The sequence below is a fragment of the Arthrobacter sp. 92 genome (assembly GCF_050260325.1).
Lineage (GTDB): Bacteria > Actinomycetota > Actinomycetes > Actinomycetales > Micrococcaceae > Arthrobacter.
In genome coordinates this window covers 2,394,649-2,451,519 of the sequence record NZ_CP189863.1, presented here as the reverse complement: position 1 = coordinate 2,451,519, position 56,871 = coordinate 2,394,649, and the positions used below count along the sequence as shown (strand labels likewise).

The following is a 56,871-nucleotide window of genomic DNA, read 5'->3' as shown; positions in this document are numbered from 1 at the left end:
CCTGGCGCCCGGGGGCCAGGGAACTACTGGACCAGCTCCACGAGGCCGGTATTCGTTGCGCCCTCGTGACCATGTCCGAAGGCCCCCTGGCGCGGGAAATCGCCGGCAGCCTGCCCAGGCCCTACTTCGAATTCCTGGTGACGGGAGATACCGTCACCAACGGCAAGCCGCACCCGGAGGCCTACCTGAAAGCGGTGGAACTGCTCAGGGACTCGGACCCGGCCCTGACCATCCACGAATGCGTGGCACTGGAGGACTCCGTCCCGGGCGTTGCGGCGGCCATGGCCTCAGGAGTTGTGACCGTGGCCATCCCGCACATCACCCCGCTGCCGGAAGATTCGGCCCGCACCACCTGGCACTCCCTGGAAGGACGCACCGTGGCGGACCTGCACCAGCTTGTGGCCACCCGAGGCGGCTTCGTGGCCGGGGTCCCTGACCAGGCGGAGACCGAAACCCGGAGCCTGAGCCTTGACTGAACGTGCAACGCGTGGCCGGGCGCCCCGGAACAGGAACGGCCGCAGCGAGGGCATTCCACTGGGACGGATCGCGGGCATCCGCGTCGTGCTGGCCTACTCATGGTTCGTTATCGCGGCCTTCACCGTGATCGTCTATGGGCCGGTCCTTGAACGCCAGGAGCCCGGCCTGGGCATCGCCGCCTACTACGTCGCGTTCGCCTACGCTTTGCTGCTCCTGATATCCGTACTCGTCCACGAACTGGCGCACGCCCTCACCGCCAAGATCTTCAACTGGCCAACGGAAAAGATCGTGCTGAATCTGTGGGGCGGCCACACGCAGTTCGAAGGCTTCACCGCCACCCCCGGCCGTTCCGTCCTCGTAGCCCTGGCTGGCCCCGCCGCAAACCTGCTCCTGGCCGCCGCGGGCTGGCTGGTGGTTTCGACCGCAGAGCCGACCGGGGTGGCCGGCATCCTGGCCAACATCTTCGTGTGGGCAAACCTGCTGATCGGAATCTTCAATGTCCTGCCGGGGCTGCCGCTCGACGGCGGCCGGCTGGTGGAGTCCGCGGTCTGGAAAGCCACCGGGAGCCAGGAGAAGGGCACCGTGGCCGCGGGCTGGGCCGGGCGGATCATCGTGGTGGCGCTGGCCGCCTGGTTCGTGCTGCTCCCCCTGCTGAGCGGAGAGCGGCCGAACGTCTCACTCATGCTCGTCACCGTACTCGTGGGTGGCTTCCTGTGGATGGGGGCGTCCGCGTCCATCCAGCACGGGCGGCTGCGCAGCAGGCTTCACCTGGTCAACGCCGCAGCGCTGGCCGAACCCGCCATCGGCATTCCCGAATCAGCGTCGGTGGCCGACGCGCTGCGGCTCGCACCCGACGGGTCCCCGGCCCTTGTGGTGTGTGGAGCAGATGGACGGCCGCAGGCGCTCGTGAACCCGGGTGCGGCGGCCGCCGTCCCCGCCGGAGCGGCCGGATCCACCCCCGTAACAGCTGTATCCCACCGGCTCAGCCCGGGCGCCTACGTGCCCGAATGGTCCCAGGGGCAGGAACTAGTCCAGTACCTCTCTCAGCTCGAGGGGCATGAATACGCGGTGGTGGATCAGGACGGACGAGTCACCGGAGTGCTGTACCAGTCGTCCGTGGTGACAGCCATTACAGGAAAGTAAGTCCGCCTGGCAGGCGCACAAAGGTCCACAACCGGTAGAGTTACGTGCCGGCCGTGAAATATCGGCATCCGGACTCATTGGCCGACACCCGGCCGTCATGACGCACGGCCACCCAGCTTTACAGGAGCGAGGAATACTTCATGAGCAGCGAAACTGCCGCCAACAGCACCCCTGCGGGCGCACCGGCTGATACCGCGTGCACCACCGGGGTTCAGCCCGTGGGCGCAGCGCGCCGTCGCGGTCCGTTCCGGGAGGGCGAGCGTGTGCAGCTCACCGATGAGCGCGGCCGCATGAACACCATCACCCTTGAAGCCGGCGGGGCCTTCCACACCCACCGCGGCTTCCTGAACCACGACGAAATTATCGGCAAGGTGGACGGCTCAGTCGTCACCAACAACGTGGGCCAGCAGTACCAGACGCTCCGTCCGTTGCTCTCGGACTTCGTGCTTTCCATGCCGCGCGGCGCGGCTGTGGTCTATCCCAAGGACGCCGGCCAGATTGTGACCATGGCCGACATCTTCCCGGGTGCCCGGGTGGTGGAGGCCGGCGTGGGCTCGGGCGCGCTGTCCATCTCGCTGCTGCGCGCGGTGGGGGACAACGGATACCTTCACTCTTTTGAGCGGCGCGAAGAATTCGCCGACATCGCCCGCGGGAACGTGGAAACAATTTTTGGAGGTCCCCACCCGGCGTGGAAAATCTCGCTCGGTGACTTCCAGGAGGAAGTGGTGCGCAGCGAGGCTCCGGGTTCGGTGGACCGCGTGGTGCTGGACATGCTCGCGCCGTGGGAGTGCCTCGATGCGGTAGCCACGGTCCTGGCCCCCGGCGGCGTTTGGATCAACTACGTGGCCACGGTGACGCAATTGTCCCGGACCGCCGAAGCCATCCGGGCGGACGGGCGCTTTACGGAGCCCGACGCATGGGAGTCAATGGTCCGCGGCTGGCACCTTGAAGGTCTCGCCGTGCGTCCGGACCACCGCATGGTTGCCCACACCGGATTCCTGCTGGTCACCCGGCGGCTGGCCGACGGCGTCACCGGCATCTCAGTCAAGCGTCGTCCATCCAAGACCGACTTCAACGAGGAGGACGTCAACGCCTGGACCCCGGGCGCCGTGGGCGAACGTGCCGTTTCCGACAAGAAACTCCGGCGGGCCGCACGGGATGCGATTGCCGGCACGCATGTGAAGGATGACCCGACGGTCACGAACTAGTCCGTATTTCGGATGTCTTCAGCAGTACCCGGCTTCTTGGGGCTAAGGTCTTAATAGAAGAGCAGGAAGGGGCTGATGCATGATGGACACTCCGAACAATGACTCGGAACGGACACCCGAAGAAGCTGTTGGCTCAGCGGAATCCGAGAACGTCCGCTACGGGAGCAACGACCTCTCGGTTGCCGACCGGCAAGTGAATGTCCTCAGGGATAAGCTACGGCACATAGACCGCCAGTTGGCTGCCGCGACGCAGAACAATTCACGGCTGGTGGGCATGCTGGAAACCGCCAAGGCGGAGATCCTGCGCCTGAAGAACGCCTTGGACCAGGAAGGCCAGCCACCCTACAGCTTTGGCACGATTCTGCAGCTGAACCCCAAGCGGCAACCCTCTGCGGGCAACAGCGGCATGGCCGCCACGGAGGAATCCGTCGATATCTTTAGCGCGGGCCGCAAGATGCGTGTGGGGATCAGCCCGCTGGTGAACATGAACCAGCTGGCGCCAGGACAGGAGGTCCTGCTGAACGAGGCCCTGCTCGTCGTCGCGGGCCTGGGGTACGAGCGCGCGGGGGACCTGGTGACCCTTAAGGAGCTGCTGGGCCCGGACCGGGCCCTCGTGGTGGGCCGCGCGGACGAGGAACGTGTCGTCCGGCTCGCCGGCGCCCTTCTCGCGGAGAAGTTGCGGGTGGGGGACGCCCTCTCCGTGGATTCGCGGACCGGCTACGCTCTGGAGAAGGTGCCCCGCTCCGAAGTGGAGAACCTTGTCCTGGAGGAAGTCCCGGACATCACCTACCACGACATTGGCGGGCTCGGGCCCCAGATCGAACAGATCCGCGATGCCGTGGAGCTGCCGTTCCTGCACCCCGACCTGTATCGCGAACACGGCCTGAAGGCGCCGAAGGGCATCCTCCTCTACGGCCCTCCTGGCTGCGGAAAGACCCTCATCGCCAAGGCCGTGGCCAATTCCCTTGCCGCCCGGGCTGCCGAACGCTCCGGAAACGTGGACCTGAAAAGCTACTTCCTGAACATCAAGGGCCCGGAGCTGCTCGACAAGTACGTGGGCGAGACGGAACGCCACATCCGGCTGATCTTCGCCCGTGCGCGCGAGAAGGCCTCCGACGGCAGTCCCGTGGTGGTGTTCTTCGACGAGATGGACTCCCTGTTCCGCACCCGTGGAACCGGGATCTCCTCCGATGTCGAAACAACCATCGTGCCCCAGCTGCTGAGTGAGATCGACGGCGTGGAGCGGCTCGACAATGTGATCGTCATTGGTGCGTCCAACCGCGAGGACATGATCGACCCCGCCATCCTGCGTCCTGGCCGGCTTGACGTTAAGGTCAAGATCCAGCGGCCGGACGCCGAGGCCGCGGCGGACATCTTCTACAAATACATCACCACCGACCTTCCCTTCCACGAGTCCGATCTCGCGGAGCACAACGGCGACGTCCAGGCGACCGTCGACGCCATGATCCAGCGCACGGTCGAGGCGATGTATTCGACAGAGAAATCCAATGAGTACCTCGAGGTGACCTATGCAAACGGTGACACGGAAATGCTGTACTTCAAGGACTTCAACTCAGGCGCGGTGGTGCAGAACGTGGTTGACCGGGCCAAGAAATATGCCATCAAGGACCTCCTGACCTCCAATCAAAAGGGTTTGCGCATAGACCACCTGCTGCGCGCCGTCGTCGACGAGTTCCGCGAACACGAGGACATGCCCAACACCACGAACCCGGATGACTGGGCCCGGATCTCGGGCAAGAAGGGTGAACGCATCACCTACATCCGCACGATTGTTCAGGGCAAGGCGGGGCAGGAGCCCGGCAAATCCATCGAGACCATGCCCAACACGGGCCAGTACCTCTGATGCCCAGACGCGACATGGTCCCAGGCGGTCCGTTACCGGCAGGCGGCGCCATGCGGGTGATGGGTTCGGAAACGGAATACGGCATCCATGCGCCGTCCGCGCCCGGAGCCAACGCCACCATGATGTCCGCCCGGGTGATCCAGGCGTACGCGCAGGTGACCCGCCAGCGAGCCGCCGGGGGAGCCGAAACCCGCTGGGACTACACAGATGAGGAACCTCTCCACGACGCCCGCGGGTGGACCGTGGACCGCAGTGTGGCCGACCCCAGCCAGCTGACCGACCAGCCGCCGGTGCTGGACGCCGAAGCGGTGGCCCTGGCCTACGGGCGGGAAGAGCTGGAACAGGATGGCGAGGACGAAACCGGCACCCTGCTGATGAACATGGTGCTAGGCAACGGGGCGCGCCTCTACGTGGACCACGCACATCCTGAGTACTCGAGTCCGGAAGTCACCAACCCGCGCGATGCGGTCGCGTGGGACGCGGCCGGCGATCTCGTGGCGCTTGCCGCGGTCCGCCGGCTGGCCGCCGACCCGCAGCTGCCGCCGGTGAACCTTTACAAGAACAACACAGACAACAAATCCGTGTCATACGGCTCCCATGAGAACTATCTGATGCCCAGGGTGGTGCCATTCGGGGACATTGTGCGGGGCCTGACCCCGTTTTTCATCAGCCGCCAGATCATGTGCGGAGCCGGCCGGGTGGGATTGGGGCAGGACAGCTCACGGCCTGGCTTCCAGATCAGCCAGCGTGCTGATTTTTTTGAAGCGGAGGTGGGACTGGAGACCACTATCCGCAGGCCCATCATCAACACCCGCGACGAGCCGCACGCCACGGCGGACAAGTACCGCCGGCTGCACGTGATCATCGGGGACGCCAACCTGAGCCAAACGGCGAACTACCTCAAGTTCGGAACCACCGCAATGGTCCTGAGCCTGATCGAGGCAGGCCTGGCCCCACGGGTGGAGGTCCATGAACCGGTCGCCGCCCTGCAGACTGTCAGCCACGACACTTCGCTGACGGCCACCCTCAGGCTCATGGACGGACGGAGAGTCACCGCCCTGGACCTCCAATGGATCTACCACGAGGCCGCCGCCAAACTCGCCCAGGACACCGGCGTCGGGGATGCCGTGGACGGGGACGGTCACACCCACGCCCTGCTGGAACGCTGGGCCTCTACTTTGACGGAACTCGACAGCGATCGTGACGCGGCGGCGTCGTCCGTTGAATGGCTGGCAAAGCTCTCCCTCCTCGAGGGCTACCGCGAACGGGACGGGCTGGACTGGGGCAACGCCCGGCTGGGCCTTATCGACCTTCAATGGGCCGATATCCGGCCCGAGAAAGGCCTGTACCACCGATTGCTAGCCAGGAACCGGATGAAAAGGATCGTGCACGACGACGACATCAACCGGGCGGTGACCGAACCGCCGCCGGACACCCGCGCCTACTTCCGTGGCCGATGCGTGAGCAACTTCGGCAAGGACGTGGTGGGGGCGAGTTGGGACTCCGTGATTTTTGATCTCCCGGGACGCGGAAGGCTGCAAAGAGTGCCCACCCGCGAGCCGTTGCGTGGGACTGAGGCGCTCACCGGCGGCCTCTTCGCCCGGCATAAGGACGCCGGATCCTTCCTCGCCGAACTACTGGGACAAACTCCCGGCCCGCCACCGGCATAAACCACCCCAACACCGCTCCCATCGTGGCAATATGGGCATACAGGATGTCCCTTACCGGGGACGGATAGAAGGAGATGGAAATGGCAGGCCAGGAGCAACAGCAGCCGCAGTCACGGGAAACCGAGATCGAAGACGAGGTCCCCGCCGCCCCGCCGGCTCCCGCTGACGCGCAGGCATCGGCAGCCACCCAGGGTGTTGACGATCTGCTCGACGAGATCGACGGTGTCCTGGAATCCAACGCCGAGGAATTCGTCCGCGCGTTCGTTCAAAAAGGCGGACAGTAAGCCAACGCCGCCGTTCGCGCGACGCTGGGGACAGGCAGACCGGACGGAGAACAGACGTTGACCACCACGTTGAAGGAGTGCATCAGTGCAGGAGACTACAGCCAACAGGGTAGCTGCCAACGCGACGTCATCATTCACTGAACACCTGCAACGCGACCGGCCCGAGCTCCTTCCCTACAGCCAGCCTCTGCCTTCATCCCTCAACGTGCCGGGTGGTCAGCCGCTGCTGGCACCGCACGCCACCACTATCGTGGCGATGACATACAGCGGCGGAGTGCTGATGGCCGGAGACCGCCGCGCCACCATGGGGAACATCATTGCCAGCAGGCACATCGAGAAGGTCTTTCCCGCAGACCGGTTCTCGGTGCTCGGCATCGCGGGGACCGCCGGGATCGCCATTGACCTCACCCGGCTTTTTCAGGTCGAGCTGGAACACTACGAGAAAATCGAAGGAACACCGCTGAGCCTGGACGGCAAGGCCAACAGGCTCGGCGCGATGATCCGCGGGAACCTTCCCATGGCGTTGCAGGGGCTGGCCGTCGTCCCGCTGTTTGCGGGGTTCGACGTCCCGGCCGGGACGGGTCGGCTGTTCTCTTTCGACGTCACGGGCGGGCGCTACGAGGAGCTCGAGCACCACGCCGTGGGATCCGGGGCCATGTTCGCCCGCGGCGCCCTCAAGAAGCTCTGGAGCCCCCGGATGTCAGAAGAAGAGGCCATTGCGGTGGCAGTCGAGTCGCTCTACGACGCCGCTGACGACGACTCGGCGACCGGGGGTCCTGACCCCGTGCGCCAACTTTGGCCAGTGATTTACACCGTGGACCGCGCGGGCGCCAGGCGGATCCCGGAGGGCGATCTCGCAGCCGCGGCCGGCACGGTCATTGAGGCCCGGACCGCTGCACGACGGGAGGCTTAGGATGACCCAGCAGTTTTACGTTTCCCCAGAACAGCTAATGAAGGACCGTGCGGATTTCGCACGGAAAGGCATCGCCCGCGGACGTTCCGTGGTGGTCATCAGCTGCGAGGACGGGATAGCCCTCGTGGCAGAGAACCCCTCGCCGACGCTGCACAAGATCGGAGAGATCTACGACAAGATCGCGTTCGCAGCGGTGGGAAAATACAACGAGTTTGAGAGTCTCCGGCAGGCCGGCGTCCGCTACGCGGACGTGCGTGGATACTCCTACGACCGGGACGACGTCACTGCCCGGGGGCTGGCAAGCGTCTACGCCCAAAGCCTCGGCGCGGTCTTCACGGCCGAACAGAAGCCGTTCGAAGTGGAACTGGCTGTGGCCGAAGTGGGAGGCAGCCAGGATGACGACCACCTGTACCGGCTGACGTTCGACGGATCCATCGCGGACGAGCACGGTTTCATCGTGATGGGCGGCCAGGCCGACAGGGTGTCGGAAACCGTCCAAGCCGGGTGGCAGCGGGAGCTGAATTTTGCCGGCGCCATCAGGCTCGCCCTGAAGGGGCTGGTCACGGATAAGGAAACCACGGTGCTGCCGGCGTCGGCGGTGGAAGTCGCGCTCCTGGACCGCGATTCCGAGACCACCCGCGGATCACGGCGGGCGTTCCGACGTCTCGGCGATGCCGAGGTAGAAGCCCTGCTGGCGGAGGAGAACTGACATGGATAAGCGCATCTTTGGTATCGAAACCGAATTCGGCATTTCCTATTCGAGCCCGGACTCGCGCCCGTTGGCGCCCGAAGAGGTGGCACGCTATCTTTTCCGGAAAGTGGTCAGCTGGGGAAGGTCCTCCAATGTCTTCCTGACCAACGGTTCGCGTCTCTATCTCGACGTGGGCTCGCACCCCGAATACGCCACCGCCGAGTGTGACGATCTCGCGCAGCTGATCGCGCATGACCGGGCCGGGGAGCTGATACTGGACGACCTGGTCGATGAGGCCCAGGAGCGCCTCGCGGCCGAGGGTTTCAACGGCACGGTCTACCTTTTCAAAAACAACACGGACTCGGCAGGCAATTCCTACGGCAGTCACGAGAACTACCTGATCCCGCGCCGCGGGGAGTTTTCACGGCTGGCCGAAATCCTCATTCCTTTCCTGGTGACGCGGCAACTGATCGCCGGGGCCGGCAAGATCCTCAAGACACCGCACGGGGCCACCTTTGCCTTCTCCCAACGCGCCGACCACATCTGGGAGGGCGTCTCTTCGGCAACCACCAGGTCCCGCCCCATCATCAACACGCGCGACGAGCCACATGCGGACGCGGAGTTCTACCGCCGTCTGCATGTGATCGTGGGCGACTCCAACATGTCCGAGACCACATTGCTCATGAAGGTGGGCACCGTGGACCTGATCCTGCGCATGATCGAGGCCGGCGTCATCATGCGGGACATGCGCATGGAGAACCCCATCCGGAGTATCCGCGAGATCTCGCACGACCTCAGCGGCAGGGCCCTGATCCGGCTCGCCAATGGACGTCAGCTCACGGCCTTGGAAATCCAGCAGGAGTACCTCAACAAGGTCACGGCCTTCGTGGCACAGCACGGAGCACACAACCCGCATGTTCCGCTCATCCTTGATCTGTGGGAGCGGACGCTCCGGGCGATCGAAAGCGGCGATACGCGCAGCATTGACACCGAAATCGACTGGGCCATCAAGAAGAAGCTGATGGACAGCTACCGTGCCCGGCACGGGCTGGGCCTGGACTCGCCGAGGATTGCCCAACTCGACCTGACGTATCACGACATCTCCCGGACGAGGGGCCTTTACTACGTGCTGCAGTCACGGGGGGCAGTCCGCCGGGTGGTGGACGAGACGGCGGTCAAGGATGCCGTCGATGCCCCACCGCAGACCACCCGGGCCAAGCTGCGCGGGGACTTCGTGCGCAGGGCGCAGGAGCTGGGCCGCGACTATACGGTGGATTGGGTGCATTTGAAGCTGAACGACCGGGCCCACCAGACCATCCTCTGCAAGGATCCGTTCCGGAGCGTGGACGAGCGCGTTGATGCTTTGCTCGACTCTATGAGCTGATACCCAGCTTTCCACGTTAGGCTGGATGGGGTCATTTATTTGGCCACCGCCTGCGTTGCCGGCCGTTTCATTGACGGCAACGCATCCATCTTGCCCCGACGAAAGTTCTTACGTGCGCCGACTACTAGCAATTCTCATTCCCGGACTGCTGATGCTGACCGCCTGCGGCGGATCGCCTGCAGCTGCTCCGGAGCCCACCAGCCAGTCCGCTGGAGAGACAGCCAAGCTGGACTCTTTGAAACTGACGGACAATGGAGACAAGAAGGCGCCGGGAGTGGAATTCACCAAGCCCCTCGATGTCAAGGAACCCACGGTCAAAGTGATCACCGAAGGAACCGGGGACCGCGTGAAGGCCAACCAGGTTGCGGACATCTCCATCCTGGCCCTCAGCGGCAAGGACGGCTCCACGTTGGAGGACACCTTCGCCAAGGATCCGGAGCCGCTGGAATTGAACGACGCCCTCAAGACCGGCAACGCTGTCATCTACAACGCCTTTGTGGGCGCCAAGGTGGGTTCGCAGCTGGCTCTCGCGGTGCCCGGCCAGGCCGCCCAGGAAGGGGCGGCTGCCGGTCCCACCCAGTTGCTGGTGGTCAAGGTGATCTCCGCCAAAGACGCGCCGAAGGTCCTCGACAAGCCCGAAGGCGATGCTGTCACCCCGCCTGCAGGCCTGCCCACCGTCAAGGACAACGACAAGGGCATCCCGGAAATTTCGGTTGACGGCGTCAAGGCTCCCACCGCCCTCGTGTCCCAGGACCTGATCAAGGGCAAGGGACCTGAAGTCAAGGCCACGGACACCCTGACCGTCAACTACGTTGGCGTGACCCTCGTCGGGGGCAAGAAGTTCGATTCCAGCTTTGACCGCGGCGAGAAGGCAACCTTCCCCCTGGGCAACGTCATCAAGGGCTGGACACAAGGCCTGACGGGCAAGACCGTCGGTTCACGCGTGCTCCTGGTGATCCCCAAGGATCTTGCCTACGGCGATGCGGGACAGGGGGATGCCAAGGGCGACCTCGTGTTCGTCGTCGACATCCTCGGCGTCAAGTAATCCCCAAACGTCCAACGAGCCATCCAACTCACACAAGAGGAGTAACCATGTCATTTGGTCAGCGCGATTTCGACCGCCAGAAGCCGGAAATTGACTTCCCCGAGGGGGAGGTTCCCACCGAGCTCGTCATCACAGACCTCATCGAGGGCGACGGCGCCGAAGCCAAAGCCGGCGACACCGTCTCCACCCACTACGTGGGCGTCGCCTGGTCCACGGGCGAGGAATTCGACGCCTCCTGGGGCCGCGGAGCGCCGCTGGACTTCCGCGTCGGCGTCGGCCAGGTCATCCAGGGCTGGGACCAGGGCCTCCTGGGCATGAAGGTGGGCGGCCGCCGCCGTCTGGAGATTCCCTCTGAGCTCGCCTACGGCTCCCGCGGAGCCGGCGGAGCCATTGCCCCCAACGAGGCCCTGATCTTCGTTGTGGACCTGGTGGGCGTCCGCTAACAGCGGCCACCTTCACGGCGTCGGACAAGCGTTCGGCGGACCACACGGTGGTGCGGACCGCACACTTGTGCCGCAGCAACCAGGAAGCGCGGTAACAATCGGAAGCACATTTCCGGTTGGTGCCGCGCTTCCGGCGTCTGCACGCGACGTCTTTAGTAACGTAGCCAAGGTGTCCTCCTCACGTACAGAGCGTCTCCTGAACCTGCTGATCGCCCTCCTCAACACCCGTTACGGGCTTCGCCGCGGCGAACTGCGCGAAAAGATCTATCACGATTCTTCGAGCAGCGAGGCGGCTTTCGGCCGCATGTTCGAACGCGACAAGAGCGATCTCCGGCACTTCGGCTTTGAAGTTGAGACCGTCACGGACAACGGCTGGAGCTCGGACGATCCCGCGACCACGCGTTACCGGATCGGCAAGGAATCCAACCGGCTTCCGGATGTCACCCTGACGCCGGCCGAGTGCACCGTACTGATTCTGGCGGCGCAGCTGTGGGAACAGGCAGCCCTCGGTTCCGCCGCGCAGAACGCCATGCGCAAGCTGCAGGCTTCCGGCGGAATGGCGGAGGCGGAGCTGCCCCTGGGCGTGCAGCCCCGCATCAAACCCGCCGGCCAGGCGTTCGAGGACCTGATCTCGGCAATGCACTCGCAGCACGCGGTGAGCTTTCAGTACCTCGCAAGCAGCACGGGGCGGGAAGAAGTACGGGTCGTGGAACCGTGGGGCCTGGGCAGCCGCTTCGGGCAGTGGTACCTGGTGGGCCTGGACCGCGGACGGAACGCCCAGCGCTTCTTCCGGCTCTCCCGCTTCACGTCCGCAGTGACCATCCTGGACAAGGAGACCTACACCCCTCCGACCGCATTCAACGTCCGCACCGAACTGGCCGGCCTCCCGGAGCTGCCAATCAGGACCGCCGTCGTGGACGTCCCGGCGGGCAAGCTCCTGGGCCTGCGCAAGCGCGCGTCCGCCGTGCAGGAAACGGAAGGCGCCGGCACCACGGGAGGGGAGCCGGCCCCGGTCTCCGGAGAGCCCGACGACGGCTGGGAGCGTCTGGCTGTTCCTTTCCGGGACGCCGAGGTGCTGGGTGAGGAACTAGCCTCGTACGGGCCAAATGTGGTGGCCGTGTCTCCGGCCGAGGTGGCATCCGCCGTCCGCCGACGGCTCGTGGCCGCTGCGGAGTTTTCGGCGTTCCCGGCGCCCGTCATTGAGTTCCCGGCGGCTGCTGCCGTCAAACGGACCCGGAAACGGACCTCGGAGGATCAGCTGCAGCGGATGCTCCAGCTGGTCCCGTTCCTGGTCCACAACCAGGGCCTGCACATCAGCGATGTTGCCGCCAGATTTGGCGTCACCCGGAAGGAGCTCGAGGACGACCTGCGCATTTTAATCTGTTCAGGCCTCCCGGAGGGATACCCTGACGACCTCCTGGACATCCAATGGGAGGACGACCACGTATATATCACCCAGGACCTCGACCTGAACCGGCCGGTGCGTTTTACGGTGGATGAAGCCTGCGCCCTTCTCACGGGTCTGGAGACCCTCAACGGACTGCCGGAGCTCGCAGAAGGCAGTGCGCTGGAGTCCGTGACGGTAAAGCTGATGGCGGCAGCGGGGGAGGAGGGTCTCAGGGCCGCATCCGTGGCGGGGCCTGAGGTCAGCCCGGCCAATTCGGGCTACCTGGAAACCATCCGCAATGCCATCCGGGATGGGATGCAGCTGCGGCTGAACTACTTTTCGCCGCAGCGTGATTCCGTCTCCGAGCGGGACGTGGAACCCCTGAGGCTCTACTCGCTGGACAACACCTGGTATTTCGAGGCGTATTGCCACAACGCCCGGGCGCTGAGGAACTTCAGGCTCGACCGCATCGAGCGGCTTCAGCCAAACGGGCTCAGGGCCACGGAGGCGGCGAAGCCCGCCGACGGCTTCCCGGCCAAGCTTTTCACTCCGAACGACGACGATACCCTGGTCACGGTGGAGCTGGCCCCTCAGGGCACCGGCCTCGCCGAGGACTATTACGCCGAGCGCACCGCGCCGCTGCCCGGCGGGGGACTGCTCGCTGAAATCAGGGTTGGCAGCACCGCGTGGCTTCCCACGTTGGTGACGCAACACGGCGGGGAGGTCCGCATTCTCGCACCGGCGGCCGTTGCCACGGCTGCACGGGAGTGGATCCGGCGGGCACTGGCCCACTACGGCGGCTAGACTACTCAGCATGCCTTGGTGGTCATGGATCCTCATTTGGATAGCGCTCGTTGCCCTCGCCCTGCTGTTCTATGTTCTGCTGGGTATCCGGCTGTTCCGGCAGTTCATGGCAGTCACTAAGGATCTGGGCGCCGCCGCGGAGCGTTTTGCGCCCGCAGCGCATCCTTGGGAATCCACTGCGTTGGCCACCCCGGGCCCCGGGACGGCCGCCGGACCTGAAACGAACCACCCGGTTCCGGGTTCAGCCGTTTTTGCCTCTCCTGCCCAGATGAGACATGATTACCTCACGTCCAAGTCCTCCCGCCGGGAAGAGCGCCGTCAACGACGCGTTCAGCGCAAAGCCGTCCGGGGCCAGCCCCAGGCGCTGCGCGACATCGATTTAGGTTAGACGTAGGATGTATTTCAAGGAAAGGACTTCCAGTGGGACGACTCTTTGATGGCCCGTGGCCCATCGTCATTATTATCATCGTGGCTCTGTTGCTTTTTGCTGCCCCCAAGCTTCCTGCCATGGCGCGTGCCCTCGGTCAGTCCATGCGGATCATCAAGTCCGAGGTCAAGGAAATGAAGAACGACGGCAAGCCCGAGGCGCAGGACACCACGGATCCGGTTGAGGGCAAGATCGTCAACCACCCGCAGGCCCGGACGCACAACGGCGAGCCCACAGACGGCCGCGACGTTCCACCGTCGAACCGCGCCTAATTCACGGTGGTAGAGAAGAGGGGCCGCAAATCCAACCCTGAGGGTCGGATGGCCCTGTTGGATCATCTGAAGGAGCTGAGGAACCGGCTCATCAAGTCCGCCATTGGCTTGGTGATAGGCGCTGTCGGCGGCTGGATTCTTTACGACCCGGTGTTGACGGCGTTGCGGGAACCCGTGGACCACATCTCCCAGCAGACCGGCGGAACATCGTCGGTCAACTTTTCCAGCATCGCGTCGCCTTTCGACTTCAAGCTTCAGCTTTCGCTCCTGATCGGCGCCGTGATCTCCAGCCCGGTCTGGATCTACCAGCTGTGGGCGTTCATCACACCAGGCCTGACCCGCAAGGAACGTCGCTACACCCTGGGCTACATGACGGCCGCGGTGCCGCTGTTCCTTGCGGGCATCTGGGTCGGCTGGATGGTGGTCCCCCAGGTGGTGCGCGCCCTGACGCAGTTCACGCCCTCCGGTTTCTCCAACATGATCGATGCCCGGGACTATGTCGACTTTGTAACCCGCATGGTCCTCTTCCTTGGCCTCGCGTTCCTGGTGCCGGTGGTTCTGGTCGGAGTGAACATGGCCGGGCTCATCAGCGGGCACACCATCCTGAAGGCGTGGCGGATCACAGTCTTTCTAGTGTTTGTCCTCGCTGCCGTGGCCGCACCGGGCGCGGACGCTCTATCCATGTTCCTCTTGGCAGGCCCGCTGCTGGTGCTCTTCTTCGCAGCCATCGGGCTCTGCATCGTCAACGACCGCCGGCGCGACAAACGGCTGGCCCGGACCACCGCGGAAACCGAAGCAACCGCCGACAAAGCCACTCCCAGCGCCGAGCTGGAGGATCTCTAGCCCTGGGCGCATTAGGCTGGATGCATGTCCTCAATATCCGGGCCGCAGTCGCCGTCTGAACGCTACCGCGCCAGTGCCGAGCGGGCCGCGGAAGCTAGAACGTATCTCGGCGGCTTTGTCCGTACCCTTGAGTTCGAGCTGGATGATTTCCAGCGCGAAGCCTGCCTGTCGCTCCAGGCCGGCCGCGGTGTGCTGGTGGCAGCCCCCACCGGCGCGGGGAAAACGATTGTGGGCGAATTTGCCATCTATCTGGCGCTCCAGCGCGGCCTGAAGGCGTTCTACACAACGCCCATCAAGGCCCTGAGCAACCAAAAATATTCAGAACTCGCCGAAAAGTACGGCGCCTCCCAGGTCGGGCTTCTGACCGGTGACACCAGCATCAACGGCGACGCGCCCGTTGTGGTCATGACCACTGAAGTGCTGCGAAACATGCTGTACGCCGATTCGGACACGTTGGACGATCTGGGCTTCGTGGTGATGGATGAGGTGCATTACCTGGCTGACCGCTTCCGCGGAGCGGTGTGGGAAGAAGTCATCATCCACCTCCCCAGCGAGGTCCAGGTCGCCTCGTTGAGCGCCACGGTCTCGAATGCTGAGGAGTTTGGCGCCTGGCTTGACACGGTCCGGGGCCATACAGATGTCATCGTGTCCGAGCACCGTCCGGTGCCGTTGTGGCAGCACGTGATGGTGGGCCGGGAAATTGTGGACCTGTTTGCCGGCGAAACCACGTTCGATGAGATCGCGGCGGCGGGTGAATCCGACCCCTCCGCCACTGCCGCCACACCGGCTGCCAGCGGACGCGGCTTCGAAGTCAACCCTGACCTGCTTGCCATGGCCCGCACCGAGAGCCAGATGAATTCGCGTGCCCGGTTTGGCCACGGCGGCCGCAGCCAGCGGCGCCAGCAGAACCAGCGCGGCGGCGACAACCGGGGCGCACAGCAAAGCCCGGTGCGCAAGGCCAGCAGGCCCCAGGTGATCGCGAGCCTGGACCGCCAGGACCTCCTGCCCTCGATTACCTTCATCTTTTCCCGCGCGGGCTGCGACGCGGCGGTGGCACAGTGCGTTTCCGCGGGGCTGTGGCTCACCACGGAGAAGGAACAGCGGATTATTGCCCACATGGTCGATGAGGCATCCCAGGACATCCCGTCGGATGACCTGGACGTGCTGGGATTCTGGACCTGGCGGGACGGTTTGCTCCGTGGACTGGCCGCACACCATGCCGGCATGCTGCCCACCTTCAAGGAAGTGGTGGAGAAGCTCTTCGTAGAGGGCCTGGTCAAGGCCGTTTTTGCCACCGAGACCCTGGCACTCGGTGTCAACATGCCTGCACGCTCAGTGGTGTTGGAGAAGCTGGACAAGTTCAACGGCGAAGCCCACGTGGGCATTACCGCCGGGGAATACACCCAGTTAACCGGGCGCGCGGGCCGTCGGGGAATCGATGTGGAAGGCCACGCTGTGGTGCTGTGGCAGCCGGGCACCGATCCCGCGGCCGTGGCCGGCCTGGCCTCCCGGCGCACCTACCCGCTGAATTCAAGTTTCCGGCCCACGTACAACATGAGCATCAACCTCCTCGCTCAATTTGGCCGCCCACGGGCCAGGGAAATCCTCGAATCCTCGTTTGCGCAGTTCCAGGCAGACCGTTCCGTGGTGGGGCTGGCCAGGCAGGTGCGGAGCAGGGAAGAGTCCCTGGCCGGTTTCAAGGCATCCATGACCTGCCATCTGGGTGATTTCTCGGAGTACGCCAAACTCCGGCGCGAACTTTCGGAAGCGGAGAATGCCGCCTCACGAAGCAGCTCCCGGGCCAGGAAATCGGTGACAGAGGACTCGCTCAGCAGGCTGCTGCCCGGCGACGTCGTGGATGTGCCCACCGGACGGGCCCCCGGCTTCGCCGTTGTCCTCGGCTCGGATCACAGCGCCCAGGAACCGCGCCCCGCCGTGCTGACACTGGATAACCAGCTGCGCCGAATCGGCATCCAGGACCTTGAAGGACCAATTTCGCCCGTCACCCGGATCAGGATTCCCAAATCCTTCAACGCCAAGATCCCCAAGTCCCGCAAGGACCTCGCCGCTTCAGCACGCAATGCCATCCGTGAGAACCGTCCCGTCCTTCCGGGACGGAGCCGCAACGATGACTTTGGCAGGGCCGCATCGCTTCCGGACCAGGAGAAAAGGATCGCGGACCTTCGGCTGGCGCTGCGGTCCCATCCCTGCCACGGGTGCAGCGAACGGGAGGACCACGCCCGCTGGTCCGAGCGGTGGCTGAAACTACGCCGGGAAACCGACGCCCTTGCCCGCGAAATCCAAGGCCGCACCAACACCATCGCCAAGACGTTCGACCGTGTTTGCGGAGTGCTCTCCAGCTATGGATATCTGGAGACCTCGGCGGACGGCGCCGTTACCATCAGCTCCGACGGCCAGCGCCTTCGCCGGATCTATGGGGAAAAGGACCTGCTGATCTCCCAGGCACTGCGTCAGGGCGCGTTCGACGACCTTGACGCCGCCGAGGTGGCCGCCCTGGCCAGCGTGCTGGTCTTCCAGGCGAAACGTGAGGAACGCGGCCTTCGTCCGCGCATGCCAAGTGTGGCCCTTGAGACCGCGGTGGACATCGTGGTCCGTGAATGGTCCGTCCTGGAAGACACCGAGGAGCAGAACCGGCTGCCTTTGACGGGAGAGCCCGACCTCGGCCTGGTGTGGCCGATTTTCAAGTGGGCCAAGGGCCGGCACCTGCAGGAAGTCCTCAGCGGAACGGACCTGGCGGCAGGAGATTTCGTCCGTTGGGCCAAGCAGGTCATTGACTTGCTGGACCAGTTGGCAAAGATCCCCGGCCTCGAACCCCGTCTCTCCCGCCTGTGCTCGGAAGCGATCATCCTGGTGCGGCGCGGCGTCGTGGCCTACTCCACCGTGGTGTAACCGAACCGCCACGGTCCCGCCCATCCCACAGATTCCCGAGTGCTAGGAGCCCTACCCCATGTCTGACCCCCAACCGGCGGCCGCAACCGCGCCGCGCAAGGTGCGGCTATACCGCAATGGTTCCGTCTACACCGCCGCCGACCCCTTCGCAACGGCGATGCTGGTTGACGGGGACACCGTGGCATGGGTCGGTTCCGAACAGGCGGCCACCTCCATCGCCGACGACACCATGGAGATCGTCGACCTGCAGGGCGCTCTTCTCGCACCTGGCTTTGTCGATTCGCACGTGCATCTGACCGAAACCGGGATCGCCCTGGAATCGCTGCAGCTCGGCAGAGTCCGCTCCGCAGCCGGACTGCTGGACGCGTTGGCCGCGTCCGCGGCGCGGTCGGCCCCTAACGCCACTGTTCTGGGGCACGGCTGGGACGAGTCGCAATGGGCCGACCAGACCCTGCCGAGCCGTGCGGAACTGGAGCGTGCGGCCGGCGGACGCCGGGTCTACCTGTCCAGGGTGGATGCCCACTCGGCGCTGGTCTCCTCCGCCTTGGCCGATTCGGCGGCCATCGCGGCCACGGCCGACTTCGGTTCAGGCGCGCAGGTCAAAGGCGAGGCCCACGGCGCGGCGCGCGCCGAGGCGCGCCGGCTTCCCGCGGACGAATTGCGTCGCTTCCAGCGGCGTGCGTTGGACGAGTCCGCAGCCAACGGCTATGTGGCTCTGGCTGAGATGGCGGCGCCCCACATTGGCAGCGTGGAGGATCTTCGCATTGCAGCGGAATGGAACAGCGCAACGCAGCCCGGCCGTGCCGTGCCGGAGATCCTTCCGTACTGGGGCCAGCTGGCCACCTCCGTTGAGGATGCCCGGAGCATTCTGGCCGGGCTGCGGGCTCCGGTTCGTGGCCTTGCGGGGGACCTGAACCTGGACGGCTCCATCGGCTCCCACACGGCTGCCATGAGGGCCGACTACAGCGACGCGCCGGGGGAGCGCGGCACGTTGTACCTGTCCGTCGACGAGGCGGCCGCCCACCTGGCTGCCTGCTCACTGCTCGGCATTCAGGGCGGCTTCCACGTGATCGGAGACGCCGGACTGGACGCCGCGCTGGAGGCCCTGGATCGGGCGGCGGCGGAAGTCGGCGAGCAGCGCGTCCGTGCCGCCGGCCACCGGTTTGAGCACGTGGAGATGGCGAACGCAGACGCCATTGCCCGCTTGGCCAAATACGCGGTCACCGTCAGCGTGCAGCCCGGCTTCGACGCCGCGTGGGGAGGGGAAGGAAACCTGTACCACCGGCGGCTGGGCGACCGGCAGCGGGCCATGAACCCCTTTGCTTCGTTCTACGCGGCCGGCGTCCCCGTTTGCTTCGGCAGCGACAGCCCAGTCACCCCGCTGCACCCCTGGACCAGTGTCCGGGCTTGCCTCGAGCACACGAACCCGAATGAGCAGATCTCCGCCCGTGCCGCCTTCCTTGGCCACACCAGGGCAGGGTGGCGGGCCGCCAGGCACTCCAACCCGATGGCGGGCCAGCTGGTTCCGGGCGCGCCCGCGAGCTTTGCCGTCTGGGAGATCGAAGAACTCATGGTGCAGGTATCGGACGGCCGGGTCCAGTCGTGGAGCACCGATCCCCGCGCGCGCACGCCCCTGCTTCCCGCGCTGGACACCGGAAGCGATCCCGTTTGCCTGCAGACCGTCCGCGACGGCGACGTCCTGTACACCAGCCCGGCCCTCCAGGCCTAAGGTCAAAGACGGCTCGCTGAACGGCGGGTCACGCCTGGACACGCCGGGAAGATCGCCCGCTTGCCGGCCCCTGACCTGCGGCGATGTCTAAAACCGCAGGTCAGGGGCCGGTTGACACACTCCGGCGGTTCCGTAGCATTGAGTCTCACGGACGGGTTCGAACAGCAGCAGGTCCCCGTCTGGCCACGTCACTCTCCGGTGGGATATCCAGGTATCCCGGCTGGTCCGTCATAACCGTGGTTGTCCGAGGGGCAGGTCCACGTCGCGGTAGAAAACAGTTCAGCGGGCGCGCAGCCCGGCCGCCGGAACTGGCCCATCGCACGTGGACCTGCCCGCACCAGGGTGTGCGGCGTCCGGAGCACAGCAAACTCTCTATAATGGGGAGCTGTGCCTGAATGCCAGCGGTTCGCTGCACTTCTTGGCACGTTGACCGCTCCCATCAAGGAAAGGGCCCCGCTGTGCGAGTCCTCACCATCATCCCCACCTACAACGAGCTGGAATCGCTGCCCAAGACGCTAGGGCGTCTGCGGTCAGCCGTGCCCGCCTCCGATGTTCTGGTGGTTGACGACAACAGCCCCGATGGAACGGGACAGCTCGCTGACGGCATCGCGGCGGAGGACAACCAGGTGCACGTGCTCCACCGCAAGGGCAAGGAAGGCCTCGGCGCGGCGTACATTGCCGGCTTCAAGTGGGGCCTGGACGCCGGATATGACGTCCTCGTGGAGATGGATGCCGATGGCTCGCACCAGCCTGAGCAGTTGCAGCAACTCCTCGACGCCGTGGAACAGGGAGCCGATCTCGCGATGGGTTCGCGTTGGGTTCCGGGAGGCAGCGTGGTCAACTGGCCGCTGTACCGGCAGGCAATCTCGCGAATCGGCAGCACGTACGCCCGACTGATGCTGGGAATCAAGATCAAGGACGTTACAGGCGGCTACCGCGCGTTCCGCCGGACCACGCTGGAGAAGCTCAACCTGGACCAGGTGGATTCGGTGGGCTACGGGTTCCAGGTGGATCTGGCGTGGCGCGTATCCAAAATGGGCCTGAAGATTGTGGAGCGCCCCATCACGTTCGTGGAACGCGAACTCGGTGCTTCGAAAATGAGCGGCAACATCGTAGTTGAGGCCATGATCAACGTCACCAAGTGGGGACTGGCTGATCGGTGGAACCGGCTCACCGGCCGCACGGAAACCGCCGCGCGCTCCTAACGGAACGGGGCGGTCAGGGACCCCCTTTGGAGTCAACAGGCGGCCTCGGCGTGTCATTTGGCTTGTCGCCCACCTTTCCACGATGCCCCCGGAGCTCACTGAGCGAGGCGTAACGGCGAATGGTGTCGGCAGGCACACAAAGGGCCGGGCCGCGAATGTGAAATCACATTCGCGGCCCGGCCCTTTGACATGTGTCAGACCCTACGCCGAGCGGCGTTCGCCCCGACGTTCACGCAGAATGGTGAGGCGGTCTTCGAGGATCTGCTCCAATTCGGGAAGCGAACGACGTTCCAGCAGCATGTCCCAGTGGGTACGTACGGCTTTTTCGTTGCTGTTCACGGGGCGTTCGCCATCAACAAGCAAGGCTTCCTTGCCGGTCTTCGAGACCCACACCGGGGGAATTTCCGCTTCGGAGGAGAAAGTTACGAAGACCTGCTCGCCGTCCTCGCACCGGTACTCAACCCGCTGACGCGGAGCCGGCTCCACGCCGGATTCGGTCTCCATGCTCTGTGCGCCAAGACGCATACCCCGGAGGCTGCGGTCGCTCATGATTACTCCCTTTGATCGGTTCGCGGAGCCACGCTCCGCGCTAGCCTGGCGGTTGACACCACCTGGCTACTGTTTTGCACTACGCTCCATCAATAAATGGAACGCTTTGCCACGCGTTATTGTTCCAACTGGTCTGAACCACCCGGACAAATACACTATTATACCGGATCCCGCCTCGGCCGCTAAAACAACGGTGCGGGCGCCCCGCTTCGCCGCTGGCCTTCTATCGCGGCCTGGTGGTTCCGTCCGCCACTACCGCATCCGTGTCGGCGTCGAAGAGCCCCCCGGAACGGGGATCGGGGTTGGTGCCGCCCAACGCGTTGCCGATGCCCTTTAAGGCCTCGCCCACCTCACTGGGGATGATCCACAGTTTGTTGGACGAGCCCTCTGCCAGCTTCGGCAGGGTCTGGAGGTACTGGTAGGCGAGCAGCTTCTGATCGGGGTTGCCTTTGTGGATCGCGTCGAAAACCTTCTGGATGGCCTGGGCCTCGCCGTCGGCACGAAGGATGGCGGCCTGCGCATCACCCTCAGCCTTGAGGATAGAGGCCTGACGTTGGCCTTCGGCGGTGAGGATGGCAGACTGTTTGGTTCCCTCAGCGGTGAGGATCGCGGCCCGGCGGTCGCGCTCGGCCCGCATCTGCTTCTCCATTGAATCCTGGATGGAGTGGGGCGGATCAATGGCCTTTAGTTCCACACGCGAAACGCGGATACCCCAGCGCCCGGTGGCCTCGTCGAGCACACCGCGGAGCTGGCCGTTGATCTGGTCGCGTGAGGTCAGTGCCTCTTCCAGATTCAGTCCGCCCACCACGTTGCGCAGGGTGGTCGTTGTCAGCTGCTCCACCGCCTGGATGTAGTTGGCGATCTCGTAGGTAGCGGCCCGGGGGTCGGTGACCTGAAAATAGACAACGGTATCAATGGACACCACCAGGTTGTCTTCAGTGATGACCGGCTGTGGCGGAAACGAGACAACCTGTTCGCGCAGGTCCAGAAGCGGAAGAAGCCTGTCCACGAACGGGATCAGGATGGTGAGGCCGGGCAGGAGGGTCCGCTGGTACTTACCGAGCCGCTCCACCACACCGGCCCGGGCCTGTGGCACGATCCGGACGGACCGCACTAGAACAATTATTACGAACACCACCAGAACCAGCAGCACGATTGTGACTGCGACTCCTCCTGAGCTATTCATACATCACCTTTCCCCAGTTGCTTCGTTGATGCGATCAAGTAGCGGCCATTTCGCCGCATCTGCCGCGCTCTCGCGCAGCAAAGAATGGCGCCCCCGGTACGGGGACTTATTGGATGGCTGTCGACGACTCGGGGGCCACAACGGCGGTGGCGCCGTCGATCGCCGACACGACCACACGCTGGCCGGCCTCAAGTGCACCATGTTCGGACCGGGCGCTCCAGATATCGCCCCCGATCTTGACGAGTCCGGTGGTCGACGTGACCGTTTCCATAACCAACGCGGACTCGCCAATTAACCGGTCCACATTGCTTCGCTGGTCCGAGGGATTCTTTCGGATGTGCTGCAGGGCGAGCGGCCGGACGAAGGCGATCATCAACAGCGACACCACGCAGAAAACCACGATCTGAAGCCAGAACTCCGCACCGGCAAAGTCTGCTACGAGTCCAGCCAGCGCCCCGGCTCCGAGCATGATGAAAAAGAGATCCAGCGTGAGCATCTCCACCACGGCAAACGCTAGAAAGACCGTGAGCCATAATGCCCACCAGTTGCCGCCGAGCCATTCGAACATTCGTTCCCCCTTGGTCCCAGGGAGCTGCGGGAGCAGGCCCTCAGTAGCTTTCTTTCCATCCTAGCCCGAAGCTGCCGGGCCTAAGAGGGCGCCGTCTGACAGCTGTCCAAAGTGGCCATGTCGTTACACTGCGGGTGCCCTGCGGGGCTCAAAGACGCTGATTCGAAACCGGGCCGACACGTGCGTGGTTGGAGCGAGCCCGGCCAGAACGGACAGTAGTTGGGCAGGGTCAAGATGGTGGCCGGCGGGTCCCATCATGGCAAGGTTTCCCACATCGGTGGCTGTCAGGTCCAGGTCCAGGTCCAGGTCCAGTGTGCTTTTCGCCGTGAATTGGCCGTGCAGCGAACTGGCGAGCCGTTCTTCCTTGTCCGGTTCAATGCCCAGCATCCCGGTCTGTCCCGCTATCGCAGCCAAGTGACCAGGGCGCGGCGTGACCACGGTCAGCAGGCCGCCGGGCCGCAGAACCCTGGCGAACTCCGCCGCATTCCGAGGCGCGAACACCACCGTCACAACGTCCACCGCGGCGTCCGCCACCGGGAGCGGCTGCCAGATGTCACTGACAATATTGACGGCACCCGGGTTCAGGCGGGCCGCCCGGCGCAAGGCAAACTTGGAAATGTCCAAGCCAATGGCCGTTGCGGGAACCGTCGCCAGCAGGGTCCGGAGGTAATGCCCGGTTCCTGTTCCTGCATCCAGGACGGTGGGGCTGGGCCCGGTCAGCGCTGGCGCGGCGAGCTTTGCGACGGCGAGGGCCAAGGGATCGTAGTGCCCCTTGGAAAGGAAATCGAACCGGGCGGCCACCATCTGGGCGGTGTCCGCCTCGAAGACGGTGCCCTTGCCCACGAGGAAGTTGAAATACCCTTGCTTGGCGGCATCGAAACTGTGGCCTTCGGGACAGCTCAGCCGGCCGCCCCCGTTGCCCGCGGCCAGTCCCGCCCGGCACACCGGACAGACCAGGGAACGGACGGCATCGGTAAGCATGCCTTCAATCCTAGGGCCGCCCCACCGAACTTGAGGGCGAGGTGCGCCACGCGGTGGGCGTGAGGTGTTTCACACTACGTGCATCCGCGGTTAGGCTCCGAAGGGTGAAACCAGAACATCTTTCCTTGCTGAACTCCGTGTCGGCCCCGACTGTCCATCCCGATGGCGGGAGGGCGGTGGTATCCGTCATCCGACCCGACTTTGATGCCGACTCCTATGTGGGCCAGTTGTGGGACGTGCCGCTGGATGCGGACAAGGCGCCCCGGCGGCTGACGCGTGGCTTCCGTGACACGGCGCCGTCCTTTTCACCCGATGGCCTGGCCTTGGCGTTCCTCCGCGCGGCGGCGGAGGGGAAGCCGCAGCTGCACGTGGTGGACGCCGGCGGCGGGGAACCGCAGGTATTGACCGAGGCGGCGCTGGGCGTCACCTCCTTTTGCTGGTCTCCCGATTCACGTCACATTCTCTTCAGTGCCAGGACGCCGGAGGAGGGCCGGTACGGAACCGTCGGTGGCGTGCCGGCCGGCGGCGAGGATGCAAGGCTGATCACCGACTACCAGTATCGGATGAATGGCGTCGGCTATACCGCGGACAAACCCCTGCAGCTCTTCGTGGTGGATGTTCCGGACATCGACGACGAGCCCAAGGTTGTGCCCGTGGGCCGAGCACTGAAATCACGGGGCAGCTCAGCCGCCGAGCAGGACGAGGGCGCGACTGCCACGGCCGCTGACGCGTGCAGGGGACTCCTTCCGTCCGCGACTCAGCTGACTTTTGCCGCCACGGACCACACGGGTGAGTCATTCAGCGCCGATGGATCAGCCATCTATTGCGTCGCCGCACTGCACGAAGGCAGCGACCACGACCTCGAAACGCGCATCTACCGCATCCCTGCAGCCGGAGGGGTGCCCGTTCCGGTAACGCCGTCCGGGGCACCACGCCAGGCCGTCCACAACGTCCGGGAGTCCGGGAACGGCCAGTGGCTTTTCTTCCTCGCCCAAGACCTGGGGGAGTCCGGGAAGGACTTTGTGGCCCGGAACACGGCACTCCATGTAATGCCGGCACCCGGAGGCGAGGTGACCCGTCTCAGCGATGCGGAAATCATGGACCTCGGCAGCGGCGAACGCGGCATTGAGCTTCATGGCCCTGATTCCGTTTTGCTCCTCAACAATGCCCGGGGCACCGTGGATCTACTGGAGTTCGGCGCCACCGGCGCATACCGGTCGCTGGTGCACGGAGACCGGGTGGTCACGGGGGCGGCATCGGCCGGCACCTCTATTGTGATCAGCTTTGCCGATTCGGCCACCGCGGGTGACGTCGCCGTGCTGACCGGCGGACAGTGGCGTTCCGTTACGGACTTCTCGTCGAAGTTTCGGGCAGAAGCGGGAGTGCTTGAGCCGCAGGAGCTGACGTTTCAGTCCGCTGACGGCTATCCAGTGCATGGCTGGCTGGTCATGCCTCCCGGTGGCGGCCCGCACCCGGTCCTGCTGAATATCCATGGCGGTCCCTTCGCCCAATACACGGCGGCGCTGTTTGATGAGGCGCAGGTTTACGCGGAGGCCGGATACGCGGTTCTGATGTGCAACCCGCGGGGATCGGCCGGCTACGGCCAAGCCCACGGGCGTTCCATCAAGGAAAAGATGGGAACCGTGGACATGGAGGACGTCCTCGCATTCCTCGAAGGAGCTTTGGCGAAGTACCAGGAGCTCGATGCCGGGGCCCTCGGGATCATGGGTGGCTCCTATGGCGGCTACCTCGCGGCGTGGACCATAGGCCAGGACCACCGTTTCAAGGCGGCCATCGTGGAACGGGGCTTCCTTGATCCCGTCAGCTTTACTGGTTCCTCGGATATCGGGTGGTTCTTCGGTGGTGAATACACGGGACGTTCCGCGGAACAGATGGCGTCCCAAAGCCCCATGGCGGTGATCGGGAACGTCCGGACGCCGTCGCTGATCATCCACAGTGAGGATGATCTCCGCTGCCCTGTGGAACAGGGGCAGCGTTACTTCACGGCGCTGAAGCAGCAGGGAGTCGAGACAGCACTTCTGCTCTTCCCGGGAGAGAATCATGAGCTCTCACGGTCAGGGACGCCGCACCATAGAAGGCAGCGTTTCGAGGAAATCCTGCGGTGGTGGTCCCGCTTCCTTCCGACAGAGGCCAACCCGGCCAGCCCGTCCGGGGAACATTGCACCCGCTAGCGGCACTGGAGCCGGGGCTACGCCGAGGGCGTGTCCGGCAGGAACCCCAGTTCCTGCCCGGCAAGCCGGATATCCGGGTGGCACCAGCGTGCGCCGTATTCCGCGTTGGTGCTTAGTGAACGTAGCTCGGCCTTGTCGATGTAGAGCATCCCGCGAAGATGGTCCGTCTCATGCTGGACGATCCTGGCCTGCCATCCGGAGAATTCCTGCTGACGTGGCATGCCGCCGGGATCCGTAAAATCCAGGTGGACCCGGTCCGGACGGGACACCACGGCCTGGAGGCCCTGAAGCGATAAACAGCCTTCGTAGAACGCCGCGGATCCGTGCCCAACCGCCTGGTAGCTGGGGTTGACTATCGCGAGGAACTCCAGCGGTGCCCGGCCCCGGACCGCGGCCGTCTCGGGATCGACGTCGTACCGGTCTTCGAGGACCGCCAGCTGCAGCGGTATCCCCAGCTGAGGTGCAGCAAGGCCAACCCCGGGGGCGTCGTGCATCACCCGGCGCATCAGCAGGATCAGCTCTTCCAACTCCGAGCTGCGTAGCTGGCCGCTGTATTCAGCCGCCTGCTGCCGGAGCACCGGATGGCCGGCCTGAACGATCGGAGGAAGCACACCGGAAGCCAGGATTTCCTGGACCGTCTCCCGGATCTGGGCTGGGCTGAACGGAGTCGGTTTCGCAAGCTGAAGCATAATAAAAGCCTAATGCGGTAGGCAGGCGGCCGTGACGAAGTCATAGATCCGCCCTCTGAGCACCGGTCCGGCATCGACTTTCAGGACGCCCTGCCGGTTCCCTACGGTGACCTGGAGGGGAAGCAGCGTTCCTACCTTGTCCTCGGCCACGGCATGGGGGTCACAGCGGGCAGGACGGATACGGAGCCGAAGCTCCATGGGTGGGCCGCCACCCGCTACGGCCACGTGGTTCGGCCATGGGTCGTCCACAGACTCGGCGAGAAGGGTCGTTCCCTCAACCCGGTCGATGATGAGCGTGTCCGCCGAGGGCTGGGGAACCACTGTGAGGCGGACGACGGCGGTGCCGCCATCCGGTGAGACGTCCAGATCCGGCTCCAACCGGATGAGCGCCACGGCCGCCGCGTCCTGGGCCAGGCACAGCTCGGCATTGTTCCGCCTGAGGATTCCATATGGATCGGTGACCGGGATTTCCTGCTGACCGCTTCCAGAGCCGGCCGCAACTGAGATCGTGGCCTTCACGGCGTCCGCATCAGCGACCGGGCCGCACCGCGCAGCCGGCAGCGGGGCCGGGAAACTCTTGGTCTGCCCAGGCGGAACGGCGGTGCCGCCAGCGGCGCTTTGCCAGGCCGTCCCTGCCGGGAACAGCGGACTATCGATGCGGGCGGCCAGCACCGTGACCGGCGAGGGGGTGGCGTTGTTGAGCTGAATTTCGATGATTCCCTTGCCGTAGGTGTCACGGAACTGATTCAGTTCCGCCGTGACAGTGGGCATCGCCGTGACGGCAGATGGTGACGGCCGGGCTTCCGGGCCGGACGGAACGGGCGCGGTGCAGGCGTCCACAGCCACGGCGGCAGCCGCAGCGGCGAGGACGACGACGGCGGTGTGGCTCCGCCGTCGTCGGGCCGGCACATCCCAACTCATGTCTGCAGTCTAAGGCGCGCCGCGGCAGGCCGGTCCGCCCCTGGGTTGCCCATGTACGCCGGCGGCTCAGCGCATGGTGAACCGTCGGGCCACGCCGGAGTTGATGGCAGGGATAGCGGCGAGGCGCCCAATCGTGAGGTTCCTAACGGCCAGCGCCGGGGGAGGCAGCGGGCGGCCGAGCGCCATGTTGATTTCCGCCTGCCGCATCGCCCGTGCCGCCGCGCGCCGTCGTGTCCGGTCGTAGCTTCGAACCTCGCGGTCGGTCACTACGCCCGCCAGGAAGGCAGTGATGATGGGGGCAAGAGCCAGAGCATCCATCCAGCCCAGATTCATGCCCTGGCCGCCGATGGGACTGATCTCGTGGGCGGCATCGCCAATAAAGAAGGTCCGGCCCTGGACCATACGGCGTACTCCGCGGGAACGCACGCCGAAGCCGCTCATCATGGAATTGCTGCCGGCATCCACGGTAAGACCAGTCCGCTGCCGAAGCAGAGCCGCCAGCCTTTCCGCCGAAAGCGCCGGTGTTTCGGCACGCGGTGGCCCTGCCGGCAGCCGGGCCACCCAGCGGCGTGTGCCGCCCGGCAGGGGAAATGATTCCACGATGCCTTGGGCGTCCAGGAACAACGCGGCATCCGGGCCGAACGGGGTGTTGTCCGCGAAGTCGCCCATGAGGTAGGCATCCGGATATGTCTTCAGGCGTGTGGGCGTCCCAAGCAACTCGCGGACCGTGGAATGTGCCCCGTCCGCCGCGATCACCAGGGCGGCACGAAAGCTGCCCCGTCCGGAAATCGATTCAGTGTCTGCGATGAGGGTGCCGCCGTCGTCGCGCAGTCCTATCGCCCGCACGCCCGCCCGCACGGCGTCACTGTCCAACTCCCTGACGCGGCGCGCCAGCACGGCCTCCGTGAGCGCCTGCGGAACGGAGAGGATGAAGGGGTAGCGGGCCGGAATGGTGTCGAACCGCATGTGGGCGAATTCTTTTCCGGCCCAAAGGGCAACGCCGCGCCGGATCTGGACACCGTCCGAGGCGAGGGTTCCGGCGACCCCCACCGCGTCCAGGGCCTCCATGGAGGGCGGATGGATGCCGATGGCCCGCGAGTGAGTGTTGGGGGAGACCCGCTGCTCCAAGACACGGACGCCAACCCCTTGCTGCAGCAGGAGGGCCGCCAGGAAGAGCCCCACCGGGCCCCCGCCCACAATCACCACCTCAGTCACGAGGCCCCCGCTTATCGAGGATCAGGAGATTGCGAAAAGGGGAGTGGCGGCGGACCTGCCAGCCCGGGGGAGCGGCCGCGACGAGTTCTTTCGTTGTGTAACTGCGGCGAATCGAGGTCAGGCCGTCCACCCGGATATACGAACCGGGCAGCGGCCAGGAGCCTGCGGCAAAAAGGGCATACGCAAGAGGGCTGCGGCGGATGTCGTTGTGGAGGACCATCCCGTCGCACAGGAGCTCGGAGTCGTTCAGGAAAAGCTGGAATTGGGGTGGTGTCAGGTGATGGAGCACATGGCTGGAGATGACGACGTCGAATGTCCGGCCCTCGTCCACCAGCACCGTTGTGGAGGCCTGTCGGAACACAATACCGTCCCTCCTCCGCCTCGCGGCGGCGAACCGATAAGCGCGCTCATCCGGGTCGATGGCCAGGATCTCCAGCCGCCTGCCGTCATGCGCCGCCCACCGTGCCAGCATGGTGGGCACGTCGCCGCCACCACAGCCGATGTCCAGGACCGTGGTGACCGATGAGGCAGAGAGCATCGGGCGCAGGTAGGTCCGGTAGATGCTGCGCCACCCCGACACGGCCCTGTTGACGAGGGCGAACTGAACGTATGTTCGCTCGAGGCGACGCGGATCGCAATCGGGCCGATCCATCTCTTCCACGGCGTGTTCCGCCCGCCGGCGCAGGAACCCGTTCACCGGACTCATGCCGCAGACGTGACGCGGCGGACGGATCCGGCGAGCCTCACGCACGTGACTCACGCGAGGGACGGCTCCGGCTGGCCGGATGTGGAGCCGCCGGCGTTAGCGCCGGTATTTACGTCCTGCGCCCCCTCCGCCTGCTCAGCAGGATGGGCGGCCCGGGGGGCCGCCGGCAGTTTCGTGAACATTGCTGTCTCCACTGTCAGTCCGGGGCCGAACGCCATGGAACAGATCCGCTCATCCCCGGGCTCCGATGGAAGGTCCAGGATGTGCTTGAGCACAAAGAGCACGGTGGCGCTGCTCATGTTGCCGAAGTTGCGGAGGGTTTCCCGTGCGGGCAACAGTTGCTGATCTGTCAGCTCGAGCCGCGACTGGACTTTGTCCAGGATGCTCCGGCCGCCTGGATGAATCGCCCAGTGCCGGATATCCCGGTAGGGGAGATCCCGCAGGGCCGGCTCGCGCTGCAACAGCGGCTCAAGGGCGCCGATGATGTGGTCGTCAATGATGTGCGGAACATAATTTCCCAGCACCATCTCGAAGCCTTCGTCGCCGATGTTCCAGGCCATTGATTCCTCGCCGACTGGCGTCAGCACGGTCTCAAAGTGGTCCAGTTGCAGCAGGGCCGGCGCGTCCGGATCTTCCCGTGCGGTGACGATCGCGGCAGCTGCGCCGTCGGCGAAGAGTGCGGAGCCCATGATGGTGTCGGGGTCGTTGGAGGTGCGGACATGAAGGGAGCACAGTTCGGCGCAGACCACCAGAACCACGGCATCGGGATCCGCCTCGCAGAACGATTTGGCGGCGCGCAATGCCGGGAACGCGGCATAGCAGCCCATGAAGCCAAGGTGATAGCGCTGCACCGCCGGGTTGAGGCCCAGCGCCCGGACAATCTTGTAATCCGGGCCGGGGTTGAAGAAACCGGTGCAGGAGACCGTGATCAGATGAGTTATGTCAAGTAATGCGGTTCCTGGACTCGAGTCGACAGCCCGGCGGGCGGCCTCGATGAACAGCTTGGTGGCTTCGGTGGCGAAGATGTCGTTCCGGACCTTCGTGCTGGGACTTCTCAGAAGGCCGGTATCGGGGTCGAAAAATTGTGGGTCGTCCGCCCGGCTGTTGGTAGTGAGTTCCTGCACGGCGGTGTACCGGGTATCAATGGCGGCCGAGTCAAAGCAGGTACTGACCAGCCTCGAGCCGAGCCTTGTGAGACCCGGCTGGGCGGCAAAGACATCGCGCGCCTCGGACTGGATAAGCGCTGTGGGCGGAACTGCAGTTTCCAGGGACCTCAGGTAGACCGTCATGGTTCATTCTCAATGAGCCCGCCGGTTAAGACAATGGATAAGACCACGCGGTTGGCGCTGTTCGAGCACCCCTTTCAGGCCTCTGAGGATAACGCCGATAATCTACATTATGTCGTGTTGTATTCTGCGTATCTCCTTTAATGCATCGTTTGGGCGCTCTCCCGCGGAGTTCCGCACCAGGCGTTCGAGGCCCCCTGGTGCCGCAGCGCAACCAAACCCGCACGCGCGCAAGTTCGGGAAGTTCGGGGTCTGCAAAGTCCGGTTCGGCTAGTCCCGCAAAGCATCACCGCCCAAGCCCCGCAGCGTCCTGACGGTCTTCGACTGGACCGCCGGCGTCCTCGAGGATTGGTTTGCCAACGGCCGAGGAACCCTTCACAGCCTCGACCTCTTCCCCAGCGAACGCGGAGGACTGATCGTCGAATCCACCCTCCTGCGGCGGCTCCGCCGGTATCTGAACGAGCTGGAGATGCCTTCGGACGGGCTGGACCTGCATTCCCTGCGGCGCTCCTATGCCACGCACCTGTTGGAGGCCGGATGGGATCCTAGATTCGTGCAACACCAAATGGGCCACGAGTACGCCTCGACCACCGGCATCTACCAATTCGTCAGCGACGACTTCCGCAGCACCACGCTGCGGGCGTCTCTGGACCGCACGATGGACCAGGCACTCGGCAAACAATCCGGAGATCAGCGATGAAGCGCCAGGTCGAATACACGTGGCGGCTCTCCGAGCTGATGGCTACCCGGGCCCTTCACAACACCACGGACCTCATCCCGCTGCTCGCCGAGCGCGGAATCATCCTGTCCCGGCCCCAGGTCTACCGAATCGTCAACCAGAAACCCGAACGGGTCGCCCTGCAGGTCATCGCAGCGATCTGCGACATCTTCTCCTGCGGCCCCGAAGACCTCATCACCGTCACCGCCGCCGACGTCCGCGCACGCAAGACCGGAACCGCCAGCTCCCCCAACGTCGTGGACCTCAACCGCACCGTCCGCCCGCGCCGCGCCCGCATCATCGACGATGACCACTGAACACCCGGAAGGACTCAACCCTCGCAATACCGTCCGCGGCCGCCCCCGCACAACCGGAACTATCCAGTGCGCCCGCTGCGGCCGCAACGCCGGCAAGACAAGGGCGAGCTGGCCGGAAGGCAAGATCTGCGGTCCCTGCTTCACCGTGGCGACCCGCACCCACGGCACCTGCCCCGACTGCGGGCAGCACAGACTGCTCCCCGGCCCACCCGTTCAAGATGGAGGACCACGGTGCGCCCCCTGCGCCGGTATCCTCCACAACTTCCACTGCACCCGCTGCAACCAGGAAGGCGAGTTCTACCGCCGCGGCACCTGCGCCCGCTGCGCACTCAGGGACGACCTCACCACCTTGCTGCTCACTTATCCGGCCGACCCGACAGCCGCAAACCGCCTGATCGATGTCGTCTGCCAGGCCGACCGCCCGGAAAGCATCATCACCTGGAAACGCTCCGCCAAGGTCCAGACGCTCCTGACCTCCATCTCGAGCGGTCAGACTCCCCTGACCCACGAAGGCCTCGACAGTCACCGCGAAACGGCAGGACGGGCAGCCGGCCATCTCCGGGCCCTACTCGTCCATCACGGGCTCCTCCCCCACTAGGACCCCTACCTGAACCGCTTCGAAACCTGGATCGACGACACGCTGCGCCCCCTGCCCGACGAAGTTGCCAAACCCGTCGAGCACTTCGCCAAATGGCACCACCTTCGCCGCATCCGCGCCATGGCAACACCGGACAGAACGGTCCAAGGACCGGTCCACGCAGCCAAACAGGAGCTCACCGAAACCATCAAGTTCCTGGACTGGCTCTGGCAGACCCATCACCGCACCGCCTCCCAGCAGGACGTGTCCACCTGGCTCACGACCGGACCGACCATCAGAAAGGCCATCCGAACTTTCTTCATCTTCGCGAAAAAGACCGGCACGAACATGCGCGTCGAAATCGGCACTACAACGCCCAAGGCCGGCCTGCCATACCGCAGGAACAACTCCCTGCATGGCTAAAGGAACTGCTCACTGGCACCAGCGAATCCCTCCCCTACAGGCTCGCCGGGGCACTGCTCCTCCTCTATGCCCAGCCCTTGGTCCGGGTGGCCGTGCTCCGCGCCGACTCAGTCAACATCAACGACACCACCGGCACGATCACGATCTCCCTTGGCACGCATCCAGTCCCCATCCCACAGCCCTTCGCAGAACTCCTCAGCCAGCACCTCCGGAACCGCCCCAACCTCAGAACAGCAGCAGGCACGGAAAGCCCGTGGCTCTTCCCCTGAACCAGGACAGGCCAGCACCTCCACCCGAACACGATCATGCTCCGGCTCCGTGGCCTCGGAATAGAACTGCTCGGTGCGCGAAACACGGCACTGGACGAGCACCTCTCCGTAACTCCGCCACCCCTGATCGCCGATGCGCTCGGCTACAGCTACCAAGTCGCATTCCTCCACGCCGACGCAGCAGGAGAAGCGTGGGCGCGATATGCGGGTGAGCGCACGTGAATAAGGCGCCATTACGCGTGCTCGTGCGAGACTTCGACCCATGGTGACTGCCGCTTTCTACTTTGCGACCCTTGAGGACCATGCGACGCTGCTCGACTACTTGGGAGAACCGGACAAAGTCACATTGCATCCGTGGCCAGTTGTTCGAAATCCCCTGGATGCCCTCAGCCGAGAGGAAGCCCTCGCCACCCCGCAGGTGTTGGTAGTCAATCGGGATCTCGGCCCGCCGGTGCCGGTCCGCCCGGGTGACGACGCGATGAATCAACCAACGAAAGCCGGAGTCTTCAACAGGCTCAATTGGGACCGGTTACACCCTGCCCACGACGAAGCTCTGGTGGACTCGAATGCCTCCCCGGTGCTTCTGTGGGTCCCCGCCGAAACCGGCAGTGAAGTCATAGGCGTCAGCCAGCTCGGATCGCAGGCCGACGCAATGGCAGCAATATCGGCGGATTATGAACGCTGGGTCAACCGGACGATCGGCTGGATACGCCGAAAGGGGACGAAAGTCTGGGGCCTTGAGCAAGGGACAGTTCGGCCCGATCTCAACATAGAGCTCGGTTTCATCAACAGTGTCTACGCACTTCCTGGAGCTTTTCGAGCACTCGAGCAAGGCGCAGCCGGACGCTAACGAAACGCAGCGACAGCGGCCCCGCCAACCGGGTGGTCACGCAGTCCACAGCCGACGTCCGAGCACCCTGGGCGTAAGCGGAACCTGCCGTCCGATGCTTGACAGTTTGGCGGCCGCCCGGGCCCATACTTCCGGCGGTGTCAGGTATCGTCCAGCCAAATCGGGGATACTTGAATGAGAGGTGCCGGAATGGTGCCGACATTCACGTGCACGTCAACAGGCAACGGTCGGTCTTGCCCCGCTTCAGCTGAAGGGAACCGGCCAGGCGGACGATCCGGAGGTTATGTGTCGCTACTAGTCCATGGAAAGGCCGCGACGGCCGCCCACCAAACTGCCGAGCGTCCAAGGTTGGACGGTCTGGACGTCCTTCGGGGTGCCGCCGTTGGCGCCGTGCTGCTGGGCCATTCCTGGCCCGGGATATTTCAAGGTGCGGGCATTGTCGGGGTCATTGTCTTCTTTGTGCTGAGCGGTTACCTCATCACAGGGGTGCTGGCCCGGGATATCCAGCGGCACCGCAAGGTTCGCTACGGCCGTTTTTACGCGCACCGGGCTTTCCGCCTCCTGCCGGCGCTCATCCTCTTTCTCGGGGTGTATGCCGTTGTTGAACTGGCGGCCGACGTCCTCGGGGACAGGTCCAAGGGTCAAATCGGTTACACCCTCCTCGCCGGTTTCGGCTACCTGAAAGACCTCCCGCTGCCATTCGATGTCAGCCTGGCGATCGGGCCGCTCTGGACGCTTGCGGTGGAAGAACAGTTCTATCTCGTCTGGCCCGCACTGCTGGCGCTCGCGCTGCGGTCCAACCGTCAGGGTCGGCTGATTGGCTGGTCTGCCGCGGTGGTTCTGTCGCTCATGACGGCGAGTGTGCTGGGGATGCTGCTCTTTGCCCCGCAGCTGCATTCACTGGTTTACGCCTTGCCTACGACGTGGGGCCTGGGGCTTATCATCGGTTCGGCGTTGCGCCTCTATAGGGTGCATGTGTTCCGCTGGTTCTCCGGCCGCCGGCTCCGGCTTGGCGCCCTTCTGGGCTCGATCCTTGTCCTGGCGGGGTTGGCCTTTTTCCCTAAGGCCAACGAGTCACCCGCGTTCTTCTTTCTTGGAGGTCCCCTTGCCATGGCAGCCGCGGCCATCCTGGTGGTACTGGCCGCCTCCCATAGTGGCGGCGTGCCGAAGTGGACGCGAGCCTTGCAGGCGCTCGGCACAGTCTCCTATGCCGCGTACCTCTGGAACTACATGGTCATTCTTTGGCTCAATGGCGGCTCGACTGCCGACCTGCCGCCCATGGTGGCTGTATCAGCCATAGTGGCCACGCTGCTCCTGGCGGTCATCAGCTGGTACACGGCCGAACGGCTGGGGCGAATGGCCCGCGCCAGCTTCGACAAGCGCTACCCGGACGCGCCAAGGCCTGTGAGCGACATGGCCGCCAGGGCCTGACGGCCGCGCTGCCCGTGTCCCGTCGGAAAATTCACTGCAATGGAAATACGCTCTGCACATGGACATGCAGGTAGACGTCGTTGTGGTCGGGGCCGGACTGGCCGGTCTGGTCGCTGCTAACGAATTGGTGCGCGCCGGCACGACGGTTGCCGTGGTCGACCAGGAGAATGAAGCCAATTTGGGCGGTCAGGCCTATTGGTCCTTCGGCGGCCTCTTCCTGGTCAATTCACCGGAACAACGCAGGCTAGGGGTCAAAGACTCCTTCGAGCTTGCCTGGCAGGACTGGCAAGGCAGCGCCGGATGGGACCGCTTGGATGGTCCGCGTCCAGAAGACGAATGGGCTGCCAAATGGGGGCGCGCCTATGTTGAATTCGCCGCTGGCGAAAAGCGGTCCTGGCTTCACGAACAAGGCATCAGGCTCACGCCTATGGTCGGATGGGCCGAGCGCGGCGACGGGCGGGCCGGTGGCCATGGAAACTCCGTGCCCCGCTTTCATGTGGCGTGGGGAACCGGAACCGGCGTCGTCAAGCCCTTCGTGGACAAGGCAAAGGCTGCAGCTTCCGAACGGTCCGCCGTCCTCCTCCACCGTCACCGCGTTGATAACCTCGTTTTCGAAAACGGCGCCGTCACCGGAGTCCAAGGGACGCTACTGGCTGATGAAACAGCGGCACGCGGCGCCCCATCAAATAAGACCGTCGTCGGAGAATTTACGCTCCGGGCCCAGGCCACCATCCTGGCCAGCGGCGGAATTGGCGCCAACCACGACGCCATACGACGGAACTGGCCGCCTCGGCTTGGTACTCCCCCGCGTCAGATGATCACCGGCGTTCCGGCCTACGTTGACGGCCGCGTTCTCGAAATCGCCGAAGCCGCAGGGGTTCGGGTGGTCAACAAGGACCGCATGTGGCACTACACCGAAGGCGTCAGGAACTGGAACCCGGTATGGCCGGATCACGGTATCCGCATCCTCCCCGGCCCGTCGCCGCTCTGGTTCGACGCCCTGGGCAGACGGTTACCGGCCCCGGGACTGCCAGGCTACGACACCCTGGGCACCCTGAAAATTCTCAGAACCACGCCCGGCCTCGAACACTATGACCATTCCTGGTTCATCCTTACGCAGAAGATGATCGAAAAGGAATTTGCCCTGTCCGGATCCGAACAGAATCCGGATATCACGAACCGCGACCCCCGGCTGCTATTCCGGACCCGATTCGGAAGGGGCGCCCCAGGGCCCGTCGAAGCTTTCAAGCAGCGTGGTGCGGACTTCGTCGTCGCCGATGGTCTTGCGCAACTGGTGGCGAAAATGAATCATCTGACCGAGGAGCCACTCCTACACTTCGAACACATCGAACAGCAGATCCGGGAACGGGACGCGGAAATCGTCAACAAGTTCAGCAAGGACGCGCAGGTCAATGGGATCCACAACGCCCGCAGGTATCTGGGCGACAAGCTCACCCGGGTGGCTAAACCACACCGCCTGCAGGACCCTTCGGCGGGGCCTCTTATTGGGGTTAAGCTCCACATCCTGACCCGAAAAACCCTCGGCGGGATCCAAACCAATCTTCACGGCCAGGCCATGGACGCGCTCGGCATGCCGATACCCGGGCTCTATGCCGCCGGAGAAGCAGCGGGCTTTGGTGGCGGCGGCGTTCATGGCTACAACGCCCTGGAAGGAACCTTCCTGGGCGGTTGCATCTTCACGGGACGCACCGCAGGGCGATCCGTTGCGCAACGGATCTAAGGGACTCTTGGGGGACGCGCCTAGCCGATGGTTACGGCCTCGTCCAGTGTGTGTGGCTCGAAATGCTCCAGCAGTTCGCGCATCGCGTCGTAGCCCTGGGTGAAGGCCGACGATGCCCGCCAGAGCTCCACTTGCTCGAGTGACTCCCACGGCCCTGTGCTGATGAAGCGGTTGGGCACATCACGATCGTGCATCAGCACCGCTTTAGCCCCGGGGAAATCCTCTTGCGATTTTCTGGCCATGTCCCGCCAGAGCTGGACGAAGTCGTTCTCGCGGCCTGGCTTAACCAGCCAGATTCCAAGCGTGTAGACAGACATAATGACAGGCCTCCTATCAGACACCGGATGGTAAACCCGATTATCTTCCCGGGATGCCCAGCACGGTAGGGCCACACGGCAGGGGCGCCCGCCTCCGACGTCGCCCGGCACACCCGACGTCCCAGCCCAACTAAAGTGGGGGTATGGCTTTCTCCTCACAAACCCCCCGCGTTCCCACGAATTGGTCCATCACAGGGGCTGTCGCCGCCGATGCTGCCCTGATTCTGCTGTTCGCGGGAATCGGCCGGGACGCCCACCAGCGCGGAGAGGTGCTCACCGGAGTTTTCCAGACCGCGTGGCCGTTCCTGGCTGGCGCGGCCGTCTCGTGGCTTCTCCTGCGGGCGTGGCGGGCCCCCTTGCGGGTATGGCCGGCGGGCGTTGGCATCTGGCTTGGCACGGTGGCCGGGGGAATGCTGCTGCGGGCCGCCACGGGGCAAACGGTGGTCCTGCCGTTCATCATCGTGGCCCTGTTGAGCCTGGGGATCTTCCTGGTGGGATACCGGCTGCTGTTTGCCGGCCTGCGCCGGCTCATGGCACGCCGGCGTCACGCCTGAGGCACTGCATGGATGTACTAGGCTGGCGGGACAAATAAAAGTCCCGCCGGGCCACGAACCGCGCAAAAGCTCCGGAAAGGTTCACTGTGATTACCGCATTCGTCCTGATTAAGACCGACGCCTCGCGTATCCCCGAAACGGCGGAGGAAATTTCGGCCATACCGGGCATCAGCGAGGTCTATTCAGTCACCGGAGAATGGGATCTGATTGCCGTGGCCCGGGTGGCCAAGCACGAGGACCTGGCTGACGTCATCGCCGACAAGCTGTCCAAGGTGCCCACGGTGGTTCACACCACCACCCACATCGCTTTCCGCGCGTATTCCCAGCACGACCTGGACGCCGCTTTCGCGCTGGGCATCGAAGAATAGCCTGGCCCTGGCTGAGGTGGACTAGTCCCGGCTCAGTGCGATCCATTTCTCCAGCACAGCGGCAGCAGCGCCCGAATCGACGGACCTGGCCGCGTCCTTGATGGCTGCGGACATTCTTTCGGTCAGGGTGCCTTGAGCATCCAGATCAAAGGCCACCAGGCCGGCCGCTGCATTCAGGAGCGCCGCGTCGCGGGCGGGCCCCGGTTCGCCGGAAAGAACAGAACGTACGACGGCGGCATTCGCCACGGCGTCGCCACCGCGGAGTTCCGCAACCGTCGCCTGACGGATCCCCAGTTCCCGGGGATCGAATATCCCCTCGGTAACCTGGCCATTACGAATCTCCCAGACGTGCGACGGGCCGGTGGTGGTCAGTTCGTCGAGTCCGTCATTTCCCCGAAAGACGAGACCGCGGCTTCCACGTTTGGCAAACACTCCGGCCACCAGGGGCGCCATCTGAGCGTTAGCGACCCCCACGGCGGAGGCTTGCACATGGGCGGGGTTGATCATCGGCCCCAGGAAATTGAAGGCTGTCGGCACGCCAAGTTCCCGGCGGGCCACGGCCGCATGGCGCATTGAGGGGTGGAAGACCTGCGCAAAGCAGAAAGTGATTCCGGCTTCCTCGGCGTTGCGGGCAACCCGGGGTATTGGCAGGTCAAGCCGGACGCCCAACGCCTCGAGGACATCGGCCGAACCCGAACTGGATGAGGCTGCACGGTTCCCGTGCTTCACCACCTTCGCCCCCGCGCCAGCCGCTATGAGCGCCGCCATGGTGGAGATGTTGACGGTGTTCAGCTGGTCACCGCCGGTGCCAACAATGTCCAGCTTCTCACCCGAGATGGCGATCGGGTTGGCGTGGGCAATCATTGCCTCCACCAGGCCGGAGAGTTCGTCCACCGTCTCGCCCTTGGCGCGCAGTGCCACCAGGAAGCCCGCCACCTGAACAGGCGAGGCTTCCCCGGACATAATGGCGTTCATGGCCCATTCCGTGCTGTCCGCGGTTAGGTCCGAACCACTGATCAGGGCGGAGATGAGGCGCGGCCATGTATGGCCTGAGGGCTGAGCGGATGCCGGTGAAGTCACCTTGTGATGCTATCGAGGCGAGTCCCTCCTGACCAATGTGAACGAGTCCGGGAACTTTTCCGCGCGATTTCGCGTCTTTGTAGAAAAAGTCCTCCAAAAAGGCGGTTTGCGTTGGGCAGGAGGAACTTTTACAGACATAATGTCTATGTGACATCTGCGACCCATGCCCCCAGTACCCCGGCGCACCCGACGCTGAACCGCCCGAATATGGTCTCCGTAGGAACCGTTGTTTGGCTGTCCAGTGAGTTGATGTTCTTCGCCGGTCTCTTTGCCATGTACTTCACACTCCGTTCGACTTCCGGACAGATGTGGGCCGAGGAGACAGCCAAGCTCAACTTCCCCTTTGCGCTCGTAAACACGATCGTCCTCGTGACAAGTTCCTTTACTTGCCAGATGGGCGTCTTCGCCGCCGAACGGCTTCAGCCGCGTCGCACCGGCGGGCCCTTCAGTCTCACCCGTTGGGGGATGAATGAATGGTTCGCCCTGACGTTCCTCATGGGTTCCTTCTTCGTGGCCGGTCAGGCGACGGAGTACGCCATGCTGGTGTCCGAGCATGTATCGCTTTCATCGAACGCTTACGGTTCGGCCTTCTATATGACCACCGGCTTCCACGGCCTCCACGTCATCGGCGGACTGATCGCGTTCCTGTTCATCATTGGCCGGTCTTTCGCCGCGAAGAAATTCGGCCATTTCGAAGCAACCTCGGCGATCGTCACCTCGTACTACTGGCACTTCGTCGACGTCGTGTGGATCGGCCTCTTCATGGTCATCTACGTCCTCAGGTAGCCACGACTTGACTCTTTTTCTACAAGAGGCAGAATTTCAGGAAGCGGCTTCAGGAGCCGACGCAGGATCGAAAAAAGGAACCACCACGTGAAGGCACTCTCGCAGAAGCGACGTCACCCACTGGCAGCGATTGCGCTGCTGCTGATGGGCCTCTTGGTCACTGGTGGGCTGTATGCCGTTGCCACCACCGTCAACCAGGCAAAAGCCGACACCACAAGCTTCAGTGCGAATGATGCAGAGGAAGGCGGCAAGCTCTTCGCCGCCAACTGCGCCACCTGCCACGGCATGGGTGCAAGCGGGACCAAGGACGGCCCCTCGCTTGTTGGCGTCGGCGCCGCTGCTGTTGACTTCCAGGTGGGCACCGGACGCATGCCCATGCAGATGAACGGCCCGCAGGCATACAAGAAGCCCGCCCAGTTCAACGACGAGCAGACCAAGCAGCTGGCCGCATACGTGGCATCGCTCGGCCCGGGCCCGTCTATCCCCGAGGCAGGGGTCCTCGACGAGAAGGGTGACGCCGCCAAGGGTGGCGAGCTGTTCCGTACGAACTGTGCCATGTGCCACAACGCGGCCGCCGCAGGTGGCGCACTTACCCGGGGCAAGTTCGCTCCGGCCCTGGCCGACGTTTCGGGTAAGCACATCTATGAAGCAATGGTCACGGGCCCGCAGAACATGCCGGTCTTCAACGACGCGAACATCTCCCCCGAAGGCAAGCGCGATGTCATCACCTTCCTGAAGCAGATTGAAGCCAACGGTTCACCCGGTGGCGCGGACCTCGGTGCCCTCGGCCCCGTATCAGAAGGTCTGTTTGTATGGATCGCCGGCCTGGGCGTTGTGATTGCGTTCACGATCTGGCTGACTTCCCGGTCGTCCTAACGGACGTCTGGCAACTTGTAAGAACTCCTGCTGATACGTCAGCAGTTTGGTATTGAAAACTAACCCGGCGCAGGCCGGGACGAGAGAAGGATGAGGCGAATTATGGGCAACCATAGTGACGGCAGTCCGAACCACTCGGGCACCGTAGCTACGGCTGGTCAGAATGAGGTGGAGAAATTCCAGGATCCTGGAATTCCCCCGCATCGTTTGCGCCTGGCCGACACGGACCCGAAGGCCGCAAAACGTGCAGAACGGCAGGTCGCCATTCTCTTCGGCATCTCCGTCGTTGGCACACTGATCTTCCTGGTGTCGTATTTTGCCATTGATCTTGGAGATGACTCCTCGATCGCCACCATTCGCCTGCAGAATGCCTTGCTCGGCATCGGCACCGCGTTTGCCATGTTGGGTATCGGTACCGGCATCGTTCACTGGGCCAAGGCTCTCATGCCGGATCACGAGGTCTCCGAAGAGCGCCACGCGATCCGTACCGAGGAAGACCGCCTGGCTGCCGTGCGCATTGTGGATGACATTGTGGAGGAGACCGGCATCAAGCGCCGGCCCCTGATCCGCAACACGCTCCTCGGCGCGGTGGCTCTGGCCCCTCTTCCGGCACTGGCCGTATTCGGCGACCTGGGCCCCCGCCCGGACGACAAACTGGCTCACACCATGTGGGCGCCCACTGGCGGAAAGCTGAAGCGGCTCACGCGTGACCCCGATGGCACCCCCATCAAGGCGTCCGACGTGACCATCGGTTCTGCCTTCCACGTGATCCCCGAGGGCCTCAACGAACTGCACGAGGGCAAGCTGAACGAGAAGGCCAAGGCCGTCGTCCTGCTCATGCGTCTGAACCCCGAGTCCCTGAAGCCCTCCAAGGGTCGTGAGGACTGGAGCTACAACGGCATTGTCGCTTACTCCAAGATCTGCACCCACGTTGGTTGCCCTGTTGCGCTTTACGAGCAGCAGACCCACCACCTGCTGTGCCCGTGCCACCAGTCAACCTTCGACCTGACTCAGGAATGCAAGGTTATTTTCGGCCCCGCCAGCCGCCCTCTGCCGCAGCTGCCCATCGCAGTCGACGCCGAAGGGTACCTGGTCGCTACGAGCGACTTCCATGAACCTGTTGGACCTAGCTACTGGGAGCGTGATGAGCATGAGCGCAGCAACAACGCCTAATGCCCCCGTCTTCGTCGCCAAGACCAAGGGCGGCCGCATCACCGACTTCGTTGACGAGCGCGTTGGCGGTTCCGGCATCCTTCGTGAATTCGGCCGGAAGGTCTTCCCTGACCACTGGTCGTTCATGTTCGGTGAGGTGGCGCTGTATTCCTTCGTCATCCTGCTTCTTTCAGGTACGTTCCTGACGTTCTTTTTTGATCCGTCCATGGCGGAAACGCGTTACGCGGGCTCTTACAACCCGCTGAAGAACGTCGAAATGTCCGTGGCTTACAGCTCGTCACTGAACATTTCATTTGATGTCCGCGGCGGCCTCTTTATGCGCCAGGTCCACCACTGGGCCGCGCTGCTTTTCGTGGCATCCGTCGGTGTGCACATGCTCCGGGTGTTCTTCACGGGCGCCTTCCGCAAGCCCCGCGAAATGAACTGGGTGGTGGGCGGTGTCCTGCTCATCCTGTCCATGGCTGCCGGCTTCACCGGCTACTCCCTCCCCGATGACCTGCTCTCCGGCAACGGCCTGCGCATCATCGACGGCGTGATCAAGTCCATCCCGGTGATCGGCACGTACATCTCGTTCTTCCTCTTCGGCGGAGAGTTCCCGGGGACGGCAATCATCAGCCGCCTCTACACGCTGCACATCCTGCTGGTTCCCGCACTGATTCTGCTGATGATCGTGATGCACCTCTTCATGGTCGTCGTGCACAAGCACACGCAGTACCCCGGCCCGGGCCGCAACGACGGAAACGTCGTCGGTTACCCCTTGGGCCCGGTTTACGCGGCAAAGGCCGGCGGGTTCTTCTTCATCGTGTTCGGCGTGATCGCGCTGATGGCGGGTTTCTTCACCATCAACCCGATCTGGAACTACGGTCCGTACGACCCCTCCCCCGTTTCGGCAGGAACACAGCCCGACTGGTATATCGGCTTCGTTGACGGCGCACTGCGCCTGATGCCAGGTGTGGTCAACGACTTCCACTTCGAATACATCATCTTCGGACATGTGCTCACCCTGAACGTTCTTCTCCCTGCCCTTGTTCCGGCGGGCATCATCTTCACGGTTCTCTTCACCTACCCGTGGATCGAACGCTGGATCACCAAGGACAACCGGGAACACCACGTCCTGGACCGTCCCCGCAACGCTCCAACCCGCACCGCGATCGGCATGGCCGGCTTCACGTGGTACTGCGTCATGTGGGCGGCAGCCGGTTCAGACCTCATTGCCACGCACTTCCACGTTGCACTGAATGACGTGACCTACTGGCTGCGCGCACTGTTCTTCATCGGCCCCATCATCGCCTTCACCGTCACGAAGCGTGTTGCCTTGGCCCTGCAGCGCAAGGACCGCGAGATCGCTCTTCACGGCCGCGAAACGGGACGCATCGTCCGGCTGCCGCACGGTGAGTTCATCGAGGTCCACGCTCCGCTGGACGAACACAAGCGCTACAAGCTCGTGGGCTTCGAATCGCCGGTTCCGCTTCCGGCGGTTCCGAACGAGCACGGCGTTGTGACGAGCAAGGAAAAGCGTCGCGCAAAGCTCTCGCAGTGGTTCTTTGAGGACCGGGTGGCGCCCGCCACGCCTGCTGAACTCGAAGCCGCGCACGGCCACCACGGCGCACACGAGGCCATAGAGCCGGCAGAGTCGCAGAAGACCCTCAGCCACTAACGGCTGTACGCCAACAACAACGCAGAAGGCCCGGTCCACTTGGACCGGGCCTTCTGCGTTGGGCCTTGGGCGGTCCCTAAGACCGGTACCCCGACGCGTAGTTTCGCGTGGGCCGGACTCCCGGCCGTTGCAACGGAACCCACAGCTTGTAGCGGTCGGCCCGGTAATACGACACCGAGTAGTCCACCATGGCCCTGGCGACGAAGGCGTGACGCTGGATCTTCAGGAGCGGCGACCCCACCTCGACATTCAGGAGCCGCGCGGTGGACGGTGAGGCCGCCGTGGCCTCGATCATGTCCTCGCCCCACTCCATCACAAGACCGAACCGCTCACTCAGGACGTTGTAGAGGGAGGTTGGCGGCTCACCGTCGAGCAGGCCGGGAACCCGCTGTGCAGGGATGAAGTTCTCATCCACGCTCATAGGCTCGTTGTCCGCCAGCAGCAGCCGCCGGAAGCGCACCACGGGCGTGCCCTCTTCGAGCTGGAGTTCACGGGCGAGAAAAGCGCTGGCACCAATCTGCTCGAAGCTCAGGACCTTTGCGGCGGGGACCATCCCGCGCCGCTGCATCTCCTCGCTGTAAGACGTCAGCTTCACCTGAAGGTCAACCTTGGGTTTACGCACAAACGTCCCTAGTCCCACCACCCTTTCGATGACTTCCTCGCCGACCAGAGCATCGATGGCCTGGCGGACAGTCATCCTGGCCAGGCCGAACCTTTCCGCGAGGTCGCGTTCGGAGGGGAGCGCCGAGCCTGGCGGGCACGCCGCGATAATGTGGCTGCGAAGGATCTCCCTCAACTGAACGTAGATCGGGGTGCCATTTTTCCGGTCGATCTCCCCGGTCATCCTGCTTGCGTCAGAGGCCGACATGGCTGCCCCTCGGGTTGAAAGTCATGGATTAAGCGTAGAGCACCCACGCTGCAGGTCTAGACCACCTCCTCACCATGTGGCTCCCCGCACTCTGCCACGGCTACGCTTGATAAGGAATGAACGCAAGACGGAATGCTCCGTCGGAACAAAGGAGTACCGTTGCCCGTGCGTAAGGCAATTGTTCAATCACCCATCGGTTTGCACGCTCGGCCGGCCGCAGCTTTTGTACGCGCGGTCATGGCGTCGGGGCTGCCCGTAAGGATCCGCAAGGAGGGAATTCCCTCGGTGGACGCACGCTCCCTGCTCGAGGTCATGACCGCTGATTTCGGGCATGGCTGCGAGGTGGAACTCTCCATCCTTCCGGAGGCTCTCCCGGCCGGGTACCGGGCCGCAGACGCGGCTCAGGCCCTCGAGTCCCTGTCCCACTTGCTGGAAGCTGCAACAGCCGCCTGAGCACGGCGGACCGGCCATATAAAGTGCTCGGCGCTCCTGCCTGGAATCCGGCCCTGTCCGCAATCCAATTCATTCTGCAATGAACAAAGGAAGCCCCCACCAGCGGTGGGGGCTTCCTTTGTTGGAGGGACGGTCAGCGACGCACGCTAGTGAGCGTGGTCCCCGCGGCTGTATTCGAAGACCCAGCCCACAAGGGCCACGGCAGCAAGACCAGCGGCGATGAAAACAATCCAGAAACCTACGGCAAGTCCCAGGAAACCCGTAGCGCAGGCCATACCGAGCACCAGCGGCCACCAGCTCCAGGGGCTGAAGTGTCCCTGCTCGCCTGCGCCTTCGTGGATCTCGGCGTCGCTCCGGTCCTCGGGACGCATGCCGACGCGCTTGGCCGTGAATCCGAGGTAAGCGCCGATCATTCCGGCGAGTCCGCCGACCAGCAGAATGCCCAGGGTGCCGACCCATTCATTCCAGTGCGTCAGGAAGCCGTAAACGATCGAAACCGGTACGAAGAAGAAGACTCCGGCTCCAAAAATCCATGATTCGATCTTCACTTGGCGGTGTCCTTCTGATCGGCGTTACCGAGCGCGGCTGCTGGCAGGGACGGTGACTCAGCGGTGTGCACCTGGGCTAGCTCGGGGTGGTGGAGGTCAAGCGCGGGGCGCTCGGAGCGGATACGCGGCAGTGACGTGAAGTTGTGGCGCGGCGGCGGGCAGGAAGTGGCCCACTCGAGCGAGGCGCCGAAGCCCCACGGGTCGTCCACCTCAACCCTTTCGTTGCTGCGCCAGGTGATGTACACGTTCCAGAAGAACGGGATCAGCGAGGCGCCAAGAACGAAGGAGGAGATGGTGGAGAACTGGTTCATCCACGTGAAGTTGTCCTGGGGCATGTAGTCCGCGTAGCGGCGCGGCATACCCTCAACACCGAGCCAGTGCTGGATGAGGAACGTGCCGTGGAAACCCAGGAACAGCAGCCAGAAGTGGATCTTGCCAAGGCGCTCGTTGAGCATCTTGCCCGTCCACTTCGGCCACCAGAAGTAGAAGCCGGCGAACATCGCGAACACCACCGTGCCGAATACCACGTAGTGGAAGTGCGCCACCACGAAGTAGGAGTCGGAGACATGGAAGTCCAGCGGGGGCGAGGCCAGGATGATCCCGGTCAGGCCACCGAAGAGGAACGTGGCCAGGAAGCCGATGCTCCACAGCATGGGGGTCTCAAAGGTGATGGAACCGCGCCACATGGTGCCGATCCAGTTGAAGAATTTCACACCGGTGGGCACGGCGATGAGCATCGTCATGAAGGAGAAGAACGGCAGCAGGACCGAGCCGGTGACGTACATGTGGTGCGCCCACACGGTCACCGACAAGGCGGCAATGGAAATGGTGGCGTAGACCAGGCCCTTGTAGCCGAAGATCGGCTTGCGGCTGAAGACCGGGAAGATCTCGGACACGATGCCGAAGAACGGCAGCGCGATGATGTACACCTCAGGGTGTCCGAAGAACCAGAAGAGGTGCTGCCAGAGGACGGCACCGCCGTTTTCGGGGTCAAAGATGTGGGCACCGAACTTGCGGTCCGCGCCAAGGGCGAACAGCGCCGCGGCCAGCGGCGGGAACGCCATGAGGACCAGGATGGCCGTCACGAGGGTGTTCCAGGTGAAAATCGGCATCCGCCACATGGTCATGCCGGGGGCGCGCATGCAGATGATGGTGGTGATGAAGTTCACGGCGCCGAGGATGGTGCCGAAGCCGGAGAGTGCAAGGCCGAAGACCCACAGGTCTCCACCGATGCCCGGGGTGAACGTGGTGTTCGAGAGCGGCGCGTAGGCGAACCAGCCGAATGACGCGGCGCCTTGGGGGGTGATGAATCCCGAAACGGCAATGGTGGAGCCGAAGAGGAAGAACCAGAAGGCCAGCGCGTTCAGTCGCGGGAACGCGACGTCGGGTGCGCCGATCTGCAGCGGCATGATGACGTTTGCGAAGCCTGCGAACAGCGGCGTTGCGAACATCAGCAGCATCACGGTGCCGTGCATGGTGAAGAGCTGGTTGTACTGCTCTTTGGTCTGGAGGATCTGCATGCCGGGCTCGAAGAGCTCTGCACGGATCAGCAGCGCCATCACGCCGCCGAAGCAGAAGAAGACAAAGGAGGCAATCAGGTACATGTACCCGATGGTCTTGTGGTCGGTTGAAGTGATCCAGTTGACGACGATGCGCCCCTTGGATTTAGGTACTACGGGAGCCTCGAGGACCCCGGCGGATTGAGTGTACGTAGCCACGTCGCTCCCCTTACTTTATTTCGTTCAGGTTCGGGTTGCGGTTGTACTCGTTGCCGAGCAGGCCGGTGTTGCCGTCCTGGCGCAGCTTGTCCATGTGCGCCTGGAACTCCGTTTCGGAGACAACCTTGACGCGGAACAGCATTTCGGAGTGGTATTCGCCGCAGAGTTCGGCACACTTGCCGTCGTAGGTTCCCTCCTTGGTGGGGGTCAACCTGATGTAATTTGTCTTGCCCGGAATCATGTCACGCTTCTGCAGGAAGGCGGGTACCCAGAACGAGTGAATGACGTCGCGGGAATTCAGTTCAAGGTCAACGGACTTGTTGACGGGCAGGTACAGCGTGGGGAGCTTGTCCTTGTCCACGTCCGCGCCGGTGAGGTGCGCCTGGACCCCGGCTTCGTGCACGTCACCGGTGACGACGTCGCCCTTTTTGTAGTTGAAGTCCCATGCCCACTGCTTGCCACGGACATCGACGACGACGTCGGCGGGCTTGGAGCGATCATCGACCGCCTGCTGGTCACGGTCCGTGAAGTAGAAGAACACCAGAACCATAAAGAGCGGAATGGTCAGGTAGAAGACCTCAAGCGGAAGGTTGAAACTGGTCTGGCGGGGGAAGCCAACGGTTCCCTTGCGCCGGCGGTAGGCGACGATGCACCAGACCATCAGGCCCCACGTGATGATGCCAACGACCAGTGCGGCGATCCATGAGTTGACCCAGAGGTCCATGATGCGGTCGGTGTGATTGGTGGTGCCACGCTCGGTGGGCAGCCACCCCTTCTCTACCTCTGGTGAACATCCAGTCAAAGCCAACGCGCCGGCTAGTGCCAAGCCAGTGATCGTAGAGATCTTTTTGCGTCGGCTGCCGGTTCGGTTCTGCGAACTCACAGACGGCCCTTCCTACTTGTTGCTGTCGCCCGGGGACTAGAGCTCCGCGGGCACACGAAAAGTTTTACTACTCGGTGTAGAGCTTACCGCTCCCCCGGGGATTTCGCCCACATGTCGGCACAGTGGGTCGGCACCGGTTTAAACCGGTGCCGACCCCAGACTGCCAAGGGACACGATGGCCAGGTTAGTGGAAGGAGTCACCGCAGGCGCATGAACCGCCGGCATTGGGGTTGTCGATCGTGAAACCCTGCTTGGAGATGGTGTCCTCGAAGTCGATGCTGGCGCCGCTAAGATACGGAACGCTCATCTTGTCCACCACAACTTCGACGCCGTCATAGTCACGAACGGCATCGCCTTCAAGGAGGCGCTCGTCAAAGTAGAGCTGGTAAATGAGGCCAGAGCAGCCGCCAGGCTGGACAGCAACGCGCAGCCGAAGATCCGTGCGGCCCTCCTGCTCCAGCAGGCTACGCACCTTTCCTGCAGCGACGTCAGTCAGCTTGACCTCGTGGCTGGCGACTTCTTCGCTGGGGGTGCTGGTGGTTTCGGTGCTGTTCTCATTGGTTGTAGTGCTCATTGGCCTACCCCTTTTTACGACGGTGGTGGCGGCCACGCTTTCGCGTTGCCAGCCCCTACGGAAACGGTATGGGCTATAGCTACATGCTACGTCGATCCGGCGTGTAGCTCTAACTCCTGACGTAACCGTGGCCGTACCCTGATTGTTCCTTGGGAACGGCCGCGGCTTTATTGCAGGCCCTACTTAAGGCCTTCGGCCACGCCGTGGTTGAGGCGGGCCAGGAGGAGGGCCTCGGCCACAATGGCGTTGCGGAAGTCCCCGAGGTGCAGGGACTCGTTGGCGCTGTGGGCACGGGAGTCCGGATCCTCAACGCCGGTGACGAGGATCTGCACCTCGGGATAGACCTCCGTCAGGTCCGAGATGAACGGGATGGAGCCGCCGATGCCCATTTCCACCGCCGGCACTCCCCATGCCTCGCCCAGTGCCCACATGGCCATGCCCGCCGCCGCTGAGCCGGTGTCCGTCAGGAACGAGTTCCCGCTCTCCCCCGGGGTGAAAACCACCTTGGCACCAAAGGGGGCATTGGCCTCGACATGGGCCTTGACGGCCTCCATGGCTTCAGCGGGAACCTGGCCGGGCGCCAGCCGAAGGCTGAACTTGGCCCTGGCCCTCGGCAGAAGCGTATTTGAAGCGACGTCCACCGCCGGTGCGTCAAAGCCAATGATGGAGAGGGCCGGTTTGGTCCACAGCCGGGAAGCGATACTGCCGGTTCCCGCCAGCCGCACGCCGTCGAGGACTGACGCGTCGGCCCGGTATTCCGCTTCCGTGAGGTCCACGGTGGTTTCGTCCCGGCTGATCAGGCCCTTCACGGCGACGCTGCCGTCGGCGTCGTGCAGGGTGGCGATGAGGCGGGATAGGAGCGTGGGTGCATCCAGCACAGCGCCGCCGAACATTCCCGAGTGGACGGCATGCTCGAGCACCTGGACCTCGATGGTGCCGTCCACCAGGCCGCGCAGGCTGGTGGTCAGGGCCGGAACCCCCACCTTCCAGTTGCTGGAGTCGGCCACCACAATCACATCGGCGCGGAGCAGTTCACGGTGGGTTTCCAGGAACCTGCGGAAGGTCGGCGAACCCGCTTCCTCCTCGCCCTCGAAAAAGAACGTCACTCCGAGTCCGAACTCCTCGTTCAGTGCTTCGGACACGGCAGCGTACGCGGCAAGGTGTGCCATGATGCCGGCTTTGTCGTCGGCGGCGCCGCGTCCATACAGGCGTCCGTCGCGTTCGACGGCGGTGAACGGCTCGGTCTCCCACAACGCCGGGTCCCCCGGCGGCTGCACGTCATGATGGGCGTAAAGGAGGATGGTCGGTTTTCCCTCGGTGGCGGCACGTCGGGCGACAACGGCGGGCCCGCCCGGGGTTCCGTCCTCCTTATCGCAGCGCAGGATGTGCACGTCCTCAATGCCGCTGGCCCGCACCAAGGCGGCCACCGCATCAGCACTGCGGTCCAGCTGGGAGGGGTCGAAGCTCGGCCAGGCAATTCCCGGAATGGCGACGAGATTCTTCAGGTCCCCGATGGTGGCGTCAAAGGACTTGTGGACGGACTGGCGCAGGGCATCGACGTCGATGGTGTCGACGCTGCCGCTGATAGTCTGCGGGGTGCCCGCTGCTGATGAAGTCATGGCCAAAACCCTACCTGTGTGCGCCACCACAGCAAACAGGCCGCACCCGGCGGGCCCGATTCGCGCAACGGCTCCACCGCGCCGTTGTTCAACCGGAGCGGCGGGGGGCCTTCACGTATGACTGAGGGCCGTCCCCTGCAAGGTATTCTGTACTGGTGTTTGGACGTAAAAAGGAAGCGCCGACGGCGCAGGACGTAGTTGACCAGCAGGCAACCGGTGCATCGGCAAGCCATGACCCGGCCCTCGGCAAGGGCGCGCCCACGCCAAAGCGCAAAGTCCAGGAAGCCGCCCGCAAGCGGCCCCTCGTGCCGGAGGACCGCAAGGCCTCAAAAGCGGCCGAGCGCGCGGCCGTCCAGGATCAGCGCCTGAAAATGCGCCAGGCGCTCGACACCGGTGACGAAAGGTTCCTGCCGCTGCGGGACAAGGGCCCGCAAAAGCGCTTTGCCCGCGACTACGTGGACGCGAGGTTCAGCCTCGGCGAATACCTCATGTTCGGGGCGTTGGTCTTTGTGGTCATTTCGCTGCTGGTCCCCTCCACCAGCGAACAGATGATCTATGTCCTTGGCGGGTTCTGGGTGATGTTCCTGGCTGTCTTCGTGGACGTCTTCATCCTTTCGCGCAAGCTCAAGAAGCGCCTTGCGGAGAAGTTCGGCGACGTCGAACGCGGCACCGTCTGGTACGGCTCCATGCGCTCCCTTCAGTTCCGCCGGCTGCGCCTTCCCAAGCCGCTGGTAAAGCGCGGAGACTTCCCCTCCTGAATTTCCCTTCAATACGGTCTCTTCGCTTGAGCAGGCTGTCCATGTAAGAAGCCCCGGCGGTTCACCGCCGGGGCTTCTTCGTTTAAGCCCGCCGGTCCGCTTAGGAACTGTGTGCTTCGGGCAGTTTGCGCCCGGCCCGGTTCCTGGCCAGCTGTCGGTTGATGCGGGCAGCCCAGAATGGCCCTTCGTACAGGAACGCTGTATATCCCTGCACGAGCGTGGCGCCGGCGTCCAGTCGGGCCTGCACATCGAGCGCGGTTTCCACGCCACCGACGGACACGAGGACCAGCTCGCCATGGGTGGCTTCCCGGAGCCGGCGCAGCACGTCAAGGGACCGTTCCTTCAAGGGCGCGCCGGACAAGCCGCCGGCTCCGCAGGCCTCGATCTTCTCCGGAGCCGAGGCCAGGCCGGACCGGTCAATGGTGGTATTGGTGGCGATGATGCCGTCAAGCTTCAGGTCAAGCGCCAGCCGAGCGACGTCGTCGACGTCCTCATCCGTAAGGTCGGGGGCAATCTTGACCAGCAGCGGCACGTGCCTGCCCGCTGCGGTGTCCGCTTCCTCGCCGACTGCCTTGAGCAGCGGCCTGAGGGTTTCAACATTCTGGAGCAGCCGGAGTCCCGGGGTGTTGGGCGAACTGACGTTGACCACCAGATAGTCGGCGGCCGGCGCCAGCAGCCTGGCGCTGATGAGGTAGTCCTCCACAGCACTGTCGAGCTCCACGACTTTGCTCTTGCCGATATTGACGCCAATCACCGGCCGGGTGCCGGGATGCCGCCGTTGGAGGGCGGCCCTGGCGGACTTCAGCCGCGGTGCCACCGCTGCGGCGCCGTCGTTATTGAAGCCCATCCGGTTGATGACGGCCCTGTCTTCGATGAGCCTGAAGAGGCGTGGTTTTTCGTTACCGGGCTGGGCCTGCCCCGTGATGGTGCCCACCTCCACATGTCCGAAGCCCAGTTCGGTCAAGGCCTCGATGCCGTGGCCTTCCTTGTCGAAGCCGGCCGCGAGGCCGAACGGCGACGGGAAGGTCAGGCCGAACGCCGAGGTCTCGAGCGAAGCTGCCGGCGCCGTGAATTTCGCGAGCACCCTGCCCGCACCGCACGTATGGGCCAGTCTGATGGCCTGAAAACCGATCTTATGGGCGCGCTCGGCGTCCATCCAGGAAAAGGCAAACCGAAAGAAGGTGGGATATAGGCGCATGCCACCAGTTTTCCGTCTCCGGCGACGCAGACCAAACCGGCACCGCCGGGGCTTCCCGGTGTGACGCCGGATCGTCTCCTGGCGCCGCCGGCGGATGACCCCTGTGGTCGGTGACAGGGCGGCGCCTCCGGAGCGGCTTCGCGGGCACGCTAGCATATTTCCATGATCAGTGGCGGCGCGGTTCAGCTTCGGGTTGCGGGGCTGCCCGGATGATGTGGCAGACCGACATTCTTGGGGCGGACTTCGAATCCTGCGCCTTCCAGGCCACAGGGGTGGACGGCGCGGAACGAACAGCCACGCTGGTGCGCCACGTGCCCAACGGCGGAGAAGGCGTCACAGCATCGAGGGAGCTGCCGCGCCGGGCAGTTCTGTTTCTGCACGGTTGGAGCGACTACTTCTTTAATGTGGAGCTTGCGCAGTTCTGGACCGGCAAGGGCTTCGAGTTCTTTGCCTTGGATATGCACAACCACGGCCGGAGCCTCCAAGCCCACACCCACGGCGGCTACGTGGCGGATCTGGATGATTACGACGCCGAGATCAGCAGGGCCATCGGCATCATCGAGGCGCTGTGGCCGGATCCGGGGCCCAAGCCCGCCCTGACCCTGATAGGCCATTCCACCGGCGGCCTGATTGCGGCTTTGTGGGTCAGCCGGCACCCGGACGTTGCCTCAAGCCTGGTGCTTAACAGCCCGTGGCTGGAAATGCATGGAAGCTCCCTGGTGAGGCGGGCGGCCCGCACCATGGTGGGACCGCTGGCCCGGTTGCGGCCCGAGACGGTGCTGCGCCTGCCCGAGCGCGGTTTCTACTGGCGCAGCATCAGCAGCGCCGCCGAGGGCGAATGGACCCTGGATGACAATTACCGGCCGCCCCTCGCCTTCCCTGTGCGGGCCGGGTGGCTCAGCGCGGTCCTTGCAGGGCACTCACGCGTGGCGCGCGGGCTGCGGATCGAGATCCCCATACTGGTGCTGCTCTCGGGAGCCAGCGAGAACGGAATGATCTGGACCGAGGCGATGCGCAGTACCGACGTGGTCCTCGACGTCAACATCATCGCCGTCCGTGCCATGGCGCTGGGCCGTTCAGTCACACTGGAACGGATCGACGGGGGTCTCCACGACGTCTTCCTCTCCCCGCCCCGGGTCCGGAACTACGCCTACGACCGCCTGTCGCGCTGGATCCGCGGCTATGTGCTGGAGGAAGGGGCCACCGACTGATCTTGCTGGGGCCGGGCCGCGTCTACGGCCCCGCCGTACCGTCGGTCGCGCCGGGCGTAGACTCCCACGGCGTCCCACAGGGTGCGGCGGTCAACGTCGGGCCACAGGGTGTCCATAAAAACAAACTCCGCGTAGGCGGACTGCCACAGCATGAAGTTGGACAGCCGTTGCTCCCCGGAGCTGCGCAGGAAGAGGTCAACGTCGGGAAGGTCGGGCTCGTCAAGGTACTTCTGGACTGTCCGCTCGGTGATGGCGCCCGGCTTGAGCCGACCGGCCGCCACCTCCTCGGCGATGGCCGCCACGGCGTCGGCGATTTCCGCCCGGCCGCCGTAATTAACACACATGGTCAACGTGCATGTGCTGTTCCCGCGCGTGAAGTCCTCGGCCTCTTCCAGCTCACGGATGACCGAACCCCAGAGCTTGGGCCGCCGGCCGGACCAGCGGATCCGGACGCCCCATTCATCCAGCTGGTTCCGTTGGCGGCGTAGCACGTCCTTGTTAAAACCCATCAGGAAGCGGACTTCCTCCGGCGAACGTCGCCAGTTCTCCGTGGAAAACGCATAGACAGTGATGTACTTGATGCCCATTTCTATGGCGCCGGCAACCACGTCCAGCAACGCCGGTTCGCCGGCCTTGTGGCCTTCGATCCGGGGCAGGCCGCGCTGGTTGGCCCAACGGCCGTTCCCGTCCATCACAATCGCCACGTGCTGCGGGACGAATTCCGAAGGGATGGATGGCGGCACCGCCCCCGAAGGATGCGGGTACGGTGCGATCACCGGGGATGTCCGCTGGCGGACGGGGCTTTTCTTCTTGCCTAAGGCCACGGTCAGGTACGCTCCACATGTTTAAGTGATTTCAAGACACGTTCAAGATGCCATTGCAGATAGCTGGCCACCAAACCGGCCGCCTCCCGGCGGTGCACCGCCAGGGAGGCGTCCGCCGTCGTCCAGTCCCCCGTGAGCAGCGCGCCCAGGAGGAACACCGTTTCCGCGGCGGGGGCAGGCGAGCCCGGAGGCCGGCAGTCCGCGCACACCATTCCGCCCAGCGGAGCGGAAAAGGCGTTGTGGGGTCCTGCGGCGCCGCACCGGGCGCAATTGGTGAAGCTCGGGGCCCACCCGCCGGTGGATAGCGCCCGCAGGAGGTACGAGTCCAGAATGAGTTCCGGGGTGTGGTCGCCACGGCTCAGGGACGCCAGGGCGCCAACGAGGAGGTTATATTGTGCCGTTCCGGACTCACCGTCCACGTCAGTGAGCTTTTCAGCCGTTTCCGTCATGACCGCGGCCACGGTGTAGCGGCCGTAGTCAGCAGCGATGTTTCCGCCATAAGCCCCTTTGGCCACCGCCTGCGTGACGATGTCCAGGGTCCGTCCCGAGATGAGTTGAAGATCCGCAACCATAAATGGTTCCAAACGTGCTCCGAAGCGGCTGCTGGTTCTGCGCACTCCCTTGGCCACCGCACGCACCTGGCCGTGGTGTTTGGTCAGCAGAGTGATGATGCGGTCCGCTTCGCCCAGTTTGTGGGTGCGGAGCACCACTGCGTCATCCCGATACGCGCGGGCAGAAAATGATGGTTGTTGGGCCACAGTTAATATTCGCACTGACTTCCGGTAAGTAGGGCTTTAAGCAGATGCGCCGCCGGTTTCCCGGCGGCGCACCATGAAGCGTCTCAGGCCTGTGCGTCCCTGATGGCGCGGTTCACAGCTGAAATGACAGCCTTCAGGGAGGACATGCTGGTGTTGGAGTCGATCCCGATTCCCCACAGGACCCGTTCCCCCACGGCGCATTCGACGTAGGCGGCTGCCCGGGCGTTTCCACCCTCCGACAGGGCGTGCTCGCTGTAGTCCAGCACGCGGACGTCCACTCCGTCCTGGCCGAGGATGTCCAGCAGTGCGGCGATGGGTCCGTTGCCGGTGCCCGTGCGGCGGACCTGTACACCGTCCACCTTCAACGTGGCGTGCAGGGTCATGGCGCCGTCCTCGTCGGTCTCGGTGCTCACCGTGCCAAGGGAGTAACGGCCCCATTGTCCATCTTCCCTGCCGGAGGGCAGGTACTCGTCCTGGAACAGCTGCCACAACTGCGCACCGCTGACCTCGCCGCCAACGGTGTCCGTGCGCCGCTGGATAACGCCGGAGAATTCAATCTGGGCCCGCCGCGGCAGGTCCAGGCTGTGCTCGTTCTTCAGCAGGTAGGCCACGCCGCCCTTGCCGGACTGGGAGTTAACCCGGATCACTGCCTCGTAGCTGCGGCCCAGGTCCTTTGGATCAACGGGGAGGTACGGGACCTGCCAGGTGACGTCACTGACGTCCTTGCCCGCAGCGGCAGCGTCCCTCTCCAGTGCCTCGAAGCCCTTCTTGATGGCGTCCTGGTGCGAACCCGAGAACGCCGTAAAGACCAGGTCACCGCCATACGGGGACCGTTCTGCCACCGGGAGCTGGTTGCAGTACTCCACCGTGCGACGGACCTCGTCGATGTCCGAGAAATCGATCATGGGGTCGATGCCCTGGACAAACATGTTCAGGCCCAGGGTGACCAGGTCAACGTTCCCGGTCCGTTCGCCGTTTCCGAACAGGCACCCCTCAATCCGGTCCGCGCCGGCCAGGTAACCCAGTTCGGCGGCGGCCACGCCCGTGCCGCGGTCGTTGTGCGGGTGCAGGGAGAGGATGATCCCCTCGCGGGGGTGCAGGTGGCGGCTCATCCACTCGATCGAATCCGCATAAACGTTGGGGGTGGCCATTTCGACAGTGGCCGGCAGGTTGATGATCACCTGGCTGTCGGCTGATGCCTCGAAGACGTCCGCGATCGCGTTACAGACCCGGACCGCGTATTCCAGCTCCGTGCCGGTGAAGGACTCGGGGGAATACTCATACGTGATGTGGGTGTCCGCCAGCGTCTCTTCGTACTTCTTGCACAGAC

The 56,871-nt window shown here is 64.2% G+C and carries 58 protein-coding genes and 1 pseudogene (2 of these 59 cut by a window edge); 38 read left to right on the top strand and 21 right to left on the bottom strand.

Annotation, left to right across the window (positions count from 1 at the left end):
• The 18 genes from ACP4XC_RS11285 to ACP4XC_RS11200 all read left to right on the top strand — a co-directional run.
• Window positions 1–476: the 3' portion of an HAD family hydrolase gene (locus ACP4XC_RS11285; RefSeq protein WP_427169583.1), read on the top strand. It extends 274 nt beyond the left edge of the window; 476 of the gene's 750 nt are visible here — the last part of the coding sequence; the start codon falls outside the window, past its left edge; it ends in the stop codon at window positions 474–476.
• Entirely contained in the window at window positions 469–1,620 is a 1,152-nt protein-coding gene (locus tag ACP4XC_RS11280; protein WP_427169581.1) for a site-2 protease family protein, read from the top strand. Before ACP4XC_RS11285 ends, ACP4XC_RS11280 begins: the two co-directional genes overlap by 8 nt.
• Before the next feature lie 140 nt (window positions 1,621–1,760).
• A complete protein-coding gene (locus ACP4XC_RS11275) occupies window positions 1,761–2,828 on the top strand; it encodes a tRNA (adenine-N1)-methyltransferase (protein WP_427169579.1) in 1,068 nt (355 codons plus the stop codon).
• Window positions 2,829–2,910: 82 nt separating this feature from the next.
• Entirely contained in the window at window positions 2,911–4,692 is a 1,782-nt protein-coding gene (arc, locus tag ACP4XC_RS11270; protein ID WP_427175089.1) for a proteasome ATPase, read from the top strand.
• A complete protein-coding gene (gene dop / locus ACP4XC_RS11265) occupies window positions 4,692–6,362 on the top strand; it encodes a depupylase/deamidase Dop (RefSeq protein WP_427169577.1) in 1,671 nt (556 codons plus the stop codon). Before arc ends, dop begins: the two co-directional genes overlap by 1 nt.
• Window positions 6,363–6,442: 80 nt before the next feature.
• Entirely contained in the window at window positions 6,443–6,646 is a 204-nt protein-coding gene (locus ACP4XC_RS11260) for a ubiquitin-like protein Pup (RefSeq protein WP_427169575.1), read from the top strand.
• Window positions 6,647–6,731: 85 nt separating this feature from the next.
• A complete protein-coding gene (gene prcB, locus ACP4XC_RS11255) occupies window positions 6,732–7,559 on the top strand; it encodes a proteasome subunit beta (RefSeq protein WP_427169573.1) in 828 nt (275 codons plus the stop codon).
• 1 nt (window position 7,560) lies between these two features.
• The gene (gene prcA, locus ACP4XC_RS11250) at window positions 7,561–8,268 is read left to right on the top strand and encodes a proteasome subunit alpha (protein WP_427169570.1); all 708 of its coding nucleotides are present in this window, start codon (window positions 7,561–7,563) and stop codon (window positions 8,266–8,268) included.
• Window position 8,269: 1 nt separating this feature from the next.
• Entirely contained in the window at window positions 8,270–9,634 is a 1,365-nt protein-coding gene (gene pafA, locus ACP4XC_RS11245; protein WP_427169568.1) for a Pup--protein ligase, read from the top strand.
• A gap of 112 nt (window positions 9,635–9,746) precedes the next feature.
• Window positions 9,747–10,679, top strand: coding sequence for an FKBP-type peptidyl-prolyl cis-trans isomerase (locus tag ACP4XC_RS11240; protein WP_427169566.1), 933 nt, complete (start codon window positions 9,747–9,749; stop codon window positions 10,677–10,679).
• Between the two features lie 47 nt (window positions 10,680–10,726).
• Window positions 10,727–11,122, top strand: a complete 396-nt coding sequence (locus ACP4XC_RS11235) for an FKBP-type peptidyl-prolyl cis-trans isomerase (RefSeq protein ID WP_427169564.1) — start codon at window positions 10,727–10,729, stop codon at window positions 11,120–11,122.
• 169 nt (window positions 11,123–11,291) lie between these two features.
• Window positions 11,292–13,313 (top strand): helix-turn-helix transcriptional regulator, encoded by a 2,022-nt coding sequence (locus tag ACP4XC_RS11230; protein ID WP_427169562.1) that lies wholly within the window; start codon window positions 11,292–11,294, stop codon window positions 13,311–13,313.
• A gap of 10 nt (window positions 13,314–13,323) precedes the next feature.
• Window positions 13,324–13,701, top strand: a complete 378-nt coding sequence (locus ACP4XC_RS11225) for a hypothetical protein (RefSeq protein WP_427169560.1) — start codon at window positions 13,324–13,326, stop codon at window positions 13,699–13,701.
• A 32-nt stretch (window positions 13,702–13,733) separates the two neighbouring features.
• Window positions 13,734–14,012 carry a Sec-independent protein translocase subunit TatA gene (gene tatA, locus ACP4XC_RS11220; protein ID WP_427169558.1) on the top strand — a complete coding sequence of 93 codons (279 nt, stop codon included), beginning with the start codon at window positions 13,734–13,736 and terminating at the stop codon, window positions 14,010–14,012.
• Window positions 14,013–14,060: 48 nt separating this feature from the next.
• Window positions 14,061–14,855: a twin-arginine translocase subunit TatC gene (gene tatC / locus ACP4XC_RS11215; protein WP_427169556.1), complete on the top strand. Its 795-nt coding sequence runs from the start codon at window positions 14,061–14,063 to the stop codon at window positions 14,853–14,855.
• Window positions 14,856–14,879: 24 nt separating this feature from the next.
• Complete coding sequence (locus tag ACP4XC_RS11210) at window positions 14,880–17,765, top strand: DEAD/DEAH box helicase (RefSeq protein WP_427169554.1); 2,886 nt, start codon at window positions 14,880–14,882, stop codon at window positions 17,763–17,765.
• Window positions 17,766–17,823: 58 nt separating this feature from the next.
• Complete coding sequence (locus ACP4XC_RS11205) at window positions 17,824–19,494, top strand: amidohydrolase (protein ID WP_427169552.1); 1,671 nt, start codon at window positions 17,824–17,826, stop codon at window positions 19,492–19,494.
• A 458-nt stretch (window positions 19,495–19,952) separates the two neighbouring features.
• The gene (locus ACP4XC_RS11200; protein WP_427169550.1) at window positions 19,953–20,699 is read left to right on the top strand and encodes a polyprenol monophosphomannose synthase; all 747 of its coding nucleotides are present in this window, start codon (window positions 19,953–19,955) and stop codon (window positions 20,697–20,699) included.
• 201 nt (window positions 20,700–20,900) lie between these two features.
• On the opposite strand, the gene ACP4XC_RS11195 is transcribed toward ACP4XC_RS11200, so the two are convergent.
• The 4 genes from ACP4XC_RS11195 to ACP4XC_RS11180 all read right to left on the bottom strand — a co-directional run bounded on the left by ACP4XC_RS11195 (window position 20,901) and on the right by ACP4XC_RS11180 (window position 23,983).
• A complete protein-coding gene (locus ACP4XC_RS11195; protein ID WP_026266329.1) occupies window positions 20,901–21,248 on the bottom strand; it encodes an RNA polymerase-binding protein RbpA in 348 nt (115 codons plus the stop codon).
• 223 nt (window positions 21,249–21,471) lie between these two features.
• Entirely contained in the window at window positions 21,472–22,434 is a 963-nt protein-coding gene (locus ACP4XC_RS11190; protein WP_427169548.1) for an SPFH domain-containing protein, read from the bottom strand.
• Between the two features lie 106 nt (window positions 22,435–22,540).
• A complete protein-coding gene (locus tag ACP4XC_RS11185; protein WP_427169546.1) occupies window positions 22,541–23,002 on the bottom strand; it encodes an NfeD family protein in 462 nt (153 codons plus the stop codon).
• 123 nt (window positions 23,003–23,125) lie between these two features.
• Entirely contained in the window at window positions 23,126–23,983 is an 858-nt protein-coding gene (locus ACP4XC_RS11180) for a methyltransferase domain-containing protein (protein ID WP_427169544.1), read from the bottom strand.
• Window positions 23,984–24,087: 104 nt separating this feature from the next.
• On the opposite strand from ACP4XC_RS11180, the gene ACP4XC_RS11175 reads away from it, so the two are divergent.
• Window positions 24,088–26,175, top strand: a complete 2,088-nt coding sequence (locus ACP4XC_RS11175; protein ID WP_427169542.1) for a S9 family peptidase — start codon at window positions 24,088–24,090, stop codon at window positions 26,173–26,175.
• A 17-nt stretch (window positions 26,176–26,192) separates the two neighbouring features.
• On the opposite strand, the gene ACP4XC_RS11170 is transcribed toward ACP4XC_RS11175, so the two are convergent.
• The 5 genes from ACP4XC_RS11170 to ACP4XC_RS11150 all read right to left on the bottom strand — a co-directional run bounded on the left by ACP4XC_RS11170 (window position 26,193) and on the right by ACP4XC_RS11150 (window position 30,995).
• Window positions 26,193–26,864 carry a peptide deformylase gene (locus ACP4XC_RS11170; RefSeq protein ID WP_427169540.1) on the bottom strand — a complete coding sequence of 224 codons (672 nt, stop codon included), beginning with the start codon at window positions 26,862–26,864 and terminating at the stop codon, window positions 26,193–26,195.
• 9 nt (window positions 26,865–26,873) lie between these two features.
• Window positions 26,874–27,785: a hypothetical protein gene (locus ACP4XC_RS11165; protein ID WP_427169537.1), complete on the bottom strand. Its 912-nt coding sequence runs from the start codon at window positions 27,783–27,785 to the stop codon at window positions 26,874–26,876.
• A 66-nt stretch (window positions 27,786–27,851) separates the two neighbouring features.
• Complete coding sequence (locus tag ACP4XC_RS11160; protein WP_427169535.1) at window positions 27,852–29,000, bottom strand: FAD-dependent oxidoreductase; 1,149 nt, start codon at window positions 28,998–29,000, stop codon at window positions 27,852–27,854.
• Window positions 28,993–29,706, bottom strand: a complete 714-nt coding sequence (locus tag ACP4XC_RS11155; RefSeq protein WP_427169533.1) for a class I SAM-dependent methyltransferase — start codon at window positions 29,704–29,706, stop codon at window positions 28,993–28,995. Before ACP4XC_RS11155 ends, ACP4XC_RS11160 begins: the two co-directional genes overlap by 8 nt.
• Before the next feature lie 50 nt (window positions 29,707–29,756).
• Entirely contained in the window at window positions 29,757–30,995 is a 1,239-nt protein-coding gene (locus ACP4XC_RS11150; protein WP_427169531.1) for a type III polyketide synthase, read from the bottom strand.
• A 307-nt stretch (window positions 30,996–31,302) separates the two neighbouring features.
• Here ACP4XC_RS11150 and ACP4XC_RS11145 point away from each other — a divergent pair.
• From ACP4XC_RS11145 to ACP4XC_RS11100, 10 genes and pseudogenes are all read left to right on the top strand, one after another.
• Window positions 31,303–31,539 (top strand): annotated as a pseudogene (locus tag ACP4XC_RS11145) (tyrosine-type recombinase/integrase); the annotation flags it as partial.
• 6 nt (window positions 31,540–31,545) lie between these two features.
• Window positions 31,546–31,692: a hypothetical protein gene (locus ACP4XC_RS11140; RefSeq protein ID WP_427169529.1), complete on the top strand. Its 147-nt coding sequence runs from the start codon at window positions 31,546–31,548 to the stop codon at window positions 31,690–31,692.
• A complete protein-coding gene (locus ACP4XC_RS11135) occupies window positions 31,689–32,027 on the top strand; it encodes a helix-turn-helix domain-containing protein (protein ID WP_427169527.1) in 339 nt (112 codons plus the stop codon). The genes ACP4XC_RS11140 and ACP4XC_RS11135 overlap by 4 nt, the downstream gene beginning before the upstream one ends.
• Window positions 32,017–32,625 (top strand): hypothetical protein, encoded by a 609-nt coding sequence (locus ACP4XC_RS11130; RefSeq protein ID WP_427169523.1) that lies wholly within the window; start codon window positions 32,017–32,019, stop codon window positions 32,623–32,625. Before ACP4XC_RS11135 ends, ACP4XC_RS11130 begins: the two co-directional genes overlap by 11 nt.
• Window positions 32,626–32,745: 120 nt before the next feature.
• Window positions 32,746–33,027 carry a hypothetical protein gene (locus ACP4XC_RS11125; RefSeq protein ID WP_427169521.1) on the top strand — a complete coding sequence of 94 codons (282 nt, stop codon included), beginning with the start codon at window positions 32,746–32,748 and terminating at the stop codon, window positions 33,025–33,027.
• 77 nt (window positions 33,028–33,104) lie between these two features.
• Window positions 33,105–33,296, top strand: a complete 192-nt coding sequence (locus ACP4XC_RS11120) for a hypothetical protein (RefSeq protein ID WP_427169520.1) — start codon at window positions 33,105–33,107, stop codon at window positions 33,294–33,296.
• A gap of 36 nt (window positions 33,297–33,332) precedes the next feature.
• The gene (locus ACP4XC_RS11115; protein ID WP_427169518.1) at window positions 33,333–33,518 is read left to right on the top strand and encodes a hypothetical protein; all 186 of its coding nucleotides are present in this window, start codon (window positions 33,333–33,335) and stop codon (window positions 33,516–33,518) included.
• 40 nt (window positions 33,519–33,558) lie between these two features.
• The gene (locus ACP4XC_RS11110; protein ID WP_427169516.1) at window positions 33,559–34,146 is read left to right on the top strand and encodes a hypothetical protein; all 588 of its coding nucleotides are present in this window, start codon (window positions 33,559–33,561) and stop codon (window positions 34,144–34,146) included.
• A 348-nt stretch (window positions 34,147–34,494) separates the two neighbouring features.
• A complete protein-coding gene (locus ACP4XC_RS11105; RefSeq protein WP_427169514.1) occupies window positions 34,495–35,577 on the top strand; it encodes an acyltransferase family protein in 1,083 nt (360 codons plus the stop codon).
• 64 nt (window positions 35,578–35,641) lie between these two features.
• On the top strand, window positions 35,642–37,318 hold the full coding sequence (locus ACP4XC_RS11100; RefSeq protein WP_427175088.1) for an FAD-binding dehydrogenase: 1,677 nt from the start codon (window positions 35,642–35,644) through the stop codon (window positions 37,316–37,318).
• A 20-nt stretch (window positions 37,319–37,338) separates the two neighbouring features.
• On the opposite strand, the gene ACP4XC_RS11095 is transcribed toward ACP4XC_RS11100, so the two are convergent.
• On the bottom strand, window positions 37,339–37,635 hold the full coding sequence (locus ACP4XC_RS11095; protein ID WP_427169512.1) for an antibiotic biosynthesis monooxygenase family protein: 297 nt from the start codon (window positions 37,633–37,635) through the stop codon (window positions 37,339–37,341).
• 143 nt (window positions 37,636–37,778) lie between these two features.
• Here ACP4XC_RS11095 and ACP4XC_RS11090 point away from each other — a divergent pair, with 143 nt between their 5' ends.
• Together ACP4XC_RS11090 and ACP4XC_RS11085 are read left to right on the top strand one after the other, a co-directional pair.
• The gene (locus ACP4XC_RS11090) at window positions 37,779–38,189 is read left to right on the top strand and encodes a DUF3054 domain-containing protein (protein WP_427169510.1); all 411 of its coding nucleotides are present in this window, start codon (window positions 37,779–37,781) and stop codon (window positions 38,187–38,189) included.
• Between the two features lie 86 nt (window positions 38,190–38,275).
• Window positions 38,276–38,557, top strand: a complete 282-nt coding sequence (locus ACP4XC_RS11085) for an Lrp/AsnC family transcriptional regulator (protein ID WP_427169508.1) — start codon at window positions 38,276–38,278, stop codon at window positions 38,555–38,557.
• Window positions 38,558–38,578: 21 nt separating this feature from the next.
• Here ACP4XC_RS11085 and trpD read toward each other — a convergent pair whose 3' ends face one another.
• Window positions 38,579–39,637, bottom strand: a complete 1,059-nt coding sequence (trpD, locus tag ACP4XC_RS11080; RefSeq protein WP_427169507.1) for an anthranilate phosphoribosyltransferase — start codon at window positions 39,635–39,637, stop codon at window positions 38,579–38,581.
• Window positions 39,638–39,748: 111 nt separating this feature from the next.
• Here trpD and ACP4XC_RS11075 point away from each other — a divergent pair, with 111 nt between their 5' ends.
• The 4 genes from ACP4XC_RS11075 (at window position 39,749) to ACP4XC_RS11060 (ending at window position 44,129) form a co-directional block, all read left to right on the top strand.
• Complete coding sequence (locus tag ACP4XC_RS11075) at window positions 39,749–40,423, top strand: cytochrome c oxidase subunit 3 (RefSeq protein ID WP_427169504.1); 675 nt, start codon at window positions 39,749–39,751, stop codon at window positions 40,421–40,423.
• 87 nt (window positions 40,424–40,510) lie between these two features.
• Window positions 40,511–41,299: a c-type cytochrome gene (locus ACP4XC_RS11070; RefSeq protein ID WP_427169503.1), complete on the top strand. Its 789-nt coding sequence runs from the start codon at window positions 40,511–40,513 to the stop codon at window positions 41,297–41,299.
• Window positions 41,300–41,401: 102 nt separating this feature from the next.
• The gene (locus tag ACP4XC_RS11065) at window positions 41,402–42,472 is read left to right on the top strand and encodes a Rieske 2Fe-2S domain-containing protein (protein WP_427169501.1); all 1,071 of its coding nucleotides are present in this window, start codon (window positions 41,402–41,404) and stop codon (window positions 42,470–42,472) included.
• Window positions 42,450–44,129 carry a cytochrome b gene (locus ACP4XC_RS11060; RefSeq protein WP_427169499.1) on the top strand — a complete coding sequence of 560 codons (1,680 nt, stop codon included), beginning with the start codon at window positions 42,450–42,452 and terminating at the stop codon, window positions 44,127–44,129. Before ACP4XC_RS11065 ends, ACP4XC_RS11060 begins: the two co-directional genes overlap by 23 nt.
• A gap of 76 nt (window positions 44,130–44,205) precedes the next feature.
• Here ACP4XC_RS11060 and ACP4XC_RS11055 read toward each other — a convergent pair whose 3' ends face one another.
• Complete coding sequence (locus tag ACP4XC_RS11055) at window positions 44,206–44,997, bottom strand: GntR family transcriptional regulator (RefSeq protein WP_427169497.1); 792 nt, start codon at window positions 44,995–44,997, stop codon at window positions 44,206–44,208.
• A 159-nt stretch (window positions 44,998–45,156) separates the two neighbouring features.
• Between ACP4XC_RS11055 and ACP4XC_RS11050 the strand changes: the two genes are divergently transcribed.
• A complete protein-coding gene (locus ACP4XC_RS11050) occupies window positions 45,157–45,450 on the top strand; it encodes an HPr family phosphocarrier protein (RefSeq protein ID WP_427169494.1) in 294 nt (97 codons plus the stop codon).
• 146 nt (window positions 45,451–45,596) lie between these two features.
• Here ACP4XC_RS11050 and ACP4XC_RS11045 read toward each other — a convergent pair whose 3' ends face one another.
• From ACP4XC_RS11045 to ACP4XC_RS11025, 5 genes are all read right to left on the bottom strand, one after another.
• Complete coding sequence (locus ACP4XC_RS11045; protein ID WP_427169492.1) at window positions 45,597–45,998, bottom strand: cytochrome c oxidase subunit 4; 402 nt, start codon at window positions 45,996–45,998, stop codon at window positions 45,597–45,599.
• A complete protein-coding gene (gene ctaD, locus ACP4XC_RS11040) occupies window positions 45,995–47,716 on the bottom strand; it encodes a cytochrome c oxidase subunit I (RefSeq protein ID WP_427169490.1) in 1,722 nt (573 codons plus the stop codon). The genes ACP4XC_RS11045 and ctaD overlap by 4 nt, the downstream gene beginning before the upstream one ends.
• Before the next feature lie 10 nt (window positions 47,717–47,726).
• Complete coding sequence (coxB, locus tag ACP4XC_RS11035; protein ID WP_427169488.1) at window positions 47,727–48,599, bottom strand: cytochrome c oxidase subunit II; 873 nt, start codon at window positions 48,597–48,599, stop codon at window positions 47,727–47,729.
• Window positions 48,600–48,783: 184 nt separating this feature from the next.
• Entirely contained in the window at window positions 48,784–49,173 is a 390-nt protein-coding gene (locus ACP4XC_RS11030) for a HesB/IscA family protein (RefSeq protein ID WP_427169486.1), read from the bottom strand.
• Window positions 49,174–49,352: 179 nt separating this feature from the next.
• Complete coding sequence (locus ACP4XC_RS11025) at window positions 49,353–50,792, bottom strand: dipeptidase (RefSeq protein ID WP_427169484.1); 1,440 nt, start codon at window positions 50,790–50,792, stop codon at window positions 49,353–49,355.
• Between the two features lie 155 nt (window positions 50,793–50,947).
• Here ACP4XC_RS11025 and ACP4XC_RS11020 point away from each other — a divergent pair, with 155 nt between their 5' ends.
• Window positions 50,948–51,550, top strand: a complete 603-nt coding sequence (locus ACP4XC_RS11020) for a DUF3043 domain-containing protein (RefSeq protein WP_427169482.1) — start codon at window positions 50,948–50,950, stop codon at window positions 51,548–51,550.
• A gap of 100 nt (window positions 51,551–51,650) precedes the next feature.
• Here the strand turns inward: ACP4XC_RS11020 and ACP4XC_RS11015 are convergent, their stop codons facing one another.
• Window positions 51,651–52,748, bottom strand: coding sequence for a quinone-dependent dihydroorotate dehydrogenase (locus tag ACP4XC_RS11015; protein ID WP_427169480.1), 1,098 nt, complete (start codon window positions 52,746–52,748; stop codon window positions 51,651–51,653).
• 209 nt (window positions 52,749–52,957) lie between these two features.
• Between ACP4XC_RS11015 and ACP4XC_RS11010 the strand changes: the two genes are divergently transcribed.
• Window positions 52,958–53,959, top strand: coding sequence for an alpha/beta hydrolase (locus tag ACP4XC_RS11010; protein ID WP_427169478.1), 1,002 nt, complete (start codon window positions 52,958–52,960; stop codon window positions 53,957–53,959).
• Here ACP4XC_RS11010 and ACP4XC_RS11005 read toward each other — a convergent pair.
• The 3 genes from ACP4XC_RS11005 to leuA form a co-directional block, all read right to left on the bottom strand.
• The gene (locus ACP4XC_RS11005; protein ID WP_427169476.1) at window positions 53,929–54,783 is read right to left on the bottom strand and encodes an isoprenyl transferase; all 855 of its coding nucleotides are present in this window, start codon (window positions 54,781–54,783) and stop codon (window positions 53,929–53,931) included. The two genes, ACP4XC_RS11010 and ACP4XC_RS11005, sit on opposite strands and share 31 nt — an antisense overlap.
• Window positions 54,784–54,785: 2 nt before the next feature.
• Window positions 54,786–55,541, bottom strand: a complete 756-nt coding sequence (recO, locus tag ACP4XC_RS11000) for a DNA repair protein RecO (RefSeq protein WP_427169473.1) — start codon at window positions 55,539–55,541, stop codon at window positions 54,786–54,788.
• Window positions 55,542–55,624: 83 nt separating this feature from the next.
• On the bottom strand, window positions 55,625–56,871 hold the 3' portion of the coding sequence (gene leuA, locus ACP4XC_RS10995) for a 2-isopropylmalate synthase (RefSeq protein WP_427169471.1). It continues 493 nt past the right edge of the window; the window shows 1,247 of its 1,740 coding nt (coding positions 494–1,740); the start codon falls outside the window, past its right edge; the stop codon is at window positions 55,625–55,627.

Excerpts from the sequence above, each read along its gene's own strand:
- ACP4XC_RS11195 (WP_026266329.1), bottom strand. The coding sequence starts at position 21,248 with ATGAGCGACCGCAGCCTCCGGGGTATGCGTCTTGGCGCACAGAGCATG.
- prcA (WP_427169570.1), top strand. The coding sequence starts at position 7,561 with ATGACCCAGCAGTTTTACGTTTCCCCAGAACAGCTAATGAAGGACCGT.
- ACP4XC_RS11130 (WP_427169523.1), top strand. The coding sequence starts at position 32,017 with ATGACCACTGAACACCCGGAAGGACTCAACCCTCGCAATACCGTCCGC.
- ACP4XC_RS11060 (WP_427169499.1), top strand. The coding sequence starts at position 42,450 with ATGAGCGCAGCAACAACGCCTAATGCCCCCGTCTTCGTCGCCAAGACC.
- ACP4XC_RS11150 (WP_427169531.1), bottom strand. The coding sequence starts at position 30,995 with ATGACGGTCTACCTGAGGTCCCTGGAAACTGCAGTTCCGCCCACAGCG.
- ACP4XC_RS11225 (WP_427169560.1), top strand. The coding sequence starts at position 13,324 with ATGCCTTGGTGGTCATGGATCCTCATTTGGATAGCGCTCGTTGCCCTC.
- ACP4XC_RS11205 (WP_427169552.1), top strand. The coding sequence starts at position 17,824 with ATGTCTGACCCCCAACCGGCGGCCGCAACCGCGCCGCGCAAGGTGCGG.
- ACP4XC_RS11125 (WP_427169521.1), top strand. The coding sequence starts at position 32,746 with ATGGCAACACCGGACAGAACGGTCCAAGGACCGGTCCACGCAGCCAAA.
- ACP4XC_RS11135 (WP_427169527.1), top strand. The coding sequence starts at position 31,689 with ATGAAGCGCCAGGTCGAATACACGTGGCGGCTCTCCGAGCTGATGGCT.
- ACP4XC_RS11010 (WP_427169478.1), top strand. The coding sequence starts at position 52,958 with ATGATGTGGCAGACCGACATTCTTGGGGCGGACTTCGAATCCTGCGCC.
- arc (WP_427175089.1), top strand. The coding sequence starts at position 2,911 with ATGGACACTCCGAACAATGACTCGGAACGGACACCCGAAGAAGCTGTT.
- ACP4XC_RS11090 (WP_427169510.1), top strand. The coding sequence starts at position 37,779 with ATGGCTTTCTCCTCACAAACCCCCCGCGTTCCCACGAATTGGTCCATC.
- ACP4XC_RS11165 (WP_427169537.1), bottom strand. The coding sequence starts at position 27,785 with ATGAGTTGGGATGTGCCGGCCCGACGACGGCGGAGCCACACCGCCGTC.
- ACP4XC_RS11030 (WP_427169486.1), bottom strand. The coding sequence starts at position 49,173 with ATGAGCACTACAACCAATGAGAACAGCACCGAAACCACCAGCACCCCC.
- ACP4XC_RS11115 (WP_427169518.1), top strand. The coding sequence starts at position 33,333 with ATGCTCCGGCTCCGTGGCCTCGGAATAGAACTGCTCGGTGCGCGAAAC.
- ACP4XC_RS11055 (WP_427169497.1), bottom strand. The coding sequence starts at position 44,997 with ATGTCGGCCTCTGACGCAAGCAGGATGACCGGGGAGATCGACCGGAAA.
- ACP4XC_RS11180 (WP_427169544.1), bottom strand. The coding sequence starts at position 23,983 with ATGCTTACCGATGCCGTCCGTTCCCTGGTCTGTCCGGTGTGCCGGGCG.
- ACP4XC_RS11210 (WP_427169554.1), top strand. The coding sequence starts at position 14,880 with ATGTCCTCAATATCCGGGCCGCAGTCGCCGTCTGAACGCTACCGCGCC.
- ACP4XC_RS11235 (WP_427169564.1), top strand. The coding sequence starts at position 10,727 with ATGTCATTTGGTCAGCGCGATTTCGACCGCCAGAAGCCGGAAATTGAC.
- ACP4XC_RS11025 (WP_427169484.1), bottom strand. The coding sequence starts at position 50,792 with ATGACTTCATCAGCAGCGGGCACCCCGCAGACTATCAGCGGCAGCGTC.
- ACP4XC_RS11110 (WP_427169516.1), top strand. The coding sequence starts at position 33,559 with ATGGTGACTGCCGCTTTCTACTTTGCGACCCTTGAGGACCATGCGACG.
- ACP4XC_RS11065 (WP_427169501.1), top strand. The coding sequence starts at position 41,402 with ATGGGCAACCATAGTGACGGCAGTCCGAACCACTCGGGCACCGTAGCT.
- ACP4XC_RS11260 (WP_427169575.1), top strand. The coding sequence starts at position 6,443 with ATGGCAGGCCAGGAGCAACAGCAGCCGCAGTCACGGGAAACCGAGATC.
- ACP4XC_RS11015 (WP_427169480.1), bottom strand. The coding sequence starts at position 52,748 with ATGCGCCTATATCCCACCTTCTTTCGGTTTGCCTTTTCCTGGATGGAC.
- ACP4XC_RS11100 (WP_427175088.1), top strand. The coding sequence starts at position 35,642 with ATGCAGGTAGACGTCGTTGTGGTCGGGGCCGGACTGGCCGGTCTGGTC.
- pafA (WP_427169568.1), top strand. The coding sequence starts at position 8,270 with ATGGATAAGCGCATCTTTGGTATCGAAACCGAATTCGGCATTTCCTAT.
- dop (WP_427169577.1), top strand. The coding sequence starts at position 4,692 with ATGCCCAGACGCGACATGGTCCCAGGCGGTCCGTTACCGGCAGGCGGC.
- ACP4XC_RS11155 (WP_427169533.1), bottom strand. The coding sequence starts at position 29,706 with ATGAGTCCGGTGAACGGGTTCCTGCGCCGGCGGGCGGAACACGCCGTG.
- ACP4XC_RS11275 (WP_427169579.1), top strand. The coding sequence starts at position 1,761 with ATGAGCAGCGAAACTGCCGCCAACAGCACCCCTGCGGGCGCACCGGCT.
- ACP4XC_RS11170 (WP_427169540.1), bottom strand. The coding sequence starts at position 26,864 with ATGCTTCAGCTTGCGAAACCGACTCCGTTCAGCCCAGCCCAGATCCGG.
- ACP4XC_RS11185 (WP_427169546.1), bottom strand. The coding sequence starts at position 23,002 with ATGTTCGAATGGCTCGGCGGCAACTGGTGGGCATTATGGCTCACGGTC.
- ACP4XC_RS11095 (WP_427169512.1), bottom strand. The coding sequence starts at position 37,635 with ATGTCTGTCTACACGCTTGGAATCTGGCTGGTTAAGCCAGGCCGCGAG.
- ACP4XC_RS11190 (WP_427169548.1), bottom strand. The coding sequence starts at position 22,434 with ATGAATAGCTCAGGAGGAGTCGCAGTCACAATCGTGCTGCTGGTTCTG.
- tatC (WP_427169556.1), top strand. The coding sequence starts at position 14,061 with ATGGCCCTGTTGGATCATCTGAAGGAGCTGAGGAACCGGCTCATCAAG.